At 34.5% G+C, this 53,975-nt stretch carries 76 protein-coding genes, 4 tRNA genes and 2 pseudogenes (1 of these 82 running past the window's edge); 47 read left to right on the top strand and 35 right to left on the bottom strand.

The annotated features are described in order from the left end of the window. The 9 genes from ACQH2P_RS10650 to ACQH2P_RS10690 form a co-directional block, all read right to left on the bottom strand. The coding region (locus ACQH2P_RS10650; protein WP_425364166.1) for a hypothetical protein at positions 1-180 on the bottom strand (180 nt) is incomplete at its 3' end. A 2-nt stretch (positions 181-182) separates the two neighbouring features. Next, positions 183-329, bottom strand: coding sequence for a hypothetical protein (locus tag ACQH2P_RS10655; RefSeq protein ID WP_425364167.1), 147 nt, complete (start codon positions 327-329; stop codon positions 183-185). A 145-nt stretch (positions 330-474) separates the two neighbouring features. Then, a complete protein-coding gene (locus ACQH2P_RS10660) occupies positions 475-600 on the bottom strand; it encodes a hypothetical protein (RefSeq protein ID WP_425364168.1) in 126 nt (41 codons plus the stop codon). Positions 601-630: 30 nt separating this feature from the next. Beyond that, positions 631-864, bottom strand: a complete 234-nt coding sequence (locus ACQH2P_RS10665; protein ID WP_425362589.1) for a hypothetical protein — start codon at positions 862-864, stop codon at positions 631-633. Between the two features lie 290 nt (positions 865-1,154). After that, positions 1,155-1,529, bottom strand: a complete 375-nt coding sequence (locus ACQH2P_RS10670) for a hypothetical protein (protein WP_425364169.1) — start codon at positions 1,527-1,529, stop codon at positions 1,155-1,157. Positions 1,530-1,830: 301 nt separating this feature from the next. After that, positions 1,831-2,220: a type II toxin-antitoxin system VapC family toxin gene (locus ACQH2P_RS10675; protein ID WP_425364170.1), complete on the bottom strand. Its 390-nt coding sequence runs from the start codon at positions 2,218-2,220 to the stop codon at positions 1,831-1,833. Continuing rightward, the gene (locus tag ACQH2P_RS10680) at positions 2,213-2,470 is read right to left on the bottom strand and encodes an AbrB/MazE/SpoVT family DNA-binding domain-containing protein (RefSeq protein ID WP_425364171.1); all 258 of its coding nucleotides are present in this window, start codon (positions 2,468-2,470) and stop codon (positions 2,213-2,215) included. Before ACQH2P_RS10680 ends, ACQH2P_RS10675 begins: the two co-directional genes overlap by 8 nt. 605 nt (positions 2,471-3,075) lie before the next feature. After that, positions 3,076-3,219: a hypothetical protein gene (locus ACQH2P_RS10685; protein ID WP_425364172.1), complete on the bottom strand. Its 144-nt coding sequence runs from the start codon at positions 3,217-3,219 to the stop codon at positions 3,076-3,078. After that, positions 3,210-3,878 (bottom strand): reverse transcriptase domain-containing protein, encoded by a 669-nt coding sequence (locus ACQH2P_RS10690; RefSeq protein ID WP_425364232.1) that lies wholly within the window; start codon positions 3,876-3,878, stop codon positions 3,210-3,212. Before ACQH2P_RS10690 ends, ACQH2P_RS10685 begins: the two co-directional genes overlap by 10 nt. A 218-nt stretch (positions 3,879-4,096) precedes the next feature. Here ACQH2P_RS10690 and ACQH2P_RS10695 point away from each other — a divergent pair, with 218 nt between their 5' ends. After that, complete coding sequence (locus tag ACQH2P_RS10695) at positions 4,097-4,228, top strand: hypothetical protein (protein ID WP_425364173.1); 132 nt, start codon at positions 4,097-4,099, stop codon at positions 4,226-4,228. Positions 4,229-4,500: 272 nt separating this feature from the next. Here the strand turns inward: ACQH2P_RS10695 and ACQH2P_RS10700 are convergent, their stop codons facing one another. Next, positions 4,501-4,668 carry a hypothetical protein gene (locus tag ACQH2P_RS10700; protein ID WP_425363295.1) on the bottom strand — a complete coding sequence of 56 codons (168 nt, stop codon included), beginning with the start codon at positions 4,666-4,668 and terminating at the stop codon, positions 4,501-4,503. A 106-nt stretch (positions 4,669-4,774) separates the two neighbouring features. On the opposite strand from ACQH2P_RS10700, the gene ACQH2P_RS10705 reads away from it, so the two are divergent. Together ACQH2P_RS10705 and tnpB (ACQH2P_RS10710) are read left to right on the top strand one after the other, a co-directional pair. Further along, a complete protein-coding gene (locus tag ACQH2P_RS10705; protein ID WP_425362660.1) occupies positions 4,775-5,164 on the top strand; it encodes a hypothetical protein in 390 nt (129 codons plus the stop codon). After that, on the top strand, positions 5,152-5,505 hold the full coding sequence (gene tnpB, locus ACQH2P_RS10710) for an IS66 family insertion sequence element accessory protein TnpB (RefSeq protein ID WP_425362591.1): 354 nt from the start codon (positions 5,152-5,154) through the stop codon (positions 5,503-5,505). The genes ACQH2P_RS10705 and tnpB (ACQH2P_RS10710) overlap by 13 nt, the downstream gene beginning before the upstream one ends. Here the strand turns inward: tnpB (ACQH2P_RS10710) and ACQH2P_RS10715 are convergent. The 7 genes and pseudogenes from ACQH2P_RS10715 to ACQH2P_RS10745 all read right to left on the bottom strand — a co-directional run bounded on the left by ACQH2P_RS10715 (position 5,502) and on the right by ACQH2P_RS10745 (position 11,540). Next, entirely contained in the window at positions 5,502-6,611 is a 1,110-nt protein-coding gene (locus ACQH2P_RS10715; RefSeq protein ID WP_425362755.1) for an IS66 family transposase, read from the bottom strand. The genes tnpB (ACQH2P_RS10710) and ACQH2P_RS10715 overlap by 4 nt on opposite strands. 38 nt (positions 6,612-6,649) lie before the next feature. Beyond that, a complete protein-coding gene (locus ACQH2P_RS10720) occupies positions 6,650-6,883 on the bottom strand; it encodes a hypothetical protein (protein WP_425362621.1) in 234 nt (77 codons plus the stop codon). Positions 6,884-6,913: 30 nt separating this feature from the next. Then, on the bottom strand, positions 6,914-7,147 hold the full coding sequence (locus tag ACQH2P_RS10725) for a hypothetical protein (RefSeq protein WP_425362589.1): 234 nt from the start codon (positions 7,145-7,147) through the stop codon (positions 6,914-6,916). A gap of 377 nt (positions 7,148-7,524) precedes the next feature. Next, the gene (locus ACQH2P_RS10730) at positions 7,525-7,770 is read right to left on the bottom strand and encodes a hypothetical protein (protein ID WP_425364174.1); all 246 of its coding nucleotides are present in this window, start codon (positions 7,768-7,770) and stop codon (positions 7,525-7,527) included. 490 nt (positions 7,771-8,260) lie between these two features. Further along, positions 8,261-9,239 (bottom strand): annotated as a pseudogene (gene ftsZ, locus ACQH2P_RS10735) (cell division protein FtsZ); the annotation flags it as partial. Between the two features lie 69 nt (positions 9,240-9,308). Next, on the bottom strand, positions 9,309-10,691 hold the full coding sequence (fumC, locus tag ACQH2P_RS10740) for a class II fumarate hydratase (protein WP_425364233.1): 1,383 nt from the start codon (positions 10,689-10,691) through the stop codon (positions 9,309-9,311). 192 nt (positions 10,692-10,883) lie between these two features. After that, positions 10,884-11,540: a DUF2278 family protein gene (locus tag ACQH2P_RS10745; protein WP_425364175.1), complete on the bottom strand. Its 657-nt coding sequence runs from the start codon at positions 11,538-11,540 to the stop codon at positions 10,884-10,886. A gap of 191 nt (positions 11,541-11,731) precedes the next feature. On the opposite strand from ACQH2P_RS10745, the gene ACQH2P_RS10750 reads away from it, so the two are divergent. From ACQH2P_RS10750 to ACQH2P_RS10765, 4 genes are all read left to right on the top strand, one after another. Continuing rightward, positions 11,732-11,956: an AbrB/MazE/SpoVT family DNA-binding domain-containing protein gene (locus tag ACQH2P_RS10750; RefSeq protein ID WP_425364176.1), complete on the top strand. Its 225-nt coding sequence runs from the start codon at positions 11,732-11,734 to the stop codon at positions 11,954-11,956. Further along, a complete protein-coding gene (locus ACQH2P_RS10755) occupies positions 11,953-12,351 on the top strand; it encodes a type II toxin-antitoxin system VapC family toxin (RefSeq protein WP_425364177.1) in 399 nt (132 codons plus the stop codon). Before ACQH2P_RS10750 ends, ACQH2P_RS10755 begins: the two co-directional genes overlap by 4 nt. Before the next feature lie 437 nt (positions 12,352-12,788). Continuing rightward, positions 12,789-15,350: a leucine--tRNA ligase gene (leuS, locus tag ACQH2P_RS10760; RefSeq protein ID WP_425364178.1), complete on the top strand. Its 2,562-nt coding sequence runs from the start codon at positions 12,789-12,791 to the stop codon at positions 15,348-15,350. Positions 15,351-15,506: 156 nt separating this feature from the next. Next, positions 15,507-18,524 (top strand): DEAD/DEAH box helicase, encoded by a 3,018-nt coding sequence (locus ACQH2P_RS10765; RefSeq protein WP_425364179.1) that lies wholly within the window; start codon positions 15,507-15,509, stop codon positions 18,522-18,524. A gap of 335 nt (positions 18,525-18,859) precedes the next feature. Here the strand turns inward: ACQH2P_RS10765 and ACQH2P_RS10770 are convergent, their stop codons facing one another. Further along, on the bottom strand, positions 18,860-20,050 hold the full coding sequence (locus ACQH2P_RS10770) for an MFS transporter (protein ID WP_425364180.1): 1,191 nt from the start codon (positions 20,048-20,050) through the stop codon (positions 18,860-18,862). Positions 20,051-20,152: 102 nt separating this feature from the next. Here ACQH2P_RS10770 and ACQH2P_RS10775 point away from each other — a divergent pair, with 102 nt between their 5' ends. The 9 genes from ACQH2P_RS10775 (at position 20,153) to tnpB (ACQH2P_RS10815) (ending at position 27,269) form a co-directional block, all read left to right on the top strand. Beyond that, a complete protein-coding gene (locus ACQH2P_RS10775; RefSeq protein ID WP_425364181.1) occupies positions 20,153-21,637 on the top strand; it encodes a UDP-N-acetylmuramoyl-L-alanyl-D-glutamate--2,6-diaminopimelate ligase in 1,485 nt (494 codons plus the stop codon). Beyond that, entirely contained in the window at positions 21,622-22,557 is a 936-nt protein-coding gene (locus ACQH2P_RS10780; RefSeq protein WP_425364182.1) for a DNA cytosine methyltransferase, read from the top strand. Before ACQH2P_RS10775 ends, ACQH2P_RS10780 begins: the two co-directional genes overlap by 16 nt. A gap of 45 nt (positions 22,558-22,602) precedes the next feature. Next, positions 22,603-22,734 carry a hypothetical protein gene (locus ACQH2P_RS10785; protein WP_425364183.1) on the top strand — a complete coding sequence of 44 codons (132 nt, stop codon included), beginning with the start codon at positions 22,603-22,605 and terminating at the stop codon, positions 22,732-22,734. Between the two features lie 8 nt (positions 22,735-22,742). Then, complete coding sequence (locus tag ACQH2P_RS10790; RefSeq protein WP_425364184.1) at positions 22,743-23,063, top strand: hypothetical protein; 321 nt, start codon at positions 22,743-22,745, stop codon at positions 23,061-23,063. Positions 23,064-23,298: 235 nt separating this feature from the next. Next, complete coding sequence (locus ACQH2P_RS10795) at positions 23,299-24,675, top strand: UDP-N-acetylmuramoyl-tripeptide--D-alanyl-D-alanine ligase (protein WP_425364185.1); 1,377 nt, start codon at positions 23,299-23,301, stop codon at positions 24,673-24,675. Continuing rightward, complete coding sequence (gene mraY / locus ACQH2P_RS10800) at positions 24,672-25,757, top strand: phospho-N-acetylmuramoyl-pentapeptide-transferase (protein WP_425364186.1); 1,086 nt, start codon at positions 24,672-24,674, stop codon at positions 25,755-25,757. Before ACQH2P_RS10795 ends, mraY begins: the two co-directional genes overlap by 4 nt. Positions 25,758-25,956: 199 nt before the next feature. After that, the gene (locus ACQH2P_RS10805) at positions 25,957-26,211 is read left to right on the top strand and encodes a hypothetical protein (RefSeq protein ID WP_425364187.1); all 255 of its coding nucleotides are present in this window, start codon (positions 25,957-25,959) and stop codon (positions 26,209-26,211) included. A gap of 291 nt (positions 26,212-26,502) precedes the next feature. Then, positions 26,503-26,928, top strand: a complete 426-nt coding sequence (locus ACQH2P_RS10810) for a hypothetical protein (protein ID WP_425362592.1) — start codon at positions 26,503-26,505, stop codon at positions 26,926-26,928. Beyond that, complete coding sequence (gene tnpB, locus ACQH2P_RS10815; protein WP_425362591.1) at positions 26,916-27,269, top strand: IS66 family insertion sequence element accessory protein TnpB; 354 nt, start codon at positions 26,916-26,918, stop codon at positions 27,267-27,269. The genes ACQH2P_RS10810 and tnpB (ACQH2P_RS10815) overlap by 13 nt, the downstream gene beginning before the upstream one ends. On the opposite strand, the gene ACQH2P_RS10820 is transcribed toward tnpB (ACQH2P_RS10815), so the two are convergent. The 5 genes from ACQH2P_RS10820 to ACQH2P_RS10840 all read right to left on the bottom strand — a co-directional run bounded on the left by ACQH2P_RS10820 (position 27,266) and on the right by ACQH2P_RS10840 (position 29,890). Further along, positions 27,266-28,375: an IS66 family transposase gene (locus tag ACQH2P_RS10820; RefSeq protein WP_425363991.1), complete on the bottom strand. Its 1,110-nt coding sequence runs from the start codon at positions 28,373-28,375 to the stop codon at positions 27,266-27,268. The genes tnpB (ACQH2P_RS10815) and ACQH2P_RS10820 overlap by 4 nt on opposite strands. Positions 28,376-28,413: 38 nt before the next feature. Beyond that, positions 28,414-28,647: a hypothetical protein gene (locus ACQH2P_RS10825; protein ID WP_425362621.1), complete on the bottom strand. Its 234-nt coding sequence runs from the start codon at positions 28,645-28,647 to the stop codon at positions 28,414-28,416. A 30-nt stretch (positions 28,648-28,677) separates the two neighbouring features. Next, positions 28,678-28,911, bottom strand: coding sequence for a hypothetical protein (locus ACQH2P_RS10830; RefSeq protein ID WP_425362620.1), 234 nt, complete (start codon positions 28,909-28,911; stop codon positions 28,678-28,680). Positions 28,912-29,036: 125 nt separating this feature from the next. Next, on the bottom strand, positions 29,037-29,612 hold the full coding sequence (locus ACQH2P_RS10835; protein ID WP_425364188.1) for a hypothetical protein: 576 nt from the start codon (positions 29,610-29,612) through the stop codon (positions 29,037-29,039). Between the two features lie 110 nt (positions 29,613-29,722). Continuing rightward, positions 29,723-29,890 (bottom strand): hypothetical protein, encoded by a 168-nt coding sequence (locus ACQH2P_RS10840; protein ID WP_425364189.1) that lies wholly within the window; start codon positions 29,888-29,890, stop codon positions 29,723-29,725. Between the two features lie 270 nt (positions 29,891-30,160). On the opposite strand from ACQH2P_RS10840, the gene ACQH2P_RS10845 reads away from it, so the two are divergent. The 4 genes from ACQH2P_RS10845 (at position 30,161) to ACQH2P_RS10860 (ending at position 33,395) form a co-directional block, all read left to right on the top strand. Continuing rightward, on the top strand, positions 30,161-30,403 hold the full coding sequence (locus ACQH2P_RS10845) for a type II toxin-antitoxin system Phd/YefM family antitoxin (RefSeq protein ID WP_425364190.1): 243 nt from the start codon (positions 30,161-30,163) through the stop codon (positions 30,401-30,403). Next, entirely contained in the window at positions 30,400-30,819 is a 420-nt protein-coding gene (locus tag ACQH2P_RS10850; RefSeq protein ID WP_425364191.1) for a type II toxin-antitoxin system VapC family toxin, read from the top strand. The genes ACQH2P_RS10845 and ACQH2P_RS10850 overlap by 4 nt, the downstream gene beginning before the upstream one ends. A 91-nt stretch (positions 30,820-30,910) precedes the next feature. Next, positions 30,911-32,731 (top strand): translational GTPase TypA, encoded by a 1,821-nt coding sequence (gene typA / locus ACQH2P_RS10855; RefSeq protein ID WP_425364192.1) that lies wholly within the window; start codon positions 30,911-30,913, stop codon positions 32,729-32,731. Positions 32,732-33,239: 508 nt separating this feature from the next. Continuing rightward, positions 33,240-33,395 (top strand): hypothetical protein, encoded by a 156-nt coding sequence (locus ACQH2P_RS10860; RefSeq protein ID WP_425362547.1) that lies wholly within the window; start codon positions 33,240-33,242, stop codon positions 33,393-33,395. Positions 33,396-33,503: 108 nt separating this feature from the next. On the opposite strand, the gene ACQH2P_RS10865 is transcribed toward ACQH2P_RS10860, so the two are convergent. The 8 genes and pseudogenes from ACQH2P_RS10865 to ACQH2P_RS10900 all read right to left on the bottom strand — a co-directional run bounded on the left by ACQH2P_RS10865 (position 33,504) and on the right by ACQH2P_RS10900 (position 39,125). Further along, positions 33,504-34,115: an IS630 family transposase gene (locus ACQH2P_RS10865; protein WP_425364193.1), complete on the bottom strand. Its 612-nt coding sequence runs from the start codon at positions 34,113-34,115 to the stop codon at positions 33,504-33,506. A gap of 4 nt (positions 34,116-34,119) precedes the next feature. Further along, the gene (locus ACQH2P_RS10870; RefSeq protein WP_425364234.1) at positions 34,120-34,305 is read right to left on the bottom strand and encodes an IS630 transposase-related protein; all 186 of its coding nucleotides are present in this window, start codon (positions 34,303-34,305) and stop codon (positions 34,120-34,122) included. Continuing rightward, positions 34,305-34,673 (bottom strand): annotated as a pseudogene (locus ACQH2P_RS10875) (transposase family protein); the annotation flags it as partial. The gene ACQH2P_RS10870 and the pseudogene ACQH2P_RS10875, both read right to left, overlap by 1 nt. Positions 34,674-34,869: 196 nt before the next feature. After that, positions 34,870-35,055 carry an IS630 transposase-related protein gene (locus ACQH2P_RS10880; protein WP_425364235.1) on the bottom strand — a complete coding sequence of 62 codons (186 nt, stop codon included), beginning with the start codon at positions 35,053-35,055 and terminating at the stop codon, positions 34,870-34,872. A 271-nt stretch (positions 35,056-35,326) separates the two neighbouring features. Further along, positions 35,327-35,548, bottom strand: coding sequence for a hypothetical protein (locus ACQH2P_RS10885; protein ID WP_425364194.1), 222 nt, complete (start codon positions 35,546-35,548; stop codon positions 35,327-35,329). Continuing rightward, the gene (locus ACQH2P_RS10890) at positions 35,545-35,703 is read right to left on the bottom strand and encodes a hypothetical protein (RefSeq protein ID WP_425364195.1); all 159 of its coding nucleotides are present in this window, start codon (positions 35,701-35,703) and stop codon (positions 35,545-35,547) included. Before ACQH2P_RS10890 ends, ACQH2P_RS10885 begins: the two co-directional genes overlap by 4 nt. A 125-nt stretch (positions 35,704-35,828) precedes the next feature. Further along, positions 35,829-37,355: an HlyD family type I secretion periplasmic adaptor subunit gene (locus ACQH2P_RS10895; protein WP_425364196.1), complete on the bottom strand. Its 1,527-nt coding sequence runs from the start codon at positions 37,353-37,355 to the stop codon at positions 35,829-35,831. A 12-nt stretch (positions 37,356-37,367) separates the two neighbouring features. Continuing rightward, entirely contained in the window at positions 37,368-39,125 is a 1,758-nt protein-coding gene (locus ACQH2P_RS10900) for a type I secretion system permease/ATPase (RefSeq protein ID WP_425364197.1), read from the bottom strand. 360 nt (positions 39,126-39,485) lie between these two features. Between ACQH2P_RS10900 and ACQH2P_RS10905 the strand changes: the two genes are divergently transcribed. Next, positions 39,486-39,638 carry a hypothetical protein gene (locus ACQH2P_RS10905; RefSeq protein ID WP_425364198.1) on the top strand — a complete coding sequence of 51 codons (153 nt, stop codon included), beginning with the start codon at positions 39,486-39,488 and terminating at the stop codon, positions 39,636-39,638. Here ACQH2P_RS10905 and yidD read toward each other — a convergent pair. Continuing rightward, positions 39,598-39,852, bottom strand: a complete 255-nt coding sequence (gene yidD, locus ACQH2P_RS10910) for a membrane protein insertion efficiency factor YidD (protein ID WP_425364199.1) — start codon at positions 39,850-39,852, stop codon at positions 39,598-39,600. The genes ACQH2P_RS10905 and yidD overlap by 41 nt on opposite strands. A gap of 578 nt (positions 39,853-40,430) precedes the next feature. Next, positions 40,431-40,507 (bottom strand) — tRNA-Arg (locus tag ACQH2P_RS10915). Positions 40,508-40,951: 444 nt separating this feature from the next. Between ACQH2P_RS10915 and ACQH2P_RS10920 the strand changes: the two genes are divergently transcribed. Both ACQH2P_RS10920 and ACQH2P_RS10925 read left to right on the top strand, forming a co-directional pair. Further along, a tRNA-Leu gene (locus tag ACQH2P_RS10920) sits at positions 40,952-41,037 on the top strand. A gap of 27 nt (positions 41,038-41,064) precedes the next feature. Continuing rightward, positions 41,065-41,640: a NifU family protein gene (locus tag ACQH2P_RS10925; protein WP_425364200.1), complete on the top strand. Its 576-nt coding sequence runs from the start codon at positions 41,065-41,067 to the stop codon at positions 41,638-41,640. A gap of 161 nt (positions 41,641-41,801) precedes the next feature. Here the strand turns inward: ACQH2P_RS10925 and rlmB are convergent, their stop codons facing one another. Further along, a complete protein-coding gene (gene rlmB, locus ACQH2P_RS10930; protein WP_425364201.1) occupies positions 41,802-42,536 on the bottom strand; it encodes a 23S rRNA (guanosine(2251)-2'-O)-methyltransferase RlmB in 735 nt (244 codons plus the stop codon). Positions 42,537-42,822: 286 nt separating this feature from the next. Between rlmB and ACQH2P_RS10935 the strand changes: the two genes are divergently transcribed. The 22 genes from ACQH2P_RS10935 (at position 42,823) to rpsE (ending at position 53,148) form a co-directional block, all read left to right on the top strand. Then, a tRNA-Tyr gene (locus ACQH2P_RS10935) sits at positions 42,823-42,908 on the top strand. Between the two features lie 21 nt (positions 42,909-42,929). Further along, positions 42,930-43,003: transfer RNA gene (locus ACQH2P_RS10940), tRNA-Gly, on the top strand. 86 nt (positions 43,004-43,089) lie between these two features. Continuing rightward, positions 43,090-44,274, top strand: a complete 1,185-nt coding sequence (gene tuf / locus ACQH2P_RS10945) for an elongation factor Tu (protein WP_425364202.1) — start codon at positions 43,090-43,092, stop codon at positions 44,272-44,274. 161 nt (positions 44,275-44,435) lie between these two features. Continuing rightward, positions 44,436-44,759 (top strand): 30S ribosomal protein S10, encoded by a 324-nt coding sequence (rpsJ, locus tag ACQH2P_RS10950; protein ID WP_094648885.1) that lies wholly within the window; start codon positions 44,436-44,438, stop codon positions 44,757-44,759. Beyond that, on the top strand, positions 44,759-45,409 hold the full coding sequence (gene rplC, locus ACQH2P_RS10955; protein ID WP_425364203.1) for a 50S ribosomal protein L3: 651 nt from the start codon (positions 44,759-44,761) through the stop codon (positions 45,407-45,409). Before rpsJ ends, rplC begins: the two co-directional genes overlap by 1 nt. Before the next feature lie 5 nt (positions 45,410-45,414). Continuing rightward, positions 45,415-46,038 (top strand): 50S ribosomal protein L4, encoded by a 624-nt coding sequence (rplD, locus tag ACQH2P_RS10960; protein WP_425364204.1) that lies wholly within the window; start codon positions 45,415-45,417, stop codon positions 46,036-46,038. Then, the gene (locus tag ACQH2P_RS10965; RefSeq protein ID WP_425364205.1) at positions 46,035-46,331 is read left to right on the top strand and encodes a 50S ribosomal protein L23; all 297 of its coding nucleotides are present in this window, start codon (positions 46,035-46,037) and stop codon (positions 46,329-46,331) included. Before rplD ends, ACQH2P_RS10965 begins: the two co-directional genes overlap by 4 nt. A gap of 1 nt (position 46,332) precedes the next feature. Beyond that, positions 46,333-47,154 (top strand): 50S ribosomal protein L2, encoded by an 822-nt coding sequence (gene rplB, locus ACQH2P_RS10970; protein WP_425364206.1) that lies wholly within the window; start codon positions 46,333-46,335, stop codon positions 47,152-47,154. Positions 47,155-47,167: 13 nt separating this feature from the next. After that, entirely contained in the window at positions 47,168-47,446 is a 279-nt protein-coding gene (gene rpsS / locus ACQH2P_RS10975) for a 30S ribosomal protein S19 (RefSeq protein ID WP_094648890.1), read from the top strand. Between the two features lie 2 nt (positions 47,447-47,448). Next, complete coding sequence (rplV, locus tag ACQH2P_RS10980) at positions 47,449-47,808, top strand: 50S ribosomal protein L22 (RefSeq protein WP_425364207.1); 360 nt, start codon at positions 47,449-47,451, stop codon at positions 47,806-47,808. Between the two features lie 3 nt (positions 47,809-47,811). Further along, positions 47,812-48,468 (top strand): 30S ribosomal protein S3, encoded by a 657-nt coding sequence (gene rpsC / locus ACQH2P_RS10985; RefSeq protein ID WP_425364208.1) that lies wholly within the window; start codon positions 47,812-47,814, stop codon positions 48,466-48,468. 15 nt (positions 48,469-48,483) lie between these two features. After that, positions 48,484-48,894, top strand: coding sequence for a 50S ribosomal protein L16 (gene rplP / locus ACQH2P_RS10990; protein ID WP_094648893.1), 411 nt, complete (start codon positions 48,484-48,486; stop codon positions 48,892-48,894). Continuing rightward, positions 48,887-49,099 (top strand): 50S ribosomal protein L29, encoded by a 213-nt coding sequence (gene rpmC / locus ACQH2P_RS10995; RefSeq protein ID WP_425364209.1) that lies wholly within the window; start codon positions 48,887-48,889, stop codon positions 49,097-49,099. The genes rplP and rpmC overlap by 8 nt, the downstream gene beginning before the upstream one ends. Positions 49,100-49,103: 4 nt before the next feature. After that, on the top strand, positions 49,104-49,334 hold the full coding sequence (gene rpsQ, locus ACQH2P_RS11000) for a 30S ribosomal protein S17 (RefSeq protein ID WP_425364210.1): 231 nt from the start codon (positions 49,104-49,106) through the stop codon (positions 49,332-49,334). 210 nt (positions 49,335-49,544) lie between these two features. After that, positions 49,545-49,913 (top strand): 50S ribosomal protein L14, encoded by a 369-nt coding sequence (rplN, locus tag ACQH2P_RS11005; protein WP_425364211.1) that lies wholly within the window; start codon positions 49,545-49,547, stop codon positions 49,911-49,913. Beyond that, a complete protein-coding gene (gene rplX, locus ACQH2P_RS11010) occupies positions 49,913-50,242 on the top strand; it encodes a 50S ribosomal protein L24 (RefSeq protein ID WP_425364212.1) in 330 nt (109 codons plus the stop codon). The genes rplN and rplX overlap by 1 nt, the downstream gene beginning before the upstream one ends. Further along, entirely contained in the window at positions 50,242-50,784 is a 543-nt protein-coding gene (gene rplE / locus ACQH2P_RS11015) for a 50S ribosomal protein L5 (protein ID WP_425364213.1), read from the top strand. Before rplX ends, rplE begins: the two co-directional genes overlap by 1 nt. A gap of 16 nt (positions 50,785-50,800) precedes the next feature. Beyond that, positions 50,801-51,106 (top strand): 30S ribosomal protein S14, encoded by a 306-nt coding sequence (rpsN, locus tag ACQH2P_RS11020; protein ID WP_425364214.1) that lies wholly within the window; start codon positions 50,801-50,803, stop codon positions 51,104-51,106. A gap of 17 nt (positions 51,107-51,123) precedes the next feature. Further along, positions 51,124-51,522: a 30S ribosomal protein S8 gene (gene rpsH / locus ACQH2P_RS11025; RefSeq protein ID WP_425364215.1), complete on the top strand. Its 399-nt coding sequence runs from the start codon at positions 51,124-51,126 to the stop codon at positions 51,520-51,522. A 9-nt stretch (positions 51,523-51,531) separates the two neighbouring features. Next, positions 51,532-52,065, top strand: coding sequence for a 50S ribosomal protein L6 (gene rplF, locus ACQH2P_RS11030; RefSeq protein WP_425364216.1), 534 nt, complete (start codon positions 51,532-51,534; stop codon positions 52,063-52,065). A gap of 168 nt (positions 52,066-52,233) precedes the next feature. Beyond that, positions 52,234-52,590: a 50S ribosomal protein L18 gene (gene rplR, locus ACQH2P_RS11035; RefSeq protein ID WP_425364217.1), complete on the top strand. Its 357-nt coding sequence runs from the start codon at positions 52,234-52,236 to the stop codon at positions 52,588-52,590. Between the two features lie 15 nt (positions 52,591-52,605). Further along, positions 52,606-53,148, top strand: coding sequence for a 30S ribosomal protein S5 (rpsE, locus tag ACQH2P_RS11040; RefSeq protein ID WP_425364218.1), 543 nt, complete (start codon positions 52,606-52,608; stop codon positions 53,146-53,148). Positions 53,149-53,253: 105 nt separating this feature from the next. Here rpsE and ACQH2P_RS11045 read toward each other — a convergent pair whose 3' ends face one another. Next, positions 53,254-53,436, bottom strand: a complete 183-nt coding sequence (locus ACQH2P_RS11045; protein WP_425364219.1) for a hypothetical protein — start codon at positions 53,434-53,436, stop codon at positions 53,254-53,256. 226 nt (positions 53,437-53,662) lie between these two features. Between ACQH2P_RS11045 and rpmD the strand changes: the two genes are divergently transcribed. Together rpmD and rplO are read left to right on the top strand one after the other, a co-directional pair. Further along, positions 53,663-53,851, top strand: coding sequence for a 50S ribosomal protein L30 (rpmD, locus tag ACQH2P_RS11050; RefSeq protein WP_425364236.1), 189 nt, complete (start codon positions 53,663-53,665; stop codon positions 53,849-53,851). A 10-nt stretch (positions 53,852-53,861) separates the two neighbouring features. Then, positions 53,862-53,975, top strand: partial view of a 50S ribosomal protein L15 gene (gene rplO, locus ACQH2P_RS11055; protein ID WP_425364220.1) — the start only. Its footprint extends 342 nt past the window's final position; only the first 114 of its 456 coding nucleotides appear in the window; it begins with the start codon at positions 53,862-53,864; its stop codon lies beyond the right edge, outside the window.

Here is a 53,975-nt window from a genome sequence, read left to right on the forward strand (position 1 = left end):
ATTAATATTGAGATGTTTGGCTATATCTTTGCAAGAATAGTGATGGAGTAGCTGGCGAACTAATTCCTTTAGATGGTTTGGTATGGGATCAAACTTGTTAGTTTTAGTTTGACGCCAGGCTTTAAATTGCTGAGCTACTTGCTCAATAGTAATTGATGTATTTGCATAGTAGGAACCCAAATTTATAAAATAAATTTTATACTAACAAAAAAATTAGATAGAGTTATGCAGTTTTGCTGCAAGTATACGAAGGGAGTACCGTAGGTCTTTTGTAACACTATTGCACTTTTGCTACTATTTGTCCATTTGTTGATATTCTTATTGTTCATAACTGTATAATCGCAAGCATTACAGCGTAACGTTTTCTTTACATATCTGTTGACTGTAATTGGAGCATTACCTGTAAATTGTAGCAATTTTCTAGCTTCACTATTATAGAGTTTACCATTATCACAGTGAGGACAGCTATCACCACTACAAAATTCTCAGGAGATAAATAGCTGGTATTCGCATCCTGATAATCATCAAATCCATATTTACCTTGCCAATTACTGCGATCTCTCTTCTTGGACTCATCGTACTCTTCTTCATTACCACCATTCTTATTATCAGATTCACTCGGTGGTTCTTTTAATGAATCTGAACTATCTTTTTTTTGTTATCTGCCTTAAAACCAATCATCATCTCCTTAAGCTTATTTATACTGATGTTTGATGATGCTAGCTTGTCTATTAGTTCGTTACAAAATTTCACAAGTTCTATCACCGCTTGCTGATCATCTCCTGTTAATGAACTTGCCTTAATATGTTGTATTAGTTCTTCTCGTTCCTCAGCACTTAAGGTCGCTACTTTTGGCTTTTTCATTTTGATTCATTCATTACGTTTAATAATTGAAATGTTATAGTATAACTGATAGTTTTTCCAACCAGTTTTTTTACTAATCGGTGATATTTGCATAGTAGGAACCCAAATTTATAAATAAATTCATACTACCAAAAAATTTAATAGAGTTATGCAGTTTTGCTGCAAGTATACTCAATATTTGCTCACCAATTTTTCGGTATTTTTAGTTGGTCTTTTTCGGTAATTATAGACACCACACAATACACCTTTTCTTGGCACACACACAAAATAAATGATTGACTCAATTTTGCTTAAAAAACCCCTGAGTGTTCTGGTGAATGGACAACATCTCCAGTTAATAACCTCTCGAACGCTTTATACAAATCATCGGAATTACTTGCGTCAGATAATAACAACTTACAATCATGATAACTAACTGTTTTCGTTCCTGAGCTATGTTTTATCTGTTGTGTTAGCGTTTCTTGAATTGATGACTGCCCCTTAAGCGGTGTTATTTTCCCTATAGCCAGCTCTAATTGTTGCATTTTCTTTAATTGTAGCAGCATAACATCATACTTATATTCCTTAACAATCTGTTGTATTTCTTTATCAGCCTGTGCTTTCAGAACATTATTCTTATAGTTATTTATTTGGGCAAGTACCTTATCATGAAATAATAGATGCAATAAAAAATTCTTTTTACAGAAAGTAGTAAGTTATATTATACCAAATTAAGGGATTTGTAGGAGAATTTTTTTAGAATCATTTTTTCTTTTTATGAAGAAATTTTAGAAGAAATCAAAAAAACCAGCCTCTGGAAGTCTTGTATCTACAGGGCTACATCCTTATGCCACATTCCTACATAAATGTTGCTAGTTCCCTTTATACTCCAATAACTAAACATTCCCTTGGAGTAAAAAAAAATAGAAGATTAAGTTAATTCGAATAATCCAGTTGCCATTTTGCTGGATCCATTTTTGTAAGAGTTTAGCGAATTAATTTAATATCTGCATTATTTAATTGTAGTTGAGCCCAAACCTTATCAGCAGTGTATATAGGTATTTGCAATTTGATACCTAGAGCAATACAAGCACGATCGCCTAAAGATAAACCTTTATGCTGAACATGTGATTGTAGTTCTGCTACATATCCAGCTTGTTCAAGATCAAATGGAACAATTAGAGTAACAATATCGGTAATCAAAGTCAGTGCCTCTTGTGGTGAAATACCAATGCGTTGTAATGCCGTTAAAGATTCTGCAATATTTACAGCCGACATGACAGAAAACTTTAATAGAGGTTTTATTATCTCTGCTCCTTGTTCTTCTTGGATGAGAGCGAGTAATGCGGAAGCATCAAGTATAATATTATTATTCACAATCTGCCTCTAAACGTCTCATAGCTATTAGTTCATCAACAAGGGAAATATTTTGACTAGTGACATTAATATGGTTTTTCACCTTTGTTTGTAGTTTGGATAAAGCTTGATTAGAAGTGGTAATATAAATTGTATCATCCTTCATATGTAATATAATGTCATCTCCTGCCATTAGATGAAGGTTCTGACGAAATAACGATGGAATGATGACTCTACCACCATTACCTAATTTAGTACGTATAACTTCCATAATATCCCTATTGATTATTTTCTTTATATAATGTTTATATAAATCATATTATTCTATTTATGCCATAATTTGTTTATTATACCTTTATTATTCATAAGTGTCAAATATTGTCATTTCGTGGAGTAGACGTAATAGTCACCTATTACGCCCCTCGTTAGATCCGCATCGTGCCCTATTAAGGCAATGGGCTCAAGATATCATCATTTACACAGTATGTACACTTAACATGACATGATATACTTTTACCTTTGGCAAAGGGTGGCGTATAATGAAAAGTTTAAATTGTTCCCAGTTAAGTGATTTCTTTTGACTGCGTCTGTTTAGCCATTTGAACATTATTTTAACCGCCTTCCATATGAAACTATCTACTGCATTGCAATTGTGCGACACTCCATAATATTGGATATGTCCTCTAAGCTTGCTGCAGAATGTTGCCCATATGATAGGTAGTTTGCATTTGTTTCTAATGCCTTTACCCCAGTCATTAACTTTCTTTAACTTGGCTCTTATTCTTTTTCCACTACTCTTTACTTTAGGTATTATTCTACCATTCCTAGACCTTCCCAGATAAAAGGTAAATCCTAGAAAATCAAAGACCTCCTGTTTTATACCTCGAAACAGCTGACTCTTTGAAAATCTGACCACTCTGGTCTTTTCTTCATTAAGTTTAAGTTTGTACTTTTCGAGTCGTTTTGCAAGAACTGCTTTAATCTTCTTTGCATCCTCTTCATATCTATAGTTATGCCCATAGGATTAGGTGATAAAGAACATAACGATTGTAAGTTGTCATTCTTAGCAACGGCGGGAATCTAGATGCCTGCTTTCGCAAGGTTAACACAAAGTTTGTATCACCTAATTCAATAGGTTTCACTATACAGCATATCACCGCATCATCACAGTAGCGAAATAACTCTACCTCTCCCCTGCAATGCTGGGTAACTACTTTTTTAATCCATTCATCTAGTACATAATGAGCAAATATATTCGCAAGTACGGGGCTTACAATACTTCCTGCAATTACCCCTTCTTCCTGGATAGTTAACTCTCCATCAGATAATACTCCCGCCTTAAACATACGGATTAAATACCTAATTAGCCTCATATCCTGGACTTTCTCCTGTAATATTTCGATCAATATCTTCCTGTCCACTGTACCAAAAAAGTTTGCTAAGTCTAAGTCTATTATGCTCTCAACCTCCTTTTCATAAAGATGTTTTGAAAGCTCTCTTACTGCATCATGACATCCAATTCCTGCCCTGAAACCGTAGGAACATTTAAGGAATAATGGCTCATAGATGTTCTCAAGTACTTTCTTCATCATCTTTTGGCAGAGCTTATCTTCGAAATTGCTAATCCCTAAAATCCTATATTTACCCGGGCTTCCTTCCTTTGGTATAGTGAAACCTATTGAATTAGGTGATACAAACTTTGTGTCATACCTGCGAAAGCAGGTATCTAGATTCCCGCCTTCGCGGGAATGACAACTTACAATCGTTATGTTCTTTATCACCTAATCCTATGAGCATAACTATATCTTTACCTCTAGTATATTCCCTGGTTTATATACCATATTCTTTAGCTTACTAGCCAATTCTCTGATATTCTCTGTAAGGTTTAAGCTATAGTTTGATTTGTCCATACCATCTGTTCCAACTGCTTTCTTCGCATCAAGCTCTTGGTATAGTTATGCCCATAGGATTAGGTGATAAAGAACATAACGATTGTAAGTTGTCATTCCTAGCTGCGGCGGGAATCTAGATACCTGCTTTCGCAAGGTTAACACAAAGTTTGTATCACCTAATTCAATAGGTTTAACTATATATTCAATTCTCTAGCAATTTTTTTAATTGCCTTACCATCAACGTGGTACATCCTACGTATTCTTCCTATTGTTTCCACTATAAACACCCCTTTAAAACTCCTTAAAAAAAATATTAACAATATTAATTTTTCGGAGATATTGTTACTTATTTAGGGGGGCAATTTTCATTACAATTTTTCCTTTAAAGGGGTCAATAGATGATTACAATTTACACCGCTAATTGCCAGCTATTCTTCCTCTCAACAGAACTCATTAATGCTTTGACATACAGTGACATATTATTAAAAGTTCTATAATCATTACATCCTACTCTTAAACCACTCTGACCTTCTTCTATCATTCCTTCCAGTTCTTGCCATATCTTGATGTTATCCATTCCTTATCTCATCTCCTCCTTCAACGTATACTTGCAGCAAAACTGCATAACTCTATCTAATTTTTTTGTTAGTATAAAATTTATTTTATAAATTTGGGTTCCTACTATGCAAATACCATCAATTACTATTGAGCAAGTAGCTCAGCAATTTAAAGCCTGGCGTCAAACTAAAACTAACAAGTTTGATCCCATACCAAACCATCTAAAGGAATTAGTTCGCCAGCTACTCCATCACTATTCTTGCAAAGATATAGCCAAACATCTCAATATTAATAAAACAATAATTAGTTCAATTCAACGTATACTTGCAGCAAAACTGCAACAAGATATTAATTTCCTTCCATTTCAACTAGTAAATTCTATAGATACTGATCCTGTGGCTACTCCCAAACAAAATTACTACACTTGCCACATTATTAAACCAAATGGTACCAAGCTTATTATCCAAACATTGGATCCAAAAATCATAATTCAGACATTTCTATGCTGCAACTAACCCCTCAGTCAGTTATTTTTGTTGCCACTATTGCCATCGACTTTCGTAAGGGTATCGATGGTTTAATAGCTGTTTGCAGACAAAAACTTTCTTCCAACCCTCTTAATGGTTCCTTGTTTTTATTCTATAATAAAAACAGAACTGCCATTAAAATTTTGTCCTTTGATGGTCAAGGCTTTTGGTTATGCTCTAAACGCCTATCCAAAGGTAAATTTACGGCAAAACTTTCCCCATCTGATAATTCATCTTATCAGATTTGTTATAGAACCTTACACATTCTTATTCATAATGGTGATCCTAGTTCTGCCAAACTCTCTAATGATTGGCTTCCTGTCATTTAAGCTGCCGTCTCGATTAATTCCGTATTATTTATATATCTTGCATAGGCAAAAGGCGTATAATTCGTAGGATGCTTCTTTGCTTTGTTGCTCTGCTCTTGCAGCCAATTTAAATATTTAAATGCATTGATTTCATTCTCACTACAAGTCTTTACTATACTATACAGACCACTATGTATCTCAGCACTATTGATTGTTTTAAAGAATAATGAATTCTTCCTTTGTAAAATAATGGTACGTAGTGACCTCTCAGCCCAATTATTATCAAGACTGCTAACTGGAATTTTCAAAAATTGCGTCAAACCTTCTTTATTATTTAACCAATATTTCATAGCTTGCCCAAACCTACTATTAGGCTCAACTTTCTTGTCGTTAAATAATTCATCTATTTTGTTATATATATTTTCTATATATTTACTGCTATGTTCCTGATGGTACTTCAGCTTCTCCTCAAGGCTCATCTCTTTACATTGATGTTCATTATGGTAAATCCCAGCAGTCTGTTTGAGAAAATATCCGCATTCTTCAGGGTAATATGGTTCATTCTCTGTAAATTTTCTCTGCCCATGTGACAAACAATTGATCATCACTATTATTGCCAGTAATTCTTTATCTGCTTCTGATAATACCGGGTTATTATTGTTACTTGCATCAGTCATTAAATGAATAGAATCAGTCCTATTCTTACGATTCTTTAGTACGTTACCAATATTTTCCCCGCCATGCTTATTACCGGTAAAATATAAAACTATCACCTCATTATTGGCAGTCTTAGCACATATAGTAGTGGTATAACAGCTGCGTCCTTTCTTATTTTGAGTACGTAATTTTTTATTGGCTACAGTAATTTCTAAAATTCTAGCTCTAGTATCATCAAGATTCAGTGAGCTACATTCGGCAGCCATTTCCAATAATACCCTGTAAATTTCAGCTCCACCACCTTCTTGCCAAACATCTAAATATTGTTGCCACAACGAGCTATATGATACAGGAACCCCGCTTAAACTTTGCAACCTAGATAAACGATAGAAGGGAGTACCGTAGGTCTTTTGTAACACTATTGCACTTTTGCTACTATTTGTCCATTTGTTGATATTCTTATTGTTCATAACTGTATAATCGCAAGCATTACAGCGTAACGTTTTCTTTACATATCTGTTGACTGTAATTGGAGCATTACCTGTAAATTGTAGCAATTTTCTAGCTTCACTATTATAGAGTTTACCATTATCACAGTGAGGACAGCTATCACCACTACAAAAATTCTCAGGAGATAAATAGCTGGTATTCGCATCCTGATAATCATCAAATCCATATTTACCTTGCCAATTACTGCGATCTCTCTTCTTGGACTCATCGTACTCTTCTTCATTACCACCATTCTTATTATCAGATTCACTCGGTGGTTCTTTTAATGAATCTGAACTATCTTTTTTTTGTTATCTGCCTTAAAACCAATCATCATCTCCTTAAGCTTATTTATACTGATGTTTGATGATGCTAGCTTGTCTATTAGTTCGTTACAAAATTTCACAAGTTCTATCACCGCTTGCTGATCATCTCCTGTTAATGAACTTGCCTTAATATGTTGTATTAGTTCTTCTCGTTCCTCAGCACTTAAGGTCGCTACTTTTGGCTTTTTCATTTTGATTCATTCATTACGTTTAATAATTGAAATGTTATAGTATAACTGATAGTTTTTCAACCAGTTTTTTTACTAATCGGTGATATTTGCATAGTAGGAACCCAAATTTATAAAATAAATTCATACTACCAAAAAAATTTAATAGAGTTATGCAGTTTTGCTGCAAGTATACCCTTCAACTATGCCATACATTCTAATACATTTTATATTATTTGTAAACTACGACTGTAGTACTAATCCGATTAGCATTACTCCGTCTATTAGCAGGGCAGTTTAAAAGTCGCAACTAATGATATAAAATACTAGATTTTAGAAACGAATAACCGTCATCGCGAGCCACGAAGTGGCGTGGCGATCCAAATAAACAGCTTGCTGTTTTATTTTTGCCGTTGCAATTTTTTGGATTGCCGTGTCGTAGCGAAGCGGCTCCTCGCAATGACGTTTATGCATTTCTCAAAACAGATTCTTATATCATTAGTTGCGACTTTTAAACTGCCCTGGTCTATTATAGTGAAACCTATTGAATTAGGTGATACAAACTTTGTGTCATACCTGCGAAAGCAGGTATCTAGATTCCCGCCTACGCGGGAATGACAACTTACAATAGTTATGTTCTTTATCACCTAATCCTATAGGCATAACTATAGCAAGGAAGCATGAGTTGACGAAGCATTGTAAGTGTGTTATGGGTAAATACTAATATCGGGTTAACTATAAAAATTAATTATTTCGGTTTCCTTAAAAAAGCAGGGATATCATGGATATCAACTTCTGTATCATTTTTCTGAGAAATTGGAGGAGTATGACTTTTTGTTTGTTCCTGAGTTTGAGTAGTATTGGATTTTAGTGAATTCCACATTCTACTGAGTAAAGATGATTTAGCGTCCTTGCTACTTATCGTTGACTGATTTGGTATATTAATTGATGTTGCCTGAATGCTTAAATTTAAAGGTTGTATTTCAGAATCTACTAAATTAGCCTTCTCACCGATATATTGAGCAAAGTCTGGAATTTCTTCTAAAATTGTTGTCTCTGTCAAATTAGGATTACTAGCTACCTGTTCATAGCTTGTAGGAGTACTAGTCACTGATTCAATAGGTTGGGACTTGTTGCTTATTACTTGATCAGCATCAATACCAGTAGCGACCACCGATACCCGGATAATGCCATTTAATTCTTGATTAAACGTTGAACCAAAAATAATGTTAGCATCACTATCTCCCACTTCTTCTCTAATTCTATTAGCGGCACTATCAACCTCAAATAAGGTCATATCCGCACCACCAGTAATATTAATTAACACTCCTCTAGCACCACGCATTGAGTTATGATCTAGTAGTGGATTAGAGATAGCTGCTTCAGCCGCCTTAACCGCTCTATCTTCGCCAGATGCTTCTCCCGTACCCATCATAGCTTTACCCATTTCGCTCATCACTGTTCTAATGTCGGCAAAATCTAGATTAATAAGACCTGGCATGATCATCAAATCAGTAACTCCTCTGACTCCAGCATGTAATACATCATCTGCCATTTTAAAGGCATCGGCAAAGGTAGTACTCTCATTTGCTATACGAAATAAATTTTGATTCGGTATTACTATCAGAGTATCAACAAATCTTTGTAGTTCTAGTAAACCTTGTTCAGCAGTTTTAATTCTGTGTTTTCCTTCAAAATGAAAAGGTTTAGTGACCACACCGACAGTAAGAATTCCTAGCTCTTTAGCGATCTTTGCCACAACCGGAGAAGCACCTGTACCAGTTCCCCCACCCATACCGGCTGTGATAAAAACCATATTGCTACCCTCTAAATACCCCTTAATCTCGTTGGCTGATTCTTCCGCTGCTAAAGCTCCGATTTCTGGAGCCGCCCCAGCACCAAGACCTTTAGTGATAGCAATCCCTAGCTGTATTTTATTGTCACATAAAGAATGCTCGAGTGATTGTGCATCGGTATTGGCGACAACAAAGTTTGCTCCTTGTAATTTGGCAAGTAGCATATTATTTATTGCATTACCACCAGCTCCTCCAACACCAAATACTGTAATAATTGGTTTAAGAATTATATTTTCTGGTGCTTTGAGATGTAAAGCCATAATAATATTTTACCTGTTAAATATAAATTGTTTTTAGTATAATAGACTTTATAAAGAGCATCAACTTAATTATACCATATTTTCGGCTACCACTAAGCGATCAAACTCTTCACCTGATAAAAATTTTAATTTTATAGCCGCTTCTCTTAAAGTTATACCTTCTTGATAGGCTTTTTTTGCAACTTTTGCCGCATTATCATAACCTATATGTGGATTTAATGCTGTTACTAACATTAGCGATTGTTCTCTCAGCTTATTAATACGTTCTATATTTGGCTCTAGACCTTCAATACAATGCGTAACAAAACTATTTATGCTAGAAGAAATTAGGTCTATTGACTGCAAAATATTATAGATTATAACAGGCTTAAAGGTATTTAGTTCAAGATGACCATTTGATCCGGCTATAGTTACTGCAAGATTATTTCCCATAACCTGCACACAAACCATAGTCAATGCCTCAATTTGTGTTGGGTTGACCTTACCTGGCATGATTGAAGAACCAGGCTCATTTTCCGGTAGATGTAATTCACCAAAGCCACATCTTGGTCCTGATCCTAACAGTCTAATGTCATTGGCAATTTTCATTAAACTTCCGGCTATAGTATTTAGAGTACCAGAAAATTCTACTAATGCATCATGAGTAGCTAATGCCTCAAATTTATTAGCAGCACTTTTGAAAGGATGATTGGTATATGTAGCAACTTGATCGGAAAATTTTACGGCAAATTCTTTACGGCAATTAATACCAGTACCTACTGCAGTTCCACCTTGTGCCAAAAAATATACTCTTTTGAGTGATTCCTCAACTCGTTCTATGGAATATGCTATTTGCGTTACATAACCAGAGAATTCTTGCCCAAGCGTTATTGGTGTGGCATCTTGCAAATGAGTACGTCCTATCTTAACTATGTTATTCCAAGCTGTAGCTTTGGTATTTAACGCTGAATGCAGACTGGTTAATGCTGGAATTAATTGTTGCTTACTAGCCAATATAGTTGCTATGTGCATAGCAGTTGGGAATGAGTCGTTGGATGATTGAGCCATATTTACATGGTCATTTGGGTGAATTGGTGACTTGCCACCCTTCTTGCCTACTAATTGTTCATTACCAATAGAGGCTATTACCTCATTGATATTCATATTAGTCTGGGTACCAGAACCAGTCTGCCATACTACTAAAGGAAATTGATCATCAAATTCCCCTTTCAATATTCTAGTGGTCGCTTGATCTATTGCTTCTGCTATTTCAGGCTTAAGATCACCTAATTCTTTATTGACTTTTGCCGCACATTTTTTTAAAATTGCTAGTGCCTTAATCAACTGAATAGGCATCTTTTGATTGCCTATCTTAAAATTCTCAATAGATCTTTGAGTTCCTGCTCCCCAATAATACTGATCATCTACTTTGATTTCTCCAAATGAATCAGTTTCAATCCTATAATTTTTCATATAAATTTTTCTTTTTCGACCTTTTATATTTATATAGCTAACCCAACTAACATTGTCATTGCGAGGAGCTACTTTAGTAGCGACGAAGCAATCCAGAAAAGCGATTAGAAATGGATTGCTTCGTAGGCTTACGCCTTCTCGCAATGACGTAAATTTGCTATGACTAATCAGGTTAGCTATATATTAGTTCACTTAATCTTTATCAATAGGATTGCCTGAATCATCAGTAGGCAAAGATTGTTCATCAAACATGAAGAAAAAAGCTTTAATGCCATTATTAGGGGTTTCTATGAATATAGCCCCATCTTGATAAATGCCATTATCTTGACTGTGTGGTTCAGAGTTCCCCTGATTCAGATGTATATTATGTATACCTCTAGGGGGTAGTTGATTATGTATTTGCTGTAGTTGTAAACCATAAGGTGTTACTGACCTTGTTTCAATATCATCATAAGATTCACCTAAAATACATATCTTTGTATCACGTGTAATATGTGCGTCTAACAAAGATGAAATTTCTTGCCATGGTTTTGGTTGCATATTTTTTAAATAATCTACTTGCAAAATTCCGCTACGGAGATAATCAAACCTATAGGCGTGAGTTAACTGATTCAAGCTAAATAATCCTTCATCTCCTAGTTTACCTAAATTAGTTAATAACTCGTTACTAAACTGCTCGATATAGAATACTTTAACATTAGCTCTAGAATCGGACTGAGTGTCTATATTTACTTGATAGTCTAATTTATCGGCTTGTACTATAAGATTGTGATGAGTCATTGTGTGTTTTGTACGATCTTCTAAATCCTGTGATACAATGCCTTTTAAACATGAGTAATTTGCTAACATAACAATATCCTTTATAAGTTTTAATTTATATTATATCAACTTGCCAGTGAGTCAATCATTATTAACAGGAGTGGCTTATGAAAAATTTGTTGATTCCTAACTCACTGATTGATTGACTAGTAAGAGTTTTACTTGTAAATTCTTTACTTGTTTGTTATACTGTTAAGAAAGCAACTAGTTTGAGTAATATAATGCGAATATCTAGCAAAGGGCAGATTACCATACCAATTAATATCAGGAATAAGTTTGGTTTCCTGCCAGATACTGAACTCTCTTTTATTGAAAAAGATGATGGCGTGTTAATTAAAAAACACCAAAGCAATAAGCATAGAGGGATAAAATTATTAGCACATTTGTCAGGCAAAACTACTGTAAAAATGTCAACTGATGAGATAATAAGGCTTACTAGAGCATGATTCTAGTAGATAGCAATATATTGCTAGATATTTTAACAGTAGATGATAAATGGTACGGCTGGTCTTCTGATAAATTATCTAGTCTTTCACAATTTCATGAATTGATAATTAATGATTTTATTTATACTGAAGTTTCTATAGGTTTTGAAAGAATTGAAGATTTAGAAGCAGTGTTATTAGGAAGATTTTTTAGAATTATGCCAGTACCTAAAGAAGCTCTATTTTTAGCTGGTAAAGTTTTTCTACAATATAAAACAAATAGTGGTAATAAAAACTTTGTTTTACCAGATTTCTTTATTGGTACTCACGCTAATATACTTGATATTCCGCTACTTACCAGAGATACAGGACGCTATAAAACATATTTCCCTAAACTGCAACTTATAACTCCTTAGGGTTTATTGTCAAATACGATCATATATAGCTAATCCAACAATTCTGTGGTTAAATAGGTGGCAGCTAAATTAGTGATGAAAGAAGCTGTAATAAAAATTATTAAGAATTAATTAAGGAATTCCAACCTGGAATATGAGGGGAATGGTGGTATTGATGGTAAATAAGACGAACCTTAGCTTACGAAAAAACTGAACGAAGCAGGGGTTTTTCAGAAGCAGGTGGATTGATAAGTACAAAGTTTGTAAGCCAGCAAATTCCATCAGGTCTATAGGGGAATTAGATTAATTTATTAGCTATAAAGCCGGATACATGCTTCGTCGCCATTAGAGCGGCTTTTCGCAATGATGGCAGGCTGTTTTCCCTATGACTTTTACACTGCCATGCGTAAAGCAAGTGATATAATCACTACAAAATACCAATAAGTAAAGTGAAAATTATGAAAAATATTGAGAAAAAATGGCAAGAAATTTGGCTTGAGGAAAAAGCTTTTGCCGCAGAAAACGACAGCGACAAGCCTAAATATTACGTACTCGAAATGTTACCTTACCCTTCCGGGAAAATTCATGTCGGACATATACGTAACTATTCTATTGGAGATTGCATAGCTCGTTTTATGAAATCACAGGGCTATAACGTATTACATCCCATGGGTTGGGACGCTTTTGGCTTGCCAGCAGAGAATGCTGCTATTAATAATAACTCTAATCCTAAAGACTGGACTTATTCAAACATCGCAACTATGCGAGATCAGCTAAAATCAATTGGCTTTTCATATGATTGGTCGCGAGAAATAACAACTTGTGATCCAGATTATTATAAGCATGAACAAAAATTCTTTTTAGAGCTTTATGAGAGGGGTTTAGCCTATCAAAAAGAATCTTTAGTTAATTGGGATCCTGTGGATAATACTGTTTTAGCTAATGAACAAGTAGTAGATGGTCGTGGATGGCGTTCCGGTTCCTTAGTTGAGAAACGATATTTAAAACAATGGTTTCTAAAAATCACTAATTACGCTGAAGAGCTATTAAATGGAATTACAAAACTGGACTGTTGGCCTGATTCTGTTAAATCTATGCAGGAAAAATGGATAGGCAAATCGGAAGGAGTAAATTTTAGTTTTAAAATACGCTCCTCTTTATACCATCCTCGCGAAGGCGAGGATCTAGATTCCAGCCTACGCGGGAATGACAGTGTGATAGAAGTGTTTTCTACCCGACCAGAAACTATCTTTGGAGCAAGTTTTGTTGCAATAGCCTATAACCATCCAATAATTGAGCAATTAGTGGATAAAAATAAAGATATGGTATCTTTTATTGGGGAGTGTTCACAATTACACACTAATGCTGCAGTAGATAAAGCCGAAAAAGAAGGGGTGTTTACTAACCTTCTCGCCATTCATCCATTTGATCCTACAATTATTATTCCTGTCGTAATAACAAATTTCGTACTAATGGATTATGGTACTGGAGCAGTTTTTGGATGCCCAGCCCATGATGAAAGAGATCATGCGTTAGCAAAGAAAATGGGCTTACCAACAAAGCAGGTAGTGATTAATAAGGATGTTCAAGTGGATGTATACTCGGAACCTTACATGGGTGATGGTATCATGATCAACTCAGATTTTTTGAATGATCTTACTATTCAGGAGGCTAAACAAAAATCTATAGAAGAACTTGAACAGCGTGGTTTAGGCAAACGTACTATTAACTACCGCCTGAAGGACTGGGGGGTGTCTAGACAAAGATATTGGGGCTGTCCTATTCCAATAATCTATTGTTCGGATTGTGGAGCTGTGCCAGTAGCTGAAAAAGAATTACCAATAACTCTACCAAACGATGTTACATTTTATGGACATGGCAATCCTCTTGATTTGCATCCTACTTGGAAACATACTAATTGCCCAAAATGTCAAAAACAAGCTATTCGAGAGACTGATACGTTAGATACATTTTTTGAGTCTTCTTGGTATTTCACCCGTTATTGTAGCGTGACAGCAAAAGATATCACCGACAAACAAGCCTGTGATTATTGGTTACCTGTTGACCAGTATATTGGTGGAATTGAACATGCAGTAATGCACCTTCTTTATTCCAGGTTCTTTACGAAAGTAATGAATGAACAAGGTTATCTTAGCATTCGCGAACCTTTTACTAATTTACTAACTCAAGGTATGGTTCTACATGCTACCTATAAAGATGCTAATAATAATTGGCTTTACCCAGATGAGGTAATAAAACAATCTGATAAGTGGATTAATAAAAACACTGGGGAAGAAGCATTTCAAGGACGAATAGAAAAAATGAGTAAATCCAAAAAGAATGTCGTGGATTTAGAGTCAATATTGGCAAACCATAGTGCTGATGCTATTAGGCTATTTGTCCTCTCCGATAGTCCGCCAGAGAAAGATTTCGAATGGTCGGCAAATGGTCTTGAGGGCTGTTCTCGTTTTATTAGTAAGTTAGAAAATATGGCAGAAATACTAATTAATAGTGAAATAACTGGGAGTGCTAATAAAAAACTAACAAAGATTACCCATTACACTATCAAACATGTTACCGAAGAACTAAAGGATTTTAAGCTAAATAAAGCCATAGCAAGGATGCGGGAGCTATTTAATGCTTTGTCAGATGAAATATCTAAGGGGAAGGAAGCCAATATTGATAGTGTTAAAGAGGGTTTTAGTATCTTGATCAAGTTACTTAACCCATTTATTCCACATATTACAGAAGAAATTTGGCAAAAATTAGGCAATAAGGAAAGATTATATCAAACTTCCTGGCCTTCTTTCAATGAATCCTTGTTAGAACTAGAATCTTATACCATGGCTATCCAAGTTAATGGTAAACTGAGAGCTACGCACGAATTTGCCAATGTAACGAACAATATTGAGATTCAGAATATGGTAATGCAATTACCCGAGATACAAAAACATTTAAGCGGTAAAGAACCTAAAAAAATTATCATAATACCCTCGAAAATAGTAAATATCGTGGTGTGAGACTATTAAGTTACAATTATAAGAAATAATTTAGAAGTTTTTCAACCAAACTTTTAAATTATTATTATTTTACATGAGTTGCAATATACTCTCTAAAATGCATGCTCAAAATAGCTGGACAGATTTCTTAGAATATTAAATTGAATTGCTAACAAAATGAAACAATTAACTACGCAAGAAGCATGTGACGTCTTATCAGCTTGGACTGTTTTGGAAGTATTGTCACCTCAATCATTTCGTAAAGCAGAAGACCTAGTAGGTGGAGAAAAAAGTTTAGTTGCGTTATTAGATAATGGATTACCATGGGAAAATGGTGGTGAAAAAGTACCCCCTAAAAAAAAATTATTCTATCAAATAATAATGGGTTCGATCAGTCTTCAGAGTGTATTTTCTGCTTTAGTTGAAAAATATGGCGATACAAATATCGAGTCAAAACAGTTATCAAGAGAAGCGATTACAGGTGTAATTATTACAGATCAGTATGGTTATCTTCTTAAAAATGATATCTCTGTTAATCTATCAAGTTTTGCGTGGGGTGTTCCTCAAGCTTTAAAGGGAAGTCTTAAAAACTTAGGTGACTGGGTATCAATTAAACAAAAAATTGAGATAGCTTTTGATGGAATCTTACGTAAAAAAGATGAAAATGGCAAAGAGCTTCCCTTGAATAAAATAATGATAGATGATGCTTATAATTATCTTATTAATAATATTTATGATGGTATACCAGCAGAAATGCTGATAAATAAAAAATTCGCTCTCCGAACTTATGAACCAATTAAAGAAGATGATCCTGAATCAAGTAAAAAAGATGCTCCTACTAAAGTTATGTTATTTAACAGCTTTTACCTAAATGATCTAGCAAAGGCTAGTACTTTAATCGAAAGCCAAGATGCTCCAACAAATCTTTTACAGTATTTAGGCGTGAATGTTCCATTAGAGCGTTACAATATACTAAATGAAACAGTTTTACAAAATATTCTTTCTCCTAAAAACATTCCTTCAGCAAGATGGCCTGGACCAGAACGACATCCTCTAGTATTACTTCAACAGGCTGCAGTTAATTTATCTATGACTGAACTAAAAGATAGTGGAATCCTTGCCATTAATGGACCGCCAGGAACAGGAAAAACCACCTTATTACGTGATATTGTGGCAAAATTAGTTGCAGAACGAGCAGAAGCATTACTGAAGTTTGATGATCCTAAAGAAGCTTTTACCAATTCAGGGGAAAAAATGCAAGCTGGCAAGGGTTGGTTCGATCTCTATAAATTAGATGAGAGTCTAAAAGGTTTTGAAATATTAATCGCCTCATCTAACAATAAGGCTGTTGAAAATATTAGTGCTGAATTACCTAATTTAGATGCCATTGCCAATGATGCAGATGATCTGCGTTATTTTAAAGCTCTATCTGATTCATTACTTGAAGGTGGAAGTTGGGGCTTGATTGCAGCAGTACTTGGTAATATGGCTAATTGTAATAATTTTAGTCAAACATTTTGGTGGGATAAGGATTTTGGTTTTTCAACATATTTAGCAGAAATAAATGGAAAATCGCAGACATTCCAAATTATAGATCCAGAGAGTCAAGAAGTCATCGGAACTAGACCCCCTAGAATTATTAAAGAAAATAACCCACCGCGTAGTCACAGTGAAGCTTTGAAACGTTGGGAAGAAGCTAGAGAACATTTTAAAAAGGTATTAAAAAAAAGCCAAGATGAGTTCTCTAGATTACAAGAAACAAGAAATTTAGTTGAAGAGTTAGCCAATTTAGAAAGAGAGTTAGGGCTGGGTGAGACACTAGGAGACGACCTTTTATTAAAACATGATAAATTAAAACCACATGTTATTTGGTGTATTCTAAACACTTCTTCATTTCGTGTCTGGCGAAAAAAAAGGCAAAGGCTTGCTCATTTTAATGATGTAAAGAAAAAGATTCTAATATCCTCTAAAGAATTTGAAAAGCATCTTATTGATAGTAGTTTATTTGCAAAATCCCATGCAGATAGGCACCTAGTTTCCCCATGGTGTAACGAACAGACGCAATTATTACGTGACGAGGTGTTTATTTCCGCTATAAAGCTACATAAAGCCTTTATAGATGCAGCAGCCAAGCCTTTATATCATAATCTTGGAACTATGATGAAAATTTTTAGAGACTCTTTTAGTGGAATGGATGAAAGCACCATTAAGTTTTTACCAGATTTATGGGCATCTTTCTTCCTTGTAGTACCTAGTGTATCAACAACTTTTGCATCTGTAGGGAAAATGTTAAAGGATATTCCTGCCAATTCTTTTGGATGGCTTCTTATTGATGAAGCTGGACAGGCTTTGCCGCAAGCTGCTGTAGGGGCTATAATGAGAACAAAACGTGTTGTAGTCACGGGTGATCCACTACAGATAGAACCAGTGGTTGAGTTACCTGACAATTTAACAAAAAGTATATGCAAACAGTTTTCAGTAGACCCAAAACGTTTTAATGCACCAGAAGTATCAGTTCAAATCCTATCAGATTCTGCAACTTCATATTTTTATAAATTTGATACCAACCATGGAAGTCGTTTGGTTGGTGTGCCTTTACTAGTACATAGGCGTTGCAACAATCCTATGTTTGATATTTCTAATACAATTGCTTATGGAGGTTCTATGGTTCACGCCAAGAGTTCTAATAAGAGTTCTTCTATAGCTAAATGTCTTGGTTCTTCTAGGTGGTTTGATGTTCAAGGAGAAGCGTTAGATAAGTGGTGTCCAGAAGAAGGAGAAAAAGTACTTGAACTATTACGCGAATTAAAGAAGGCTTCAATACTGCCAGACCTGTATATTGTGACACCTTTTAAAGTTGTTGCAAATAATTTACGCAAAATTATAAAAGAGAGTCGTGTTTTAGATTCTTGGATTACTAAAGATTCTTGGATTACTAAAGATAAGTATTCTTGGCTTAATGAACGAATTGGAACAATACACACTGTCCAAGGACGAGAAGCTGAAGCGGTAATTTTAGTATTAGGGGCACAAGGATCAGAGCAACATGGGAGTCGAATATGGGCAGGTAAATCTCCTAACATCTTAAATGTAGCAGTTACACGGGCTAAAGAAGTTATTTATGTTATAGGAAATAGGAACTTATGGAAAGAAGTTGGAGTATTTGAGGCACTACACAGTAGAATGGATGATTAAGTTTATAGCTAACCAGACTAACATTACGCCAAATTCACAAATGTCTATTAGCGAGAAGCCGCTTTACTGGCGACGAAGCAATCCAGTTTTGTGTCATCCCTGCGAAAGCATAGATTCCCCACAACTGTCGAAAGTTAGAAGAGGAAGCTGGTTTTAGATAATGCACTTTAAAAGTCGTATGTGGTCAACGTCATTGCGAGAAGACCGTAGGTAGACGAAGCAATCCATAAAAGTAACCAAAAATGGATTGCTTCGTCGGCTCACGCCTCCTCGCAATGACGGAAGTATTGCTATGGTTAAAACCTTCTCGGATTAGCTATATTATGCAAGTAATGTCACTGACTCTTTACTGCCCATATAGTAGCTAAGGTAATTATTGCAATGTAAATTCCTATAGATATAGAAGAGCCAGTAAAATGCCAAAGAGCTATACATACCGAGGGAGTAAATTTCCCAAATATTGAGGTGCCTATAGCATCACCAATGCTAACCAGCATATATTTATCTGAACCATGGAATAGGTTATTAAGCCAATAATTTACTGGGCATGCGAATAATACCCCTAAGGTAATAATCCATAAACGGACAAAATTAACATACCATACAGAAGCATCATTCATATATAACCATAATGGCACTATGCTAATAAATAGAATGCTAGTGCTTACGATCATTACATCCACAGGGTGATATTTCTTAACAAAATGCCCTATTAGTGGAATCATTGCTGCATCTATAATTAATAAGAGAGTATTAAAACTCATCATCATTCCCAAAGATATAGAGGTGATAAGAGGAACAAAACTATTCATCACTATAAAAGGTATGACATATGTCATATAGGAAAAACCACTAACTATAGATACACGCAGAATATTGCACTTATTATTCAATATCACATTTGATGTATAGGATTTTTGTTCTATTGCTCTTTGAGGCGTATTAGAATAACGTCTAAGATAAACCCCTACAATCCCTGTACTACCTCCTAATATAAAACATAAACGCCAATATTCATGGTGATTAGAACTAATTAGAATTGTACTGACAAAAGAAGCGATAATAATCCCGAATATTGTTGATAGCTCGTATAGATAAGATGCTTTCACCCCTTGAACCTGCGTCTTATTTTCTACAATATATAATTTGGCAATACAATGTTCTCCTTCGCCAAAAATTCCTAACATAATTCGAATAATGAGCAGCATCAATGGTGAAAACCAGCCAATCATTTGATAAGTTGGTATAAATCCTATCAACATAGTGGTAATAGCACTTCCTATCAATGAATAAGATAGAGCTAAAGTTGCCCCTCGTTTTTGTGCAATCATACTAAAAATTATTGCACCAATTGGTCTAGTAATTATTGAAGTTGCTAGCACACTATAAGTTAAGATCAAGGCAACTATAGGATCGTCTTTGGGAAAAAAGATTACTGATAAAATTGGGGCAAGAAAACTATAAATAGCCGTATCAAAATGATCCAGACTATTACCTATTAAAATTGATAAATCTTTCTTTTGCATGAGAAGCCCTAAAATTCTAACTCTTTACATAGGTTACCATACGTGATAAACACACTTATATAGATTAAGAATTAATTAGGCTACATTTAAATTGTAGAAATTATGCAAAAATTATTTGATAACAAAATTATCTCTCAGATGGATTCTCGCAGTTTATGTTTTGACTCTAGACTAGCTAAAGTTGGTGACATATTCTTTGCGATTAAAGGAGCAGATTCTGATGGTAATAAATTTATTGATGATGTAATAAATAAAGGGGTGAAATTCATTATTACAGATGATGCTGAGAGCCTAAACAACCCTAGCATTATTGCCAATGACGTACATGTAACTCTTGTGAGTGATGTCCGGCTGGCATTGAGCCAAGCTGCTGATATTCTCTACCCATTATTACCACAATATATGGTAGCTGCTACTGGTACTAACGGTAAAACCTCGGTAGTATCCTATTGTAGGCAACTATACACATTACTAGGAGTCCCCAGCTGTTCTATCGGTACTATTGGTGTAGAATGTTCCAATGATTTGGTTTTAACAATTATCCAAGAAATTTCACAAAAATCTCCTGCTCTTACTACTCTTGACCCTGTAACTTTTAGACATATTTTACATAAGCTAGCTGAAAACAACACAGAATATGTAGCTTTTGAGGCTTCTAGCCATGGTCTAGATCAACAAAGATTATATGGTATAAAAGTAAATGCTGCCTGCTTTACTAGTTTTAGCCGAGATCATCTTGACTATCACCAAAATATGGATAATTATCTTTTAGCCAAATTAAAATTATTTACAGATAATTTATTGCCAACAGGGATGGCTGTATTAAACGCGGAAATAGCACAATTGGATTATATTAAACATTATTTACAACAACGTAATATAAAGTTTTTAACTGTTGGTATGAATGGTGATCTGAAAATTATCGACAGCACAATTTGCAGCTATAAAGGACAGAAATATAATTTTACTACTGATATAGTTGGTAGTTTTCAAGCTACCAACTTACTGATTGCTGTTATGATGGTGCATTTGACTGGTTTTCCTTTGGAACAAGTTATATTAAAATTACCACAAGTTAAAGCAGTTAAAGGACGTTTAGAGAGAGTAGGTAATAGTAATATTTTTATTGACTATGCTCATACCCCAGATGCCTTAGAAAAAAGTTTACTAGAGCTGAGAAAAATAAAATCAGATAAGGGGTTATTGAAAGTAATTTTTGGTTGTGGTGGTAATAGGGATAGTAGTAAAAGACCATTAATGGGGGAAGTTGCGGCGAAAATTGCCGATGAGATTATTATTACTGATGATAATCCGAGAAATGAAGAACCAAAATCAATACGGCAGCAAATTATACAAGGTATCATAGCGATCACTAATAGTTTTATAGAAATAAAAAATAGAAAAATAGCAATTACCGAAACGATAAATAATTTACAAAAAGATGATATTTTGCTGATTGCCGGCAAAGGTCACGAAAATTATCAGATAATCGGCAATGAAAAACTACCATTTAGTGATTTCGATATAGCCAACAAAGCTCTACAGAATACAAATTTACTCAAGGAAGTTATATGTACAAATTTATAGATTTATTTTGTGGTATTGGTGGTTTTCGTATAGCTCTTGAAGAAAAAGGGATGGAGTGTGTTTTTTCATCCGATATTGATAAAGATGTGCAAGAAGCTTATAAAAGGAATTTTGGAGAAAAACCCATGGGTGATATTTCTGAGATTTCTGAACGAAAAATACCAGAACATGATATTCTATGTGCTGGTTTTCCTTGTCAACCTTTTAGCATCTCCGGTAAACAGAATGGTCTACATGATATAAATGGTAAGCTGTTTTATGAGATAATTAGAATTGCACAATATCATAAACCATTAATATTATTGCTTGAGAATGTTAAAAATATTATGAATATTGATAATGGTAATGTTATTAAAACGATAGATACAAAACTTGATGAAATAGGATATAAAGTATATAGACATGTACTTAATGCATCTTTGTTTGGTGTACCGCAAGCAAGAGAACGTATTTACTTTGTTTGTATAAGAAAAGATATTGTAGGTGATATTAAGATTAAATATTCACCACCGAAGGAAACCAACAAGAAAATATACCTTGAGAATATACTTGAAAATAATGTCGATAAAAATTTATTTATTAATAGAGATGATATAGTAATTGAAAAAGAGATTACAGATAGAGACCTCAAGCCTTTACGAGTTGGTTATTTAAATAAAGGGGGGCAAGGTGAAAGGATTTATAGCCCATTAGGGCATTCAATTACATTATCAGCCTTTGGTGGTGGAGCTGGTGCAAGAACGGGTTTATATTATATAGATAATAATATACGCAGACTTTCAATTAATGAATGTAAATCTTTAATGGGTTTTTCACAAAGTCATTATGTAGCAGAAGGCTTAAAAGGATACCAACAACTTGGCAATGCTGTTATACCAAGAATGATTGGTAGTGTTTATGATTCAATTAAAATATTGTAGTTATGAATAACAGAAATGCATATATAGTTATGCTCATAGGATTAGGTGATAAAGAACATAACGATTGTAAGTTGTCATTCCCGCGAAGGCGGGAATCTAGATACCTGCTTTCGCAAGGTTAACACAAAGTTTGTATCACCTAATTCAATAGGTTTCACTATATATTTAAACCAATAATAAAAGAGTTGATAGATTGGTCAATGTCGTATAAAAAAGCTCGTGAAATATTAGTATTATATGAACGAGAAGATAGTATGATGCGTATTTATTCAATGAAGGATGTATTAGAACATTTAGATTACACAATTACATTTACATCAAATGGTAATTTACTTGTCGGAAAAAGTATTGTTATTCAAAGAAAAGGTGGTAACGGGCATCACATTCATGGTATTTTAAATAAAACAGACCCAAAACATCCGGGTAATAATATTCAATTTAAATTACGGGTTAATGCTTTTGTTGAAGAAATGAAAAATTATGAAGTTAGTAAATATTATATGTAACCTTCAAAGTGAGCATTAAGAAAAACTTTAAGGATTGACGTTTACAAATGTTAGAAAATAATAGCTTTAAAATCGTTGCTATTATGCAAAAAGGATATCACACAAAAATAGATTCCAATGTTTTGCAGGGATGGTTAGAAGATGGTTTTATTAATAAACCTATTGACAATTAAAGCAAATCTGAGATAAAAATGATCCCTTATTTGCGTAGTATATAATATTAATTAATAATATAATGATTTGGTCAGCAAAAGACTTAAGTAGCGCCATGAATATAGAGGTACATCCTGATATTCATGGCGGACAAATTCAGTTCAATTCTAATTCAGTTACAGATGGTGATTTGTTCATTGCTCTTAAAGGGGCTAGTGATGGACATAATTATGCATTACATGCTCTAGAACGTGGGGCAAATGCGGTAATTATTAGCCGGGAAATCAAAGGATTGCCTGATGAAAAAGTAATTAAGGTCTCTGATACTTTAACCGCTCTACATCAGATGGCAGAGTATAAACGGAAGAAATCTCAAGCAAAGTTTATTGGTATTACTGGCAGTAGTGGTAAAACGGGAACTAAAGAAGCAATCAAAACTGTACTAAGTTACTTTGGTACCACTTTTGCTAGTCGAGGAAATTTTAATAACCATCTTGGTGTACCTATAAATCTTGCTTCTATGCCTGATGATATAGAATATGCTATTTTTGAAATGGGTATGAATCATTCAGGAGAAATAAGAGAGCTAACAAAAATGGTTAGACCTAATATATCAGTTATTACTACAATATCGGAAGCTCATCTTGAATTTTTTCAGTCTCAACTGCATCTGGTTGATGCTAAATGTGAGATTTTTGAAGGAATGCCAAAAGATGGCATAGCCGTTATAGATTTAGACAGCCCATATTATAACCGAGTTTTACAGAATCTTAAGCAATTATCGATTAATAATATATATAGTTTTGGTACATCACCATATGCAGATTCTAGCTTAACATCATATGAATATCAACAAATTGAGCAACAAGTTCGTTTACGTTATTCAATCCATAACAGTAGAATAGATGTCAAGATACCTCTTGTCCCAGAACATTATGCTAGAAATTATACTATCGCTCTCCAGATATCAGCCATACTGAACTTAGATATTAATGCAGCAGCAAGACAATTAAGCAAAGTATCATTAATTGAAGGACGTGGTAAGCTAATCAATGCCAAATATCATGGTCAGGACTACCAAATTATTTGTGATTATTATAATGCTAATCCAGAATCAGTAAAAGCTGCTTTATTATATCTGAAACAGCTTAGTGGGGAGAAAAAAGTTGCTATAATAGGTGATATGTTAGAATTGGGAGACAATTCGATAAAATTTCATCAAGATTTAGTACCAGCAATTCTTGACTCTGGTGCTAACAGAGTTTTTTTAGTAGGCAATAACAGCAAATATATATACCAATCTTTGCCAGACAAAATAGAAAAAATACATTTTGATAATGTTAATCTATTAATAGAAAACTTAAGTAAATTACTTAAGGGCAATGAATTAATCTTAATAAAAGGGTCAAACAGTACCCAACTTAGTAAAATCATCCAATCTTTTGAGTTACCGCAGTGATCTACAACCTTCTTGCCCCCTATATACATAAGTTGCATATCGCAAATTTATTCCACTATATTACTTTCCGTATCGGACTTGCCATATTATTTAGTTTGACTATTTCTTTTTTGATAGGACCTAAGATAATTAAAATTTTGCGAAATTTACAAAAATATGGTCAACCAATTCGTGACGACGGACCAGAAACCCACAAAATAAAAGTAGGAACACCCACTATGGGGGGGATAATGATTATCCTCACTGTTTGCCTTTCCACTCTGTTATTTTCTGACCTTACTAATAAATATATATGGATAGTATTATTTGTCTTTATTAGCTTTGGTATACTTGGTTTTATGGATGATTACGCTAAAGTAACAAAAAACCACCATAAAGGCGTTAGTGGTAAGAAAAAATTATTATTTCAGTTTACTATTTGTCTAATTGCTTGTTTACTATTAAGGGATGCCAATAATCAAGGGAACAATCTGTTGACTATTCCATTTTTTAAGAATTTGTTGATTGATTTAGGATTGTTTTATATTCCATTTAGTATGTTCGTTATAGTTGGAGCATCAAATGCAGTGAATCTAACTGATGGTCTTGATGGTCTTGCCATCGTACCAATTGCCATTACCGCAGCTTCTTTTACCTTAATTATTTACTTGGTGGGTAATAGTTTCTATGCAAATTATCTACAGATTATTTATGTACCAAATATTTCTGAATTAACTATCTTCTGTGCTTCAATTGTTGGGGCTAGCCTAGGATTCTTATGGTTTAATGCCCAGCCAGCAGAAGTTTTTATGGGAGATACTGGCAGCCTAAGTCTTGGTGGTGCTCTTGGTATTGTTAGCGTTATTGCCAAGCATGAATTTGTACTAGCAATTATTGGCGGGTTATTTGTTATTGAAACCTTATCAGTAATTATTCAAGTATATTATTTTAAAGCTACCCGGGGTAAAAGAATTTTTAAAATGGCTCCTTTACACCACCATTTTGAAAAACATGGCTGGTCAGAATCAAAAGTTGTAATACGTTTCTGGATTATAGCTATAATATTTGCTCTAATTGGTTTGTCTTCGCTAAAATTGAGATAGAAAAACTATCATGAGCTAACCTATTAAGGTTCTATATAAAACTTATTCGTCTATAGCTAACCCGAATAAGTTCTAGATATCCCAGGCGTCTATTAGCACATACCCTACATTTTTTATTTTGTAGTGAAAGTGTAATTCGACATAATGTCCCAATTTAAGGAAAAAAAACCGACCTCTATAGTTATGCTCATAGGATTAGGTGATAAAGAACATAACTATTGTAAGTTGTCATTCCCGCGAAGGCGGGAATCTAGATACCTGCTTTCGCAGGTATGACACAAAGTTTGTATCACCTAATTCAATAGGTTTCACTATAGAAGTCAATGTACTATGGCTAAATACTAATCAAGTTAGCTCTAAAATGTCAGAATCAGGGGAGATATTTCCTGACAATTCTAATCCACTATCTGTTGATGTTGAATCTAAACTAACTGTATGCTCATCAGATAGCTGATCGAGTCCAAGTCCAAGTATCTCAGAAGCTCGATATAAATAGTTGGCACCATTTTTGTCAACATGTATTGCAGGCATATCGTTCTCCAATGCTCTACTCACATTATTTAAATCATCATCTATTAAAACAACTCTCTGATTATTATCAACACTAAAATGCTTCATAGCTTTTTCTATATGCTTCTGCTTGCCTATAGAAAACATATTCTCTGTATACTTGCAGCAAAACTGCATAACTCTATCTAATTTTTTTGTTAGTATAAAATTTATTTTATACATTTGGGTTCCTACTATGCAAATACCATCAATTACTGTTGAGCAAGTAGCTCAGCAATTTAAAGCCTGGCGTCAAACTAAAACTAACAAGTTTGATCCCATACCAAACCATCTAAAGGAATTAGTTCGCCAGCTACTCCATCACTATTCTTGCAAAGATATAGCCAAACATCTCAATATTAATAAAACAATAATTAGTTCAATTCAACAAGCCCATCAACCTTCCCTCAAAACTTCTCCTACCTCAACTTCAAATAAAGTTCTACAACACGATATTAATTTTCTCCCATTTCAACTAGTAAATTCTATAGATACTGATCCTGTGGCTACTCCCAAACAAAATTACTACACTTGCCACATTATTAAGCCAAATGGTACCAAGCTTATTATTCAAACACTAGAGCTAAAAACCATAATTCAAACATTTCTATGCTGCAACTAACCCCTCAGTCAGTTATTTTTGTTGCCACTATTGCCATCGACTTTCGTAAGGGTATCGATGGTTTAATAGCTGTTTGCAGACAAAAACTTTCTTCCAACCCTCTTAATGGTTCCTTGTTTTTATTCTATAATAAAAACAGAACTGCCATTAAAATTTTGTCCTTTGACGGTCAAGGCTTTTGGTTATGCTCTAAACGCCTATCCAAAGGTAAATTTACGGCAAAACTTTCCCCATCTGATAATTCATCTTATCAAATTTGCTATAGAACATTACATATTCTTATTCATAATGGTGATCCTAGTTCTGCCAAACTCTCTAATGATTGGCTTCCTGTCATTTAAGCTGCTGTCTTGATTAATTCCGTATTATTTATATATCTTGCATAGGCAAAAGGCGTATAATTCGTAGGATGCTTCTTTGCTTTGCTGCTCTGCTCTTGCAGCCAATTTAAATATTTAAAGGCATTGATCTCGTTCTCACTACAAGTCTTTACTATACTATACAGACCACTATGTATCTCAGCACTATTGATTGTTTTAAAGAATAATGAATTCTTCCTTTGTAAAATAATGGTACGTAGTGACCTCTCAGCCCAATTATTATCAAGACTGCTAACTGGAATTTTCAAAAATTGCGTCAAACCTTCTTTATTATTTAACCAATATTTCATAGCTTGCCCAAACCTACTATTAGGCTCAACTTTCTTGTCGTTAAATAATTCGTCTATTTTGTTATATATGTTTTCTATATATTTACTGCTATGTTCCTGATGGTACTTCAGCTTTTCCTCAAGGCTCATCTCTTTACATTGATGTTCATTATGGTAAATCCCACCAGTCTGTTTGAGAAAATATCCGCATTCTTCAGGGTAATATGGTTCATTCTCTGTAAATTTTCTCTGCCCATGTGACAAACAATTGATCATCACTATTATTGCCAGTAATTCTTTATCTGCTTCTGATAATACCGGGTTATTATTGTTACTTGCATCAGTCATTAAATGAATAGAATCAGTCCTATTCTTACGATTCTTTAGTACGTTACCAATATTTTCCCCGCCATGCTTATTACCGGTAAAATATAAAACTATCACCTCATTATTTGTAGTTTTAGCACATATAGTAGTGGTATAACAGCTGCGTCCTTTCTTATTTTGAGCTCGTAATTTTTTATTGGCTACAGTAATTTCTAAAATCCTGGCTCTAGTATCATCAAGGTTCAGTGAACTACATTCGGCAGCCATTTCTAATAATACCCTGTAAATTTCAGCTCCACCATCTTCTTGCCAAACATCTAAATATTGTTGCCACAGAGTGCTATATGATACAGGAACCCCGCTTAAACTTTGCAACCTAGATAAACGATAGAAGGGAGTACCGTAGGTCTTTTGTAACACTATTGCACTTTTGCTACTATTTGTCCATTTGTTGATATTCTTATTGTTCATAACTGTATAATCGCAAGCATTACAGCGTAACGTTTTCTTTACATATCTGTTGACTGTAATTGGAGCATTACCTGTAAATTGTAGCAATTTTCTAGCTTCACTATTATAGAGTTTACCATTATCACAGTGAGGACAGCTATCACCACTACAAAAATTCTCAGGAGATAAATAGCTGGTATTCGCATCCTGATAATCATCAAATCCATATTTACCTTGCCAATTACTGCGATCTCTCTTCTTGGACTCATCGTACTCTTCTTCATTACCACCATTCTTATTATCAGATTCACTCGGTGGTTCTTTTAATGAATCTGAACTATCTTTTTTATGTTATCTGCCTTAAAACCAATCATCATCTCCTTAAGCTTATTTATACTGATGTTTGATGATGCTAGCTTGTCTATTAGTTCGTTACAAAATTTCACAAGTTCTATCACCGCTTGCTGATCATCTCCTGTTAATGAATTTGCCTTAATATGCTGGATTAGTTCTTCTCGTTCCTCAGCACTTAAGGTCGCTACTTTTGGCTTTTTCATTTTGATTCATTCATTACGTTTAATAATTGAAATGTTATAGTATAACTGATAGTTTTTCAACTAGTTTTTTTATTAATCGGTGATACTTGCATAGTAGGAACCCAAATTTATAAAATAAATTCATACTACCAAAAAAATTTAATAGAGTTATGCAGTTTTGCTGCAAGTATACTATTCTCTTCATTAGGGCAATATGACACTACACGAATTTCTTTTAATTTAGCTTCTTCTAAACCAAGTTGCGTAAGAGCATATTTGATGGCACCAGGATGTGAGCAAAAAGATACAATGGCTATATGACATCCTAAATCTAATGCTGTTGTTAATAACTTTACTAACTGTTCTTTGTTTTTCCAACCTTTTGTTTCATCTGCTAGAAACTTATCTATATGACTTTCTGAATCTGATAACACTATAAATTGTTCTTTTTCTTTCAAACTTTTTGTTTCATCTGCTAGGAACTTATCTACACACTCTTTACTAGGTGTCCAAGCAATAGTACTGCTTATAGATCCTTTTACCATTGTTCCATCAAAATCAAGACAGAGTAGCCACTTATCAGATTGATTTTCTAGTTTAGGTTCTTTTCCCAAAGACTGATCTTCTTGCTTAATTTCTGGTTGGCTAAAATCAAAATGGAGTCGTTGGGGTATCTTGCTAAAATCAAGTTTGAGTGAAAATAATTTTGATCGTTTTGACATCTGTTCTCTTATGTTTGGTTTATTATAAACCCGATTAAGTTCTTGATATTGTTACAAACTCCTAAATGTCATTGTGAGGAGGCATAAGTCGACGAAGCAATTGTAAGCTGTCATTCCCGCGTTGTAAGTGTCATTCTTAGCAACGGCGGGAATTTAGATCCCTGCCTACGCAGGGATGACATTCTTAGCAACGGCGGGAATTTAGATCCCTGCCTATGCAGAGATGACATTCTTAGCAACGGCGGGAATTTAGATACCTGCCTACGCAGAGATGACAAGTTAAACCTCGCAAGGTTAACCAAAACAGAATTGCTTCGTCGCCACTGTAGTGGCTCCTCGCAATGACGGATAATCTATCTAGAATATTAACGGGTTAGCTATATTTTTATAATAGGTAATTTATCGGGAAACCCAAAAACTCATAATCTAATAAATTAAAATTTGAACTTTTGCAAGTGAAATCTTACTAATCACAGCATTTGATATATTGCACTAATTATCAAAATTGATTAAACTAGATGAATTAACTAGTTTATTAAAGAGGATTCATGAGAATAGTTGGTATGTTTAAAACAAAAACTCATTTACCAGAGCTAATTAAAGAAGTAGAAGCAGGTGAAGAATTATGTATAACAAACAGAGGAAAAGAGGTAGCTTTTGTTATACCTGTAGCTAAATATTACTCCCAAAGATTTGATGAGCTATTTAGTAAGTTTGCTGCACTTAAAAAACGTAGTCCTCTTGGCTCTATAGATGATGTTATTAAAATGAAAAATCTTGGTAGAAAATGAATTTAGTGATAGATTGTTCATTCATTATGTCATCGATTTTACCGGATGAAAAGCAGCTTAAGGTAGATAACATTTACAATCAGATATCTAACAAAGTATATAATGTATTCGCCCCTGCTGTCTTTTATCTGGAATGTAACAATGTTCTTATATCATCATTAAAAAAACAGCGTATCACTAAAAGTGATTATGAAGAATACTTACACTTCTTAAATATTCTTCCTATTAATATTGATAAATTTTGTTCTAACTGTGAATCTCTGCATGTAATAGCAAGGATTGCAACTAAATATGGTCTAACATCTTATGACGCTACTTACCTTGAATTAGCCCTACGCCTTGAAGCAAAAATTGCTACTCTAGATAATGGTTTAGCTAATAGTTGTAAGATGGCACACATAGACTCTATAATTTAAAATATACTATACAAACACTATAAGAACTCTATTCCATTTTGATCTATTATACTCTATAATCATCAGTTAAAAAATATATTAAAGGTTTTTGATGTCTGCTATTCGCAATATTGCCATTATCGCCCACGTTGATCATGGTAAAACCACTCTAGTTGATAATATGCTTAAGCAAAGTGGCACTTTCCGAGCAAACCAGGAAGTAGCAGAACGTGCTATGGATTCAAATGACCTGGAACGTGAACGTGGTATAACTATTCTAGCTAAATGTACCTCCCTTATGTGGAAAGATATCCGTATCAATATAGTTGACACTCCTGGTCACGCTGATTTTGGTGGCGAGGTAGAACGCATTCTGACTATGGTAGATGGGGTCATATTACTAGTTGATTCTTCTGAAGGTACAATGCCTCAGACCAAATTTGTGTTGTCAAAAGCTCTGAAACTTGGGTTAAAACCAATTGTTGTGATCAATAAAATTGACCGTCCTGATAGAAGAGTCAGTGAAGTGGTAGATGAAGTATTTGAATTATTTATGGCATTAGAGGCAAATAATGAACAACTAGATTTTCCTATTATCTACGCTTCAGGACGTAGCGGTTGGGCATCGTGTCACTTAGAAGATGAACAAAAAGACCTTGCCCCGCTTTTTGACTTGATAGTATCTCATGTGCCTATTCCTGTTGCTGATAGCGACGCTCCCTTTTCTATGCTTGTTACCACTAGAGAATATAACCCGTATTTTGGTCGCGTGCTTACCGGTCGTATCCATAGTGGCACAATTAAGACCAACCAAAATGTTAAAGTACTTAATTGTGATAATATGGCAACTGAAAATGCTCGAATAAGTAAAATACTCTCATTCCGGGGACTGGAACGTGTAGCTGTTGATATTGCATATGCTGGAGATATTATTGCTATTGCTGGAATTCAGGACGCTACTGTAGCTGATACGATATGTGCCCCTGAAATAATCGTAGCACTGCCATCCTTACCTATAGACCCACCAACATTATCTATGACCTTTGGAGTAAATGACTCTCCTCTTGCTGGACGAGAAGGCTCAAAGCTTACAGCAAGAGTTCTAGGTGATAGATTAATGCGAGAGATAGAAAGTAATGTAGCAATACATGTCAGCCAAACTGAAGAAAAAGATGCTTTTCAAGTTGCAGGTCGTGGTGAACTACAATTAGGCATATTAATTGAGACTATGCGGCGGGAAGGTTTTGAACTATCAATCAGTAGACCCCGAGTATTATTCAAAGAGGATGAACATGGTAAAAGATTAGAACCAATTGAAGAAATCCAAGTTGATGTTGATGATGATTTTGTTGGGGTTGTTGTTAAATCACTTGCCCTACGTAAAGCAGAAATGACTGATATGCGTCCATCTGGTGGCGGTAAAACTAGAGTAACATTTTTAGGACCATCACGCGGGCTTATTGGTTATCACGGTCAATTCCTAACCGAAACTCGGGGCACAGGTGTTATGAACCGTGTTTTCCATAGTTATGCTCCCTATAAAGGGGCTATTGAAGGAAGACGTAATGGAGTGTTAATTTCTAATGGGGATGGGGAAGCTGTTGCCTATGCTCTATGGAATCTTGAAGATCGTGGGAAAATGTTTATAAACCCTAATGAACTAGTATATCAGGGAATGATTATAGGGGAGCATAATCGGGATAATGATCTGGAAGTAAACCCTCTGAAAGCCAAGCAATTATCAAATGTCAGAGCTTCTGGTAAGGATGAAGCTATGCGTCTTATCCCACCAACCCTTATGACGTTAGAACAATCTATCAGCTATATCCAAAATGATGAAAGGGTAGAAGTTACCCCTAAATCAATTAGACTTCGTAAGGCAATGTTAAATCCTAATGACCGGAAGAAATCAGACCGACGTAACGAGGAGTAGGTTGTTAACCTGAATGTAAATAATAAGCCATAGCTAACCCGATTAGTATTAGTCTAAAGATACAACATCTGCTATGTTTAAACAAAAAGGATGTCATTCCTGCGTAGGCAGGAATCTATAATATCTCAGGGCTTTTTGTCCACTATTTTAGATCCCTGCTTTCGCAGGGATGACAAGCTTGGTACTGTGATTAGGTTATAAAAACTTTGTAAATCCATAAGGTTTTTGACAAAATAGGGTGAAAATCTTATGGGTTTTGATGTGATTTTTAACCGCAAACATGTATTACCTCTCATACCTACAGCCTTTTTGACGGAGCGACTAAATAGGATTTTTGAAGGAATAGTGTACCTATTTCAAGAAAATCATGTTTATTCGTAGCAAAAAAGAGCCAAAATTAGGTCACTTTAGAAACCTTCACAAAGCCTAGTACTACAGTCGTAGTTTACAAATAATATAAAATGTATTAGAATGTATGGCATAGTTGAAGGAGGAGATGAGATAAGGAATGGATAACATCAAGATATGGCAAGAACTGGAAGGAATGATAGAAGAAGGTCAGAGTGGTTTAAGAGTAGGATGTAATGATTATAGAACTTTTAATAATATGTCACTGTATGTCAAAGCATTAATGAGTCACGGCGGTCTCATGAACAAAAGGTAAAGAAATGTTAATAATAAAGTTTTTGCAAATAGTGGAGTAATATCGTAAGAATCTCTTAATAAAATAATTATTATTTGGAGATAGTGATGTTAAGAGAGAGAGAATTCGTCAAGAACTTTGCAGAACATTTTTGCGATATTGAAGATCATAGACAAGAAAGTAAGATATAGTGAAACCTATAGAATTAGGTGACAAAGAACATAGCAATAATTTCAAATAATTTGCTAGTTTCTGGACAGAGCCAGTTTCTGTTACCTTATTTTTAATCCATCGTTTCATATTTGCCCAAAACTTCTCTATGGGATTTAAGTCTGGTGAATACGGAGGTAAAAAGATAAGTTTGCAGCCAACTGATTCTATCAATTCCTTTGTCTTCTTTGATTTATGGAAACTAGCATTATCCATAACTACAACCTGTCCTGCTTTTAACTCTTTAATTAAAAACTTCTCAACCCAATTATTAAATAACTCTGTATTGCAAGTTCCATTAAAAACAAAAGGGGCTATCGATTGATTGTTTACCAAACCAGCTACTATATTAGTTCTTTGATACTGCTTCCCACTCTTCTTTCCAATCAGTATTTCTCCTGTTTTCCCCCAACCTTTATCCTGGCAAATACTCATATCTATACCACTTTCATCAATATGTACTATTTGTTCTTTAGCATATTTACTGATCTCTTCTAAATATTCAGATCGTTTCTCTGCACTCGCTTCCATATAGCTAAAGGTTTTTTTTATAACTAAATCCTAACTCTTTTAATATCCTACCAGTTTGGGATCTAGCAATCCCAAACTCTTTACCAATATCTTGTAACCTCATATTTGAATTATTTTCTACAAAATCTGCTAATTTTTGCTTATCAACTTTACTTTTAAAGCCTAATAGACTTCCTGCATAAATATTTATTAAGTTTCAAAATTACAAATTCCTGCTATTAAATTTACTCTTAAAGCAAATCTTTTTCTTCTATTTCTGTAACGATCGGCAATAATTTTAAAACGTTTTATTCGTCCAATAATATGTTCGCAAGTAACCCTTTGTGACGCTATATTTTGATTATTCTTTTTATCTTCGTTTGTTAAAGGTTTCTTCTTACTTTTCTTTTTAGGCAAAAAACTATTACTGTGAAGCTTCTTCATACCTTGATAACCTGAATCTCCTAGAAGACTAACTTCAGGGTGAATCAAAATTTTTGATTCTTTAAACAACTTAAAATCATGCTTTTTACCATTGGCAAAATTTGTACATATAATCTTCTTACTTTTTTTATCTATAGTGAAACCTATTGAATTAGGTGATACAAACTTTGTGTCATACCTGCGAAAGCAGGTATCTAGATTCCCGCCTTCGCGGGAATGACAACTTACAATCGTTATGTTCTTTATCACCTAATCCTATGAGCATAACTATATCCATTACCATAATTTTTCTAACAACAGACTTTTAAATCAATTATTTTATTCCTGCAACTTATTTATGCAGGAAGTCTAATCTAGCTTTCGCCAATATCGTTCCTTCCTTTCTCTTCCTTACATTCCAACGGCTAATTGTATTTTTATGTATATCAAATATCTTGGCAGCACTTCTTTGACTGTTACCTCTTGCTACATAATTTATTACTTTTTTTCTTAAATCTTCACTATATGGACTTTTGATATTTCCTCTTTTTTATATCATATAATTTCACCTAATTCTATAGGTTTCACTATACCAATGGCAGCGAGTATGTCGCAAATTAGTGCAGTTGGCAGGAAGGATAATTTATGTCAATTAAGCAAAAGAATGGCAATTAGTAAATACTGCGAGTAAGTTAGTAACAATAAAGAGAACGAAAGTAAAAGAGTTAATGAAATAAGTATTCTGAACAAAATCCGCAATTATGTCGAGGCTCTAGAAGCCGTAAGAATGAGAGGTTACTCAAGGATATTTAGAAGAATACAGAAACCATTATGGCACTCGATGCCGAATATATGACCGCTTCCTTTGTGGCTCTATTTTTTATTTTCTTTATTGACAAATTCACTCGTCCATATATAGTGAAACCTATTGAATTAGGTGATACAAACTTTGTGTCATACCTGCGAAAGCAGGTATCTAGATTCCCGCCTTCGCGGGAATGACATCTTACAATCGTTATGTTCTTTATCACCTAATCCTATAGGCATAACTATATGACAACTTACAATCGTTATGTTCTTTATCATCTAATCCTATGGGCATAACTATATCTAAAATAGTGGACAAAAAGCCCTGAGATATTATAGATTCCTGCCTACGCAGGAATGATCCTTTTTGTTTAAACATAGCAGATGTTGTATCTTTAGACTTTTGACGGGGGACTTAATAATGCAAGTGATTTTTATTATTTGTTAGCAACTAATTTCGTGGGGTTATATCATCTCGCAATGACATAACCTGCTATAGGAGTATCATTTCTCTTTAAATGCTCTGAACATAGTATCAGTAATAGGATCAAGTAAATATCTTAGAAGAGTCCTTGTACCAGTAACAATTTGTACTTCTGCCTGCATGCCAGGATGCAGTTCTAATTTTCTAGCTTTTGCAATCTTATTAAACTCATCCATATCAATCTCAATTATAGCAGTGTAAAAAGTCTCTGTACCTTGTTGCATTTGGTTTCTGTCTTGTACAGTATCAGGAGATATTCTAACTACTTTACCAGTAAATAATGGTGTTGTTCTAGATTTAAAAGCACTGAAGCGAATTTTTGCTAACAAACCTTCATGCACAGAATCTATGTTCTTCTGTGGAACTCTTGCCTCTATTATCAGAGTTTCATTAGTTGGAGAAATCTCTATAATCGGAGTGCCTGGAGCAATTACCCCGCCTATTGTATGAAAATTCAATACATTTATAATACCATCAACTGGAGATTTAACAACTGTACGACTCAAGGAGTCTTTATAAGCATTAAACTGCTCTCTTAGATGAGCTACTTGCCCTTGAGCATCTTTTAGTTCAGTCAGAGTTTTTTCTGTATATTTGTTCTGTAAGTTAATAATACTAATCTCACTTTCTATGATCGCATGCTTAGTACCGGCAATTTCAGTTTCTGTCATAGCTATTTCACTTTTGAAATTGGCTTCCTTAGCTTCAATTTCCAATAAAGCCGCTTTATTAGAAAAACCTTTTTCATGTAATGTATGTATCGCTTTTAAACGATCCCTAACAACTTCTAGGCTTTTTACATTGGCAATCTTTCTAGCTTGCATACCTTCAATTTTTTTATTTAATTGCTCAATCCTCTGGTGCAAAGCATTTGTTTCACTTTTATACACTTCTTTTTTGGAGTAAAATAAGCTTTCTTGAGTATGTATAACCCTTGCTACTTCAGGTAGATTTGTGGCTTCTGTTAATAATTCTGGAAATTCAATTTTGTCTTGATTATCTCTCTCAGCAATCAAACGACTTTCTGCTGCTAAAGCATGCCTATATTGGCTTAAAGTAATTTCGTACTGCGATTTAATTTTTGTATCTTCCAACTCTATTAATTTATCACCCGTCTTAATTTGATCGCCTTGTTTAACAAAAATATTAGCTATAATTCCACCCTCCTGGTGGTTAATTACCTGCTTATTACTATATGTTACCACAACGCCTGATGCTACAGCGGCACTATCAAGAGGAGCTAGACTTCCCCATACTCCTCCAACTAATACAAAAAAGATTATTATATATACTCCAAAGAGAATTGGAGCTCTAGCAGTTTGCACTACATCATTGCGATCAACATCATTATTTTTGGTAACAAAATTGATGAAACGATCAAGATAATATAGTGTATTTTGAATTGCCTTAGAAATAGTTACTACCATTTTTTGTGATAGAACACTTCCCTTTGTTTTCTTGGTGTGTATCAAATCATTTTGTAGCGATAAGAGCTGTTTAAGTTGCTCTGCTGTAAATGCTGGCTTATTAGTTGACTTTTCTTCCATATATTTAAAATTTTATTCGTTAATGTGAATTGCACCATTTTGCAACAGTTTAACTCGATTTTGCAGTTCTTCTTGAGTACCATAAAGAGCTACTGCCCCATCTTGTAATACCAAGATTTTATCTACCACCGATAATACAGATGGTCTATGAGAGATAACCACTACAGCAATACCTCTAGATTTTGCCTGCTTTAAAGAATTTGATAGGGCTATTTCACCCGCCTCATCAAGATTAGCATTAGGTTCATCTAAGATAATTAATTTAGGATTACCATAAAATGCTCTAGCAAGACCAACACGTTGTTTTTGTCCACCAGAGAGGTTAGAGCCAGCTGTTCCAATATCCGAATCGTAACCATCTGGTAGTCTTAAGACCATTTCGTGAGCTCCAGCAATTTTAGCCGCCTCAATTACTTTTTCTGGATCAGCATTTTCAGCCATCCTAGCTATATTCTGTTTTATACTACCGCTAAATAATTCTATCCCTTGCGGTAAATATCCTACATGCTTACCAAAACTTTCTCTATTCCAGGAATAAACTTCACCGCTATCAAGTCTAACAGTTCCTGACGATGCTTTCCATACCCCGACTAGTACTTTAGCTAAAGTTGACTTACCTGCAGCAGAAGGTCCTATAATTGCTAATATTTCACCAGGCTGAACGGCAAAGGACACCCCCTTTAAAATATATCTCGGTACTGGAGGCTGTGGCATATGTGGAGGGACTGGAAGTGAATAATAAATATTTTCTACAGTTAAATGTCCTTCAACATTTGGAATTGGCATTGCTTCTTCTCTTGATTTATACGAAGCAAATAACTGATTAATATTTTTATAAGATTTTAGGGCACTACTCATACTTTTCCATAACTCAATAGCATTATCGAAAGGTGCCAGGGCTCTGCCCACTATAATAGAGCTCATAATCATACCGCCAGTAGTCATCTCTCTTCCTGAAGTATTAACAACAACATAAGCCCCAATACCAGTTACAAGCATCTGCATAATATTACGAATAAATCTAGAGAAATTAGAGATTGCACCATTACGGTAGCTAGCAATTGATTGCTTCTCCAAAGCAGCAATATTAAATTGGTGCCAATTTGCCGTAACGTTTTTCATCATGCCCATAGCTTCTACAACTTCTGAATTCCTATTGGCAATGTCAGCTTGAGTCATACCCTTTATGGAGAATTCAGTAGCTTCACCAAGAGTTCTGTTAGTTGCAGCAGCATTAAAAAAAGCTGTAGATACGATAATAATAGCACCAGCTAATGTTAGAATTCCAATATATGGATGAATTAAGAAAATTACTATTATATAGACAACGCTCCAAGGAGCATCAAATAAAGTATTAATACCAGTACTAGTTACAAAAGTTTTTATTGTTTGGAAATCACGAAGTAATTGACTAGCACCAGTATTAGTACGGGTTGCAGCAGCTGAAATAGAGTGACCAAAAATTACAGGGGCAACTGTTTTGTCTAACCATTCACCAACTTTAATTAAGGTGAATGATCTAGCAATTTGTAATAATCCGTAAATAAAATAGATTGTGCCAATAATAATAGACAACCACATTAATGTCCATGTGTTACCACTTCCTATAACTCTATCGAGAACCTGTAAGGAATAAAGAGGTGTTATCAACATTAATAAGTTAATAACGAACGCGAAGCTAAAAACTACCCAAAAAGCAATCTTGCACTTCTCAAGAGCACTATTTAGAGGGTTTGCTACTTGAGCTACTAATGCACTATTATTTTTCATATTACCATTATTATATCAACATTATTTTACTATATAGTTAGTAAAAATTATATTACTTGCAATATTTTCTAAGTCCGAAATTATACATGCAATAAATATATATATCAACTTCTTTATTAGATTCAGAGCCAAACAATAATGTAAATGCCCATTTTTATCTAAGAAAGCTTGTACTTTAAAACAATAAAAACAGCCCTATACTTTACTAAATACGACGATACTAAGTAGCTAATATATCAATTTTTTCAAGGATTTCAACTAATCTCGGTACATAAATTAAAAAATTACCTAGAAAAATAGCTTGAAAGTCTAGGTTCACAGCACCTAGGGTATATTATATAGTTATGCTCATAGGATTAGGTGATAAAGAACATAACGATTGTAAGTTGTCATTCCCGCGAAGGCGGGAATCTAGATACCTGTTTTCGCAGGTATGACACAAAGTTTGTATCACCTAATTCAATAGGTTTCACTATAGATTTCTACCTTTGTGTGGAGAAAAATCATCTATAGGTACAGGGTCACACCCACCTTGACAGAAAGGATTACACCTGATTATTCTCTTAATAAATAACCATAATCCTTTAATATTACCATGTATCATTATTGCTGACTTAGCATATTCTGAACATGACGGATAAAAACGGCAATTGACTCCAAGTAGGGGAGAGACGAAAAATTGATAAAACCAGATCAATATAAGTAATAAATTAAAGCGACGTTTCATTTTGAGTATGTTTACCTATAAAATATGTTATAGCTAATCCGTTAAAGTTCTAGGCTCTGTGAAGGTTTCTAAAGTGACCTAATTTTGGCTCTTTTTTGCTACGAATAAACATGATTTTCTTGAAATAGGTACACTATTCCTTCAAAAATCCTATTTATTCTCACTAAAAAATAGCTCAAAATATAGAGCAATTAGAAACCTTCACAGAGCCTAGGAATTGACGTGTTCTTTGAGTTAAACCAAGACGTTCTTTTAGCTTTATTTTAGATACCCGCCGCAGCTAGGGATGACAAACATTATCCGGCTAAAACCTTTTCAGGTTAGCTATATCTAATATGAACATATATGTTAAGTGCTATAGTATAGAAAAGCTCATACAATAACAAGTCAACTAGAAATGCTGTTAGGAGTTGCTATTTTTCATGTAGTTTCTATGGCTGTTTTTTTAAAAATTACTCCAATTATTATCATAAATTGACAAACATATTAAGTTTAGATACTCTTTAAATGTTAATGCAAATTATAGGAGAAAAACCTATGAGTACTAGAGATTCAATGGCTAAAACTAATAAGAATTGTGGTGCACCCGGAGGGAGTCGAACCCCCAACCTTATGATCCGTAGTCATATACTCTATCCAATTGAGCTACGGGTGCCTTATATCATGCCTTGTACTGGATATTGGATGACATTGTGTGCTTGTTTTTATAAAGTGTCCTAAAAAAGTGATGGAATCTTTAAGAAAGAACACAATATATCTTTAAACTTCTATTATGTCAATATCATACCAGCGATTATAAATTCAAAAATGTTGATTTTAAAACAAGGTATGATTACAACTATAAGGTTAAACATAAGGTTAATTGCTAATTTTAGATACTTATTGATCTAAATTAATATCTGTTAAGTTAATGATTAGATAATATTACTGCAATTTACATTTTGAATTTATAATTCTAATGATTTATAAAAACACTTGCTTTTTAATGTTTTTTTTATTAGTCTGTGCAATCTTCACAGAATCTACATAAACTTGGAATAGTAAGCTATTCTAAATGTGGTTAGTTGTGTAAGCAATCAGGAATAAACTAGCTTACCTTGCCCGCGTGATGGAATGGTAGACATAACGGACTTAAAATCCGTGGGGTGCAAGCCCTTGCCAGTTCAAGTCTGGCCGCGGGTACCATTTATTTTTTATCAAGGAAGATGTTGAATGTTTATTCAAACTGAAATTACTCCTAATCCTAATGCAATAAAATTTTTTCCTAATATATCCATTAGCCCTAATCAACCGGTTCATTTTAGTAATCTTGATGAGGCAAAGGGTAAAAGTAGTTTAGTAGTTCAATTATTCAGTATAAATAATGTAAAATCGGTATTTCTTGGTAGTGACTTTATTACTATTACTAAGGAAGAAGAAAGTGATTGGCTAGTTTTAAAGCCTGAAATTTTGATGATTATTATGGATCATTTTACTGCTGGTTTTACTGTTTTTGATGGACAAAATTTTGAAGAGCAAAATGATAAATCTACCATAAATAATTTTGACGAGATGTCTGAAATCGAACAACAGATTGTAGAAATTATTGAAACACGGGTACGTCCTTCGGTCGCCATGGATGGAGGCGATATAATATATCGAGGATTTGAGAATGGAGTGGTAAAATTACAGCTGCGTGGATCTTGTCAGGGTTGCCCTAGTTCTAGTATTACTTTAAAAAATGGTATTGAATCAATGCTTAAACACTTCATTCCTGAGGTAGAATCCGTTGAAGCTGTAGATGACTAATAGGCAATAGATTCCCTACATAAGTCAATCTGGTTGGTGATTTTTTGTCGTCGGATCTCGCCTTCACTCCTCACGTACGTTCATGTAGTTTCCCGAAGGCTTCCTTGATTCATGCAGGAAGTCTATTGAGGTAATTTGGAATAGGTTGTTATCTTTAATCCTCATGCTTTGTTTAATGAGGTCAAATAAAACAGTATTGCAGCAGCATTTGAAACATTTAGGCTTTCTACCCTACTGGAAATTGGTATTTTAACTAGGTGATCGCACGTTTCTTTAACTAGCCGTCTGATTCCTTTATCTTCAGAGCCAAGTATTATTGCCATTTTATCTGAAAATATTTTGGTATTTAAGGATTGTGTTGCGTTGCCATCAAGACCAATAATCCAAAATCCATGTTTCTTGAGATATTCTATTGACCATCTTAAATTAGTGACCTTAACCATTTGTACTAGTTCCAAAGCTCCAGAAGCCGTTTTTGCTATAGTAGCATTTTCATCTGGGGCATTATCGGTAGGTAATATTATGGCTGTGATGCCAAAAGAAGCCGCACTACGAATAATAGCACCAATATTTTGTGGATCGGTTACTTGATCTAAAATAGCAACTTTACAATTGCTAGTAGTTATGTCAATATCTTCAATATGATTAGAGAAAATGCTTTTAACGTTAGCGGCTATTCCTTGATGATTATGGCTTGAACCAAGAAGACGTGTTAAGGAATCTGTATTGGTAATCTCATATTGATGATTAGATATTAAATTTTTGTTCAAATTAAAAATATCTTCTGTACATAAAACTCTTTGAATATAACGCTTTGGGTTACTTAGAGCTGCAAATACTGGATGTTTACCATATATATAGTAGAAATCTTTAGAAATTTTAGCTTTATTTTTCATCTTATTAGAACCTAGAGTAATTTATTCTTGACACAAACTACTATTTATTATAGAAAGTTACAACTGATAAACGTTCTAAATTGCTGTGAATAAAATTTTAATAGGAATTATTTGTATAGATTTTAGATATACTTTTATTATTTGTTGATTTGCATCGAGTATATAAGTTTATATTAGCTTATTTAGAAGACTCAAGAAAAAGGTGAAGAAGATTTATTGGCACTTACACTAATTTATATTGCGTTTTACGTTTGATTAGACTATTTAATACTTGCGTAAATTCTTTGGAGGAGTGGCCGAGTGGTCAATGGCAGCAGACTGTAAATCTGCCCGCGTGAGCGTACGAAGGTTCGAATCCTTCTTCCTCCACCACAAATTGGTTAGGCAAAATACGCGGGTGTAGCTCAATGGTAGAGCTCCAGCCTTCCAAGCTGATCGCGTGGGTTCGATTCCCATCACCCGCTCCAAAACTATTGGTGATAATTGGAAATTGGATAAATTTGTTATTTTTATGTTAAATTTGTATTAAATCTTAAATTGTGGAGAATGAATTATGGCAAAGGTAAAATTTGAGAGGGATCTGCCTCATTGTAATGTAGGAACTATAGGACACGTAGATCATGGAAAAACTTCTTTAACAGCTGCGATAACTCTAGTGTTATCAAAAGAAGGTGGGGCGAAGGCTACTAACTATGATGAAATTGATGCTGCTCCTGAAGAAAAGGAAAGGGGTATAACTATTGCTACTGCTCACGTTGAATATAAGACTAAAAAAAGGCATTATGCTCATATTGACTGTCCTGGACACGCAGATTATATAAAGAATATGATCAGTGGTGCGGCTCAAATGGATGCTGGAATATTGGTAGTATCTGCTTGTGATGGTCCAATGCCTCAAACAAGGGAACACATACTGCTTGCTAAGCAAGTGGGTGTGCCAACAATGGTTGTCTTTTTGAACAAAGTTGATATGGTTGATGATCCGGAGTTAGTTGACTTAGTGGAAATGGAAGTCAGAGAGCTTCTTTCAATGTATGGTTTTCCTGGAGATGAGATACCAGTGATTAGGGGTTCTGCTTTGCAGGCTTTAGAAGGGAAGCCTGAAGGAGAAGCAGCGGTTAAAGAATTAATGAATGCTATTGATGAATATGTACCGCAACCTGAGAGACATACAGATAAACCATTCTTAATGTCAATAGAAGATGTATTTTCTATTTCTGGAAGAGGTACGGTTGTTACCGGTAAGATTGAGAAAGGCATAGTAAAAGTTGGTGAAGAGGTAGAAATTGTTGGTATAAGAGATACTCAAAAAACTACTTGTACTGGTGTAGAAATGTTTAAGAAGCTATTGGATCAAGGTGAAGCTGGTGACAATGTTGGTATATTGCTACGTGGAACTAAAAGAGAAGATGTGTGCAGAGGGCAAGTATTAGCTAAGCCTGGGAGTATAACTCCGCATACTGAATTTGAAGCTGAGGTTTACGTACGTACCACCAAAGAAGGTGGTCGTCATACAGCGTTTACAGATAAATATCGTCCACAGTTTTATTTTAGAACGACTGACGTGACTGGAGAAATTACTTTAAAAGATGGTAAAACAATGATTATGCCTGGTGATAATGCGAATCTGAATATTACATTGATTTCTCCGATAGCTATGGAAGAAGGTATGCGTTTTGCTATACGTGAGGGCGGTAAAACAGTAGGGGCTGGAGTAGTATCAAAAATTATAAAATAACATAGAAATAATCATCCTGAAATAGTTTAGGATGATTATTTTTTTAATGGCTAGGCAAAGTACTTTTAATCAGGTTTATTCAAATTGTTCTTACAAATAATCTAAGTAAATCTATTAAAAGTGTTTTGAGTGGTCGGGCTGTTTATAAAAAGGTTTAGTTAATGAAAAATAATCAAAAAATTAAAATTCGTCTAAAGTCATTTGATCACCGTTCGCTTGAGCAAGGTACTAGAGAGATAGTAGGTGCTGTTAAAAGAACTGGTGCCGACATAATTGGTCCAATCCCGCTTCCAAGGACAATTGAAAGATTTACCGTTAATAGGTCTCCACATGTCAATAAAAAATCAAGGGAGCAATTTGAGATTAGAATTCAGAAAAGGCTTTTAATAATAAGTTATCCAACTCCTCAGACAGTCGATGCTTTAAAGAAAGTTGATTTGCCTGCTGGTGTTGATGTTGAGATTAAGTTAGAGAGTATTGAGTGATGAGAACCGGTTTAATTGCTAAAAAAATTGGTATGAGTTCAATTTTTAATGAAAAGGGTGAGAGAACTACCATTACTTTTCTGCAAGTTGAAGATTGTCAAGTAGTGGGACAAAAGACCCAAGAAAAGGATGGTTATAATGCTTTGGTTGTTGGGGTAAAGGATAAGAAATTATCTAAAGTAACAAAGCCAATGAGACAGGTATTTGCTAATGCTAACGTTGTGCCAAAGCAAAAATTGAAGGAGTTTAGAATTTCTGTATCTTCTTTCCTTGATGTAGGTTCGACACTGCATGTCGATCATTTTGTTATTGGGCAGTTTATAGATGTTGTAGGGACTACTATTGGTAAAGGTTTTGCTGGTAGTATGAAGAGGCATAATTTTAGAGGACTTGAAGCTTCGCATGGTGTGTCTGTATCGCACCGTTCGCATGGTTCTACTGGTGGTAGACAAGACCCTGGTAAAGTATTTAAGAATAAGAAAATGGCTGGTCACATGGGTAGTACAAGAGTTACTATTCAGAACTTGAAAGTGGTCGATACTGATATAGAAAAGGGTATAATCATAGTTAGTGGTAATGTTCCAGGCTCGAAAGGATCTTATGTCTACATTAAGGATGCTATTAAGAAAACTATTACAGCTGCAGGATAAACTATATGAAAGCTAAATTATTAAATCTTGGAAATGAAGTTGTTGGTGAGGTTGATTTAGATAATGAAGTATTTGCCGTAGACTTTGTTAGACAAGATATTATCAAGCTTGTTGTTGATTGGCAAAGAGCAAAAGCTATGACTGGTACACATCAAACTAAGACAGTGTCGCAAGTATCTGGTACTACAAAGAAACCTTTTAAGCAAAAGGGTACTGGTAACGCAAGGCAAGGATCTTTAAGGTCTGTCCAAATGAGGGGGGGTGGGGTTTCTCATGGTCCAGTAGTAAGGAGTCATGCTACAAAATTACCAAAGAAAGTTAGAAGACTTGGTTTAAAACATGCATTGTCAGAAAAATTGACTGAAGGAAAATTGCTAATATTAGATTCTTTAAAATTAGATGAGTCAAAAACTTCTAATCTTGCAAAATTATTAAATAATTTTCATGGTAAGAGTTATTTTATTGTTAGTGGTAATGAAGTTGATACTAATTTTTCTTTGGCAGTGCAAAATATTCCTAACACTATTTCGGTGCCACAAATTGGTACAAATGTTTATGATATAATACGCCATGATTATGTTTTGTTATCAAGAGAAGCTGTAGATGCTTTAGAAAAGAGGTTGAAGTGAAATCTTATAAACATTATGATCTTATTAGGAATCCTGTGATTACTGAGAAGAGCAATATTTTATCCGAACAAAATAAGTTTACTTTTCATGTTGCTGATAGTGCTGAAAAGGCTTCTATCAAGATGGCTGTTGAGAAAATTTTTGAGGTTAAGGTTAAAAAAGTTAACATCATGAATGTAAAAGGTAAGAAAAAAAGATTTAAGGGTATCAATGGTAGGCAATCAGATAAAAAGAAGGCTATTGTAACGCTAGAAAAAGATTATACTATTGATTTTACTGGGGGGATAAAATAAGATGGCTTTAAAAAAGTTTAATCCAGTTACTCCATCTCTTAGAGAATTAATACAGGTTGATAAATCTGATCTTTGGAAGGGCAAACCTCATAAACCTTTAACTAAAGGTTTATGTAAGACTGGTGGTAGAAATAATCTTGGTAGAACCACTTCTTGGCATAGAGGGGGGGGGCATAAAAGACTTTATAGGATAATTGATTTTAAAAGAAATAAACAAGATATATTCGCTACAGTTGAAAGAATAGAGTATGATCCTAATAGAACTTCTTTCATTGCTTTGATTAAATTTGATGATGGTGAATATTCTTATATTATAGCACCACAAAAGCTTGTTGTAGGAGACAGAATAGTGTCAAGTGATAATGCCGACATAAAAGTTGGAAATTGTTTATCTTTGAAATCTATCCCTATTGGTACTACTTTGCATAATGTAGAAATGAAAATTGGTAAAGGTGGTCAGATTGCAAGATCGGCGGGGACTTCGGTTAATTTAGTAGGTAAGGATTCGGGTTATGCTCAGATCAAGCTTCGTTCTGGAGAATTTAGGTTGGTGCCGTTAGATTGTAAAGCTACCATAGGTGTTGTTTCAAACCCTGATCAAAAAAATACAAATTTGGGTAAGGCGGGAAGAAATAGATGGTTAGGTTGGAGACCGCATGTTCGTGGTGTTGCAATGAACCCAGTTGATCACCCGCATGGTGGTGGAGAAGGTAAAACTTCTGGTGGTCGTCATCCAGTGACTCCATGGGGTTTCCCAACTAAGGGGAAGAAAACCCGTAAGAATAAGTCTACATCAAAGTTTATTATTAAGAGAAGAAAATAATTAGGTAGTAATTATGGCACGTTCAGTTTGGAAAGGACCTTTTGTAGATGGTTATCTGATAAAAAAAGTACAAAAATTGATTGAGTCTGGTAAATCAGAAATGATCCAGACTTGGTCTAGAAGATCAACAATTTTACCGTTTTTTGTTGGAGTAACATTTGCTGTGCATAATGGAAATAAATTTATACCTGTTACTGTGAGTGAAGAAATGGTTGGTAAAAAATTAGGTGAATTTTCTCCGACTAGGACTTTCCATGGTCATGGTGCAGATAAAAAAGTTAAGAGAAAATAAATATGGTAAAGGTGAATAAAGGTTCGACTACAGCAATTGCTAAGTCTCTTAGGGTGAGTCCAAGGAAACTGAATTTGGTTGCAACTTCTATTAGGAATATGAAAGTATCGGAAGCTATAGTTCAGCTTACCTTTTCCCCGAAAAGAATTGCTAAAGATGTAAAGAAATGTTTACAGTCTGCTGTTGCTAATGCTGAGAATAACTTTGGTTTAGATATTGATACGTTGTTTGTTACTTCTGCAACGGTAGGTAAGGCATTGGTGATGAAAAGAATTATGCCAAGAGCTAAAGGAAGAGCAACAAGGATTAACAAATTTTTTAGTAATTTATATATTACAGTTACTGAAGTTGAGGGGAAGTAAAATATGGGGCAAAAAGTTAATCCGCATGGCTTTAGAGTTGGACCAACATTAATTAAAGGTTGGGACTCGGTGTTATATGCTGAAAAGCACTATAAAGTTCTTTTTATCCAAGATTTAGAGGTTAGAAATCTGATTAATAAAAACTATGTGCAAGCACAAGTTAGTAGAGTGTTAATAGAGAGACCTTCTAATAAAAATGTTATAATTAATATTTTTGCTAAAAAGCCTGGAGTTATTATAGGTAAAAGTGGTAACGACATTGATAAATTAAAAAAACATGTCCAGAAAATTACCGCTTTAGAGGAAATATATATTAACATACATGAAGTAAAGAAACCTAATATAGACGCTACTATTATTGCTCAAACGATTGCCGTACAGCTTGAAAAAAGAGTGTCTTTTAGAAAAGCTATGAAAACTGCTATCCAAGCTTGCTTTAAGCAAGGAGGGCTAGGTATAAAAGTGGCTTGTTCTGGACGTCTGGCTGGAGCTGAAATAGCAAGAACAGAGTGGTATAGAGAAGGTAGAGTGCCTTTGCATACTTTAAGGGCTGATATTGACTATGCGACTGCTGAAGCTATGACAACTTATGGGGTTATAGGTATAAAGATTTGGGTCTATAGGGGTGATCATGCGGAAAATAGAAAGAAACATAATTAATTTTGAAGTAAGATAATGTTAGCTCCAAAAAAACAAAAATTTAGAAAAGCACATAAGGGGAGGGTCTCCTCAAAGGCAAAATCTGGTACTATGCTAGCTTTTGGTTCCTTTGGCTTGAAATCGTTAGATGGTTTAAGGGTTACTGCAAGGCAAATAGAGGCGGCAAGGAAGGCGGCTGTTCGTTGTATGAAAAGGCAGGGTAGACTATGGATTAAGATTTTTCCTGATTTGCCTGTATCAAAAAAGCCTGCGGAAGTTAGAATGGGTAAGGGGAAAGGATCTACTGAATTTTTTGCAGTAAGGGTATCACCTGGCAGAATTATGTTTGAAATTGAAGGGGTTACAGATGATGTAGCTACCAGGGCACTTGAGCTTGCCAGTGCTAAATTGCCTGTAAGAACAAGGATAGTGAGGCGTTATGAGTAATTTGGGGTTATCAGCAAAGGAGTTGGTTGGACAAACTATGGAAGAACTCTACAGAAAAAGAGTTTTGTTTAAAAAAGAGCTTTTTAATCTGAGATTTCAGAGAAAGTTGGGTGAATTAGAAAATACTAGTAGGTTTTCTTTTGTAAAAAAAACAATAGCTCGTATTAATACAGAGTTAACTATAAGATCAAAAACTGGAGAATAGAGAAATGCCGAAAAGAGTGTTGCAGGGCGTTGTTGTAAGTTCAAAAACTGATAAGACTATTACAGTAAAAGTAGAACGTAGGTTTAAACATCCTATGTATAAAAAGATTGTAAAAGTTTCTAAAAAATACGCTGCTCATGATCCAGAAAATACATATAAGGATGGTGATAAGGTTAGTATAGTTGAAAGTCGCCCTATATCTAAGACTAAGTCTTGGATAGTATTAGGGGTGTGAATCTAACTATTTAATGGTAGATTTAGTTGCTATTTTGTTGGGTGAATCTTTTCGTACGCTACGGTTCTTTGCTTATGGCAATGTTTATAAATATGCTTATTAGAAGCTATTTCTGAAGAAACCTAGGGGAAAGGTGGTTTTTATCCTTTGACTTTGTTGTTTAGATTGTTTATTTTGTTGCATTATTAAATTCTCAAGTGGGAGTAAGTTATGATTCAGATGCAGAGCATCTTAGATGTTGCTGATAATTCTGGTGCTAAAAAAGTTATGTGTATTAAAGTGCTTGGTGGTTCACACCGCATGATAGCATATCTTTCAGATTTCTTTGTGGTTTCTGTAAAAGAAGCGTCGCCAAATGGGAAAGTAAAGAAAGGTGAAATATATATGGCTTTGCTTGTTAGATCAAAAAAGGGTGTTAGAAGAGCAGATGGTAGTACAATTAAATTTGATTCCAATGCGGTGGTACTTTTAAATAAGCAAGGAGAGCCGATAGGTACGAGGGTTTTTGGTCCTGTCACTAGAGAATTAAGGGCAAAGAAATTCGTTAAGATTATGTCGCTGGCAGAAGAGGTATTGTAATGGTTAAGTTAAAAATCAAGAAAGGTGATGAAGTTATTGTTATCACCGGAAAAAATAAGGGAAAAAAGGGAAAAGTGTTAAAAGTTTTCCCAGAACAAAATAGAGCCATTGTTTCAGGGGTAAATGTTGCTCGCAAGCATGTTAAGCCAAGTAAAACAAGTGAAGGTGGTATAGTGTCAAAGGAATTATCAATACATATATCCAATGTTGCTCATATAGATCCTAAGACAGGTACTGGTACAAAAATTGCTTTTAAATTTCTAGAGGATGGTTCTAAAGTAAGAGTAGCTAAAAAATCTGGTGAAATTATTAGTAAGGAAGGTAAGTAATGTTGTTTAGGTTTAAAGATTTATACGGTAAAGAGATTGTACCAAGCTTACAGAAAAAGTTTGCCTATGATAATAAACATCAGATACCTAAGGTTATAAAAATTGTTGTTAATATGGGGGTTGGTGAAACGGTTGCTGATTCTAAGATAATTAATAACGCTGTCAATGATCTAACTTTAATTTCAGGGCAAAAGCCTTTAATAACTGAGGCCAAGAAGTCTATTGCTACTTTTAAACTTCGTGAAGGTATGAAAGTTGGTTGTAAAGTTACTTTGCGTAAAGATAGAATGTATGATTTTCTTGAAAGGCTGGTACTTGTTGCTCTACCGCGTATAAAAGAGTTTAGAGGTTTCTCAAGTAAAAGTTTTGATGGTAGAGGTAATTTTACTTTTGGTATAAAAGAACAGATTGTTTTTCCAGAGATTAATTACGATAAGATAGATGTAATTCGTGGTATGGATATTACGATTGTTACAAGTGCTACAAATAATGAAGAAGGTAAATTATTACTTTCAGGCTTTAATTTGCCTTTTTATAATTAATTTTTGAAGAAAGAAGATGGCTAAAGTAAGTTCTATAAAAAAGAATAATAGAAGAAGAAAGATGGCACAAAGTTTGTATAATAAGCGTGCTAAGTTAAGAGACAAGATTTACGATAAAACTTTATCTTTAGAAGAGAGATTTTCGCTAGTTATGCTTCTAGCCAAATTACCTAGGAATTCTGCTATGAATAGAGTTCGGAATAGGTGTGAACTGACTGGGCGTTCAAGAGGAGTGTACAGTAAATTTGGTTTATCGCGAAATAAGCTGAGAGAGCTTGGTAGTAAGGGATTGGTTCCTGGTTTAATTAAAGCAAGTTGGTAAAATAATAGGTTTATCGTATGTCAATGACAGATAATATAGCAGATATGTTGACTAGAATTAGAAATGGTCAGAAAAGTAAATTGATGAGTATATCTCTACCTTCCTCAAAAATAAAATGTGCCATTTTGGATGTTTTAAAAAAAGAAGGTTATATCAAAGAGTATGTAGTTATTAAGAATGGTAATATAAGTCACATTGAGGTAGATTTAAAATATTCTGTTAATGGAAAACCTGCTATATGTGAAATAAATAGGGTTTCAAAACCAGGTAAGAGGATTTATTCTTCTATTGATAAACTAAAAGGATATTATAACAATATGGGTATTTATATTCTTTCTACTTCTAGAGGAGTTTTATCTGATAGAGAAGCACATAGCCAAAAGATTGGCGGTGAAGTAATTTGTAAAGTGTTTTAAGGTATAAAAATGTCACGTGTTGGAAAATTGCCAGTCCCTGTACCGGAAGGGGTAAAAGTTGAACTTGATGGGCTGAAAGTCAATGTTGTTGGTCCTAAGGGAGAAATGACAAAGACTTTTGCAGGGAGTATAGCAATTTCATTGCAAGATAATCAGCTTGTTGTCAAACCATTAGCAGAGACTAAAGGTGCTAGATCCATGTGGGGTACAGCACGAAGTATAATAAATGGTATGATCAAAGGTGTTAATGAAGGTTTTACAGAAGAGCTGGAAGTTAATGGTGTTGGTTATAAGGCCTTGGTGAAGGATAAATATTTAAACTTGATGCTTGCTAAAAGTCATAATACTAAAATAGAAATACCTCAAAATATAAAAGTGACCGCTCCTAAACAAAATCAGATTATATTGCAAAGTGTTGACAAAGAGAAATTAGGTCAGTTTATATCAATTATTATAAAGCAGAGACCGCCTGAGCCATATAAGGGTAAAGGTATTAAACGTAAAGGTCAATATGTTCAAAGGAAAGAAGGGAAGAAAAACTAGACTTATCTAGCATAAGTCAAAGATAGTTGATAGATTTTTAGGAGAAACGAAGTCTGTTATCCTTGTGTACATAAACGTACGTGAGGAGTGGGGCAAGTTTCGACGCTAAAATCACCAGCTAGATTGACTTATGTGGGAAGTCTACTAAAATTTAAGTTAAGAGTTAATATGCGTAGTTCAAAGTTAAAGTTTGAGACAAGAAAGGCTAGAGTAAGGTCTAAGATATCAAAGGTATCAAACAGAATCAGATTGTCTATTTTTAAATCTGGAAGGCATATATATGCACAAGTTATAGATGATAAACAATCAATAACTATTGCTTCTGCTTCAACCTTGGATAAAGAAATTAGGCAGTTAAAGAAATCCAGCTGTAATGTTGGTACAGCTACAAAAGTAGGTGAATTAATCGGGGAAAGAGCTTCACTTAAAGGAGTGCAAGAAGTTGTATTCGATAAAGGGGGGTATAAATATCACGGCGTTGTTAAGGCATTGGCTGATGCAGCAAGAAAGAAAATGAATTTCTAATTTTAGGTTTAAGAGATGGCTAAAGCTAAAAAAAATATGGGTGAAGCATTAACCGAAACTTTGGTGGATGTAAACAGAGTTACTAAGGTAGTAAAAGGTGGTAGGAAATTCTCCTTCTCTGCTTGTATTGTGGCGGGTGACAAATCTGGTAAGGTTGGTTATGGTCATGGTAAAGCGAAAGAAGTAACAGAGGCTAGAGCTAAGGCTACCCAGGAAGCAAGGAAAGATATGATTAGAGTTCCTCTTTATCAGAGTAGAACCATACACCATGATGTTATTGGTAAAAGCGGAGCAGCAAAAGTCATTTTAAGAAGAGCCAAAGCAGGTACTGGTGTTATCGCCGGTGGTGCTATGAGAGCTATTTTTGATTCTTTAGGGGTGCATGATATTGTTGCTAAATCTTTAGGGTCTAGTAATGTATATGCAATGATTGCTGCGACTTTTGATGCGTTATCTCAACTCTCTTCTCCAAAAAATATTGCTGAAAGGAGAGGAAAAAAGCTAAATGAGGTATCAACTCAATCCATAAAAGGGCAACAAGAAATAATATCAGAATAATTTGAGATATATTCTTAGTGGTGTAATAAAAAGATGTTATAATTGTGAAGAAGACGGTATCCCACAACTGTCGAAAGTTAGAAAGGAGAAAGGGTTTAGAGGTAATTATGGCAGTTTAAAAGTTGTAAAAAAATAACCGGCGTCATTGCGAGGAGGCGTAAGCCGACGAAGCAATTGTAAGTTGTTATTCCCGCCTACGCGGGAATCTAGATCCCTGCTTACGCAGGGATGACACAAAACAGGATTGCTTCGTCGATCTACGCTCTTCCTCGCAATGACGTTGACCACATACGATTTTTAAAGTGTTTTGCCTAAAACCGCTTCCTCTTTTAACTTTTGATAGTTGTGGATGTTATCTGTGCGTAGACGGGGAGCTAAAATAGTACTTTTTGAGATATTATAGATTGTCGCTTTTGCAGGAATGACATTGAGGGTTGCAAGGTGGCTTTTTGTTAAAGTAATGTTATAAGTAATAATTGGGTTGTAGAAATTTATGGATAGTGATAAAGAAAAAATGACTGATGCAAAAGTTAAAGTTACTCAAATTGGTAGTACTATAGGTCGCAAATATGATCAGGAAGAAACCTTGATAGGCCTGGGTTTAAATAAGATGCATAAATCTGTTATTTTAAAAGATACCAGCTCTATTAGAGGGATGATCAAGAAGGTGCAACATTTATTAAAAGTAGAAAATATAAATTAGAGTTTAGAAAATGAAATTAAATGAGTTATCTAACAATTTTGGTGCCAAGAGAGATAAAAAAAGGGTAGGGCGCGGTATTGGTAGCGGTAAAGGTAAAACATGTGGTAGAGGTGTTAAGGGTCAA

The organism is Candidatus Tisiphia endosymbiont of Hybos culiciformis (assembly GCF_964030975.1).
GTDB lineage: Bacteria > Pseudomonadota > Alphaproteobacteria > Rickettsiales > Rickettsiaceae > Tisiphia.

Excerpts from the sequence above, each read along its gene's own strand:
- ACQH2P_RS10770 (WP_425364180.1), bottom strand. The coding sequence starts at position 20,050 with ATGCAAAAGAAAGATTTATCAATTTTAATAGGTAATAGTCTGGATCAT.
- ACQH2P_RS10845 (WP_425364190.1), top strand. The coding sequence starts at position 30,161 with ATGAGAATAGTTGGTATGTTTAAAACAAAAACTCATTTACCAGAGCTA.
- rplE (WP_425364213.1), top strand. The coding sequence starts at position 50,242 with ATGTTGTTTAGGTTTAAAGATTTATACGGTAAAGAGATTGTACCAAGC.
- fumC (WP_425364233.1), bottom strand. The coding sequence starts at position 10,691 with ATGAAAAATTATAGGATTGAAACTGATTCATTTGGAGAAATCAAAGTA.
- ACQH2P_RS10680 (WP_425364171.1), bottom strand. The coding sequence starts at position 2,470 with ATGGAAGTTATACGTACTAAATTAGGTAATGGTGGTAGAGTCATCATT.
- ACQH2P_RS10685 (WP_425364172.1), bottom strand. The coding sequence starts at position 3,219 with ATGGGCATAACTATAGATATGAAGAGGATGCAAAGAAGATTAAAGCAG.
- rpsQ (WP_425364210.1), top strand. The coding sequence starts at position 49,104 with ATGCCGAAAAGAGTGTTGCAGGGCGTTGTTGTAAGTTCAAAAACTGAT.
- rplN (WP_425364211.1), top strand. The coding sequence starts at position 49,545 with ATGATTCAGATGCAGAGCATCTTAGATGTTGCTGATAATTCTGGTGCT.
- ACQH2P_RS10750 (WP_425364176.1), top strand. The coding sequence starts at position 11,732 with ATGCGAATATCTAGCAAAGGGCAGATTACCATACCAATTAATATCAGG.
- rpmD (WP_425364236.1), top strand. The coding sequence starts at position 53,663 with ATGACTGATGCAAAAGTTAAAGTTACTCAAATTGGTAGTACTATAGGT.
- leuS (WP_425364178.1), top strand. The coding sequence starts at position 12,789 with ATGAAAAATATTGAGAAAAAATGGCAAGAAATTTGGCTTGAGGAAAAA.
- ACQH2P_RS10835 (WP_425364188.1), bottom strand. The coding sequence starts at position 29,612 with ATGTCAAAACGATCAAAATTATTTTCACTCAAACTTGATTTTAGCAAG.
- ACQH2P_RS10895 (WP_425364196.1), bottom strand. The coding sequence starts at position 37,355 with ATGGAAGAAAAGTCAACTAATAAGCCAGCATTTACAGCAGAGCAACTT.
- ACQH2P_RS10850 (WP_425364191.1), top strand. The coding sequence starts at position 30,400 with ATGAATTTAGTGATAGATTGTTCATTCATTATGTCATCGATTTTACCG.
- ACQH2P_RS10700 (WP_425363295.1), bottom strand. The coding sequence starts at position 4,668 with ATGGATAACATCAAGATATGGCAAGAACTGGAAGGAATGATAGAAGAA.
- rplB (WP_425364206.1), top strand. The coding sequence starts at position 46,333 with ATGGCTTTAAAAAAGTTTAATCCAGTTACTCCATCTCTTAGAGAATTA.
- rplD (WP_425364204.1), top strand. The coding sequence starts at position 45,415 with ATGAAAGCTAAATTATTAAATCTTGGAAATGAAGTTGTTGGTGAGGTT.
- rplF (WP_425364216.1), top strand. The coding sequence starts at position 51,532 with ATGTCACGTGTTGGAAAATTGCCAGTCCCTGTACCGGAAGGGGTAAAA.
- rpsE (WP_425364218.1), top strand. The coding sequence starts at position 52,606 with ATGGCTAAAGCTAAAAAAAATATGGGTGAAGCATTAACCGAAACTTTG.
- ACQH2P_RS10705 (WP_425362660.1), top strand. The coding sequence starts at position 4,775 with ATGCAAATACCATCAATTACTATTGAGCAAGTAGCTCAGCAATTTAAA.
- rplR (WP_425364217.1), top strand. The coding sequence starts at position 52,234 with ATGCGTAGTTCAAAGTTAAAGTTTGAGACAAGAAAGGCTAGAGTAAGG.
- yidD (WP_425364199.1), bottom strand. The coding sequence starts at position 39,852 with ATGAAACGTCGCTTTAATTTATTACTTATATTGATCTGGTTTTATCAA.
- tuf (WP_425364202.1), top strand. The coding sequence starts at position 43,090 with ATGGCAAAGGTAAAATTTGAGAGGGATCTGCCTCATTGTAATGTAGGA.
- rlmB (WP_425364201.1), bottom strand. The coding sequence starts at position 42,536 with ATGAAAAATAAAGCTAAAATTTCTAAAGATTTCTACTATATATATGGT.
- ACQH2P_RS10820 (WP_425363991.1), bottom strand. The coding sequence starts at position 28,375 with ATGAACAATAAGAATATCAACAAATGGACAAATAGTAGCAAAAGTGCA.
- ACQH2P_RS10830 (WP_425362620.1), bottom strand. The coding sequence starts at position 28,911 with ATGAAAAAGCCAAAAGTAGCGACCTTAAGTGCTGAGGAACGAGAAGAA.
- ACQH2P_RS10775 (WP_425364181.1), top strand. The coding sequence starts at position 20,153 with ATGCAAAAATTATTTGATAACAAAATTATCTCTCAGATGGATTCTCGC.
- ACQH2P_RS10825 (WP_425362621.1), bottom strand. The coding sequence starts at position 28,647 with ATGGTGGTAATGAAGAAGAGTACGATGAGTCCAAGAAGAGAGATCGCA.
- ACQH2P_RS10660 (WP_425364168.1), bottom strand. The coding sequence starts at position 600 with ATGGTGGTAATGAAGAAGAGTACGATGAGTCCAAGAAGAGAGATCGCA.
- rpsC (WP_425364208.1), top strand. The coding sequence starts at position 47,812 with ATGGGGCAAAAAGTTAATCCGCATGGCTTTAGAGTTGGACCAACATTA.
- rpsN (WP_425364214.1), top strand. The coding sequence starts at position 50,801 with ATGGCTAAAGTAAGTTCTATAAAAAAGAATAATAGAAGAAGAAAGATG.
- ACQH2P_RS10725 (WP_425362589.1), bottom strand. The coding sequence starts at position 7,147 with ATGAAAAAGCCAAAAGTAGCGACCTTAAGTGCTGAGGAACGAGAAGAA.
- ACQH2P_RS10865 (WP_425364193.1), bottom strand. The coding sequence starts at position 34,115 with ATGGAAGCGAGTGCAGAGAAACGATCTGAATATTTAGAAGAGATCAGT.
- ACQH2P_RS10665 (WP_425362589.1), bottom strand. The coding sequence starts at position 864 with ATGAAAAAGCCAAAAGTAGCGACCTTAAGTGCTGAGGAACGAGAAGAA.
- ACQH2P_RS10795 (WP_425364185.1), top strand. The coding sequence starts at position 23,299 with ATGATTTGGTCAGCAAAAGACTTAAGTAGCGCCATGAATATAGAGGTA.
- ACQH2P_RS10780 (WP_425364182.1), top strand. The coding sequence starts at position 21,622 with ATGTACAAATTTATAGATTTATTTTGTGGTATTGGTGGTTTTCGTATA.
- typA (WP_425364192.1), top strand. The coding sequence starts at position 30,911 with ATGTCTGCTATTCGCAATATTGCCATTATCGCCCACGTTGATCATGGT.
- ACQH2P_RS10745 (WP_425364175.1), bottom strand. The coding sequence starts at position 11,540 with ATGTTAGCAAATTACTCATGTTTAAAAGGCATTGTATCACAGGATTTA.
- ACQH2P_RS10860 (WP_425362547.1), top strand. The coding sequence starts at position 33,240 with ATGGATAACATCAAGATATGGCAAGAACTGGAAGGAATGATAGAAGAA.
- rplP (WP_094648893.1), top strand. The coding sequence starts at position 48,484 with ATGTTAGCTCCAAAAAAACAAAAATTTAGAAAAGCACATAAGGGGAGG.
- ACQH2P_RS10925 (WP_425364200.1), top strand. The coding sequence starts at position 41,065 with ATGTTTATTCAAACTGAAATTACTCCTAATCCTAATGCAATAAAATTT.
- ACQH2P_RS10755 (WP_425364177.1), top strand. The coding sequence starts at position 11,953 with ATGATTCTAGTAGATAGCAATATATTGCTAGATATTTTAACAGTAGAT.
- ACQH2P_RS10890 (WP_425364195.1), bottom strand. The coding sequence starts at position 35,703 with ATGTTTAAACAAAAAGGATCATTCCTGCGTAGGCAGGAATCTATAATA.
- rpsS (WP_094648890.1), top strand. The coding sequence starts at position 47,168 with ATGGCACGTTCAGTTTGGAAAGGACCTTTTGTAGATGGTTATCTGATA.
- ACQH2P_RS10655 (WP_425364167.1), bottom strand. The coding sequence starts at position 329 with ATGAACAATAAGAATATCAACAAATGGACAAATAGTAGCAAAAGTGCA.
- ACQH2P_RS10715 (WP_425362755.1), bottom strand. The coding sequence starts at position 6,611 with ATGAACAATAAGAATATCAACAAATGGACAAATAGTAGCAAAAGTGCA.
- ACQH2P_RS10900 (WP_425364197.1), bottom strand. The coding sequence starts at position 39,125 with ATGAAAAATAATAGTGCATTAGTAGCTCAAGTAGCAAACCCTCTAAAT.
- rplX (WP_425364212.1), top strand. The coding sequence starts at position 49,913 with ATGGTTAAGTTAAAAATCAAGAAAGGTGATGAAGTTATTGTTATCACC.
- rpsH (WP_425364215.1), top strand. The coding sequence starts at position 51,124 with ATGTCAATGACAGATAATATAGCAGATATGTTGACTAGAATTAGAAAT.
- ACQH2P_RS10720 (WP_425362621.1), bottom strand. The coding sequence starts at position 6,883 with ATGGTGGTAATGAAGAAGAGTACGATGAGTCCAAGAAGAGAGATCGCA.
- ACQH2P_RS10810 (WP_425362592.1), top strand. The coding sequence starts at position 26,503 with ATGCAAATACCATCAATTACTGTTGAGCAAGTAGCTCAGCAATTTAAA.
- rpmC (WP_425364209.1), top strand. The coding sequence starts at position 48,887 with ATGAGTAATTTGGGGTTATCAGCAAAGGAGTTGGTTGGACAAACTATG.
- rplV (WP_425364207.1), top strand. The coding sequence starts at position 47,449 with ATGGTAAAGGTGAATAAAGGTTCGACTACAGCAATTGCTAAGTCTCTT.
- ACQH2P_RS10765 (WP_425364179.1), top strand. The coding sequence starts at position 15,507 with ATGAAACAATTAACTACGCAAGAAGCATGTGACGTCTTATCAGCTTGG.
- rplC (WP_425364203.1), top strand. The coding sequence starts at position 44,759 with ATGAGAACCGGTTTAATTGCTAAAAAAATTGGTATGAGTTCAATTTTT.
- tnpB (WP_425362591.1), top strand. The coding sequence starts at position 5,152 with ATGCTGCAACTAACCCCTCAGTCAGTTATTTTTGTTGCCACTATTGCC.
- tnpB (WP_425362591.1), top strand. The coding sequence starts at position 26,916 with ATGCTGCAACTAACCCCTCAGTCAGTTATTTTTGTTGCCACTATTGCC.
- rpsJ (WP_094648885.1), top strand. The coding sequence starts at position 44,436 with ATGAAAAATAATCAAAAAATTAAAATTCGTCTAAAGTCATTTGATCAC.